This is a genomic window from Flavobacterium marginilacus, assembly GCF_026870155.1.
Taxonomy (GTDB): Bacteria; Bacteroidota; Bacteroidia; order Flavobacteriales; family Flavobacteriaceae; genus Flavobacterium; species Flavobacterium marginilacus.
This window is the reverse complement of sequence record NZ_CP113975.1, coordinates 1153429-1211099: the sequence shown is the minus strand read 5'-3', so window position 1 is coordinate 1211099 and position 57671 is coordinate 1153429. Positions and strand designations below refer to the sequence as shown.

General features: G+C 35.9%; 46 protein-coding genes, 1 pseudogene and 1 riboswitch (2 of these 48 only partly in view). Of the genes and pseudogenes, 22 read left to right on the top strand and 25 right to left on the bottom strand.

Annotated elements, in window-relative coordinates; all coding sequences use genetic code 11:
• Nucleotides 1-132: riboswitch (cobalamin riboswitch) on the bottom strand (it extends 204 nt beyond the left edge of the window).
• Between the two features lie 95 nt (nt 133-227).
• From cobC to OZP07_RS05260, 5 genes are all read right to left on the bottom strand, one after another.
• Entirely contained in the window at nt 228-764 is a 537-nt protein-coding gene (cobC, locus tag OZP07_RS05280; protein ID WP_281637553.1) for an alpha-ribazole phosphatase, read from the bottom strand.
• On the bottom strand, nt 749-1546 hold the full coding sequence (locus OZP07_RS05275) for an adenosylcobinamide-GDP ribazoletransferase (RefSeq protein WP_281637552.1): 798 nt from the start codon (nt 1544-1546) through the stop codon (nt 749-751). The genes cobC and OZP07_RS05275 overlap by 16 nt, the downstream gene beginning before the upstream one ends.
• Nucleotides 1547-1706: 160 nt before the next feature.
• Nucleotides 1707-3383 (bottom strand): nicotinate-nucleotide--dimethylbenzimidazole phosphoribosyltransferase, encoded by a 1677-nt coding sequence (cobT, locus tag OZP07_RS05270; protein WP_281637551.1) that lies wholly within the window; start codon nt 3381-3383, stop codon nt 1707-1709.
• Nucleotides 3384-3495: 112 nt separating this feature from the next.
• Nucleotides 3496-4005 (bottom strand): bifunctional adenosylcobinamide kinase/adenosylcobinamide-phosphate guanylyltransferase, encoded by a 510-nt coding sequence (cobU, locus tag OZP07_RS05265; RefSeq protein WP_281637550.1) that lies wholly within the window; start codon nt 4003-4005, stop codon nt 3496-3498.
• A gap of 40 nt (nt 4006-4045) precedes the next feature.
• A complete protein-coding gene (locus OZP07_RS05260) occupies nt 4046-4408 on the bottom strand; it encodes a DUF5522 domain-containing protein (protein WP_194643185.1) in 363 nt (120 codons plus the stop codon).
• 97 nt (nt 4409-4505) lie between these two features.
• Between OZP07_RS05260 and OZP07_RS05255 the strand changes: the two genes are divergently transcribed.
• The 4 genes from OZP07_RS05255 (at nt 4506) to OZP07_RS05240 (ending at nt 8288) form a co-directional block, all read left to right on the top strand.
• The gene (locus OZP07_RS05255; RefSeq protein WP_281637549.1) at nt 4506-5648 is read left to right on the top strand and encodes an ABC transporter substrate-binding protein; all 1143 of its coding nucleotides are present in this window, start codon (nt 4506-4508) and stop codon (nt 5646-5648) included.
• Nucleotides 5649-5713: 65 nt separating this feature from the next.
• Nucleotides 5714-6742, top strand: coding sequence for an iron ABC transporter permease (locus tag OZP07_RS05250; RefSeq protein WP_281637548.1), 1029 nt, complete (start codon nt 5714-5716; stop codon nt 6740-6742).
• Between the two features lie 201 nt (nt 6743-6943).
• On the top strand, nt 6944-7357 hold the full coding sequence (locus tag OZP07_RS05245; protein WP_281637547.1) for a GxxExxY protein: 414 nt from the start codon (nt 6944-6946) through the stop codon (nt 7355-7357).
• Between the two features lie 151 nt (nt 7358-7508).
• Nucleotides 7509-8288, top strand: coding sequence for an ABC transporter ATP-binding protein (locus tag OZP07_RS05240; protein ID WP_281637546.1), 780 nt, complete (start codon nt 7509-7511; stop codon nt 8286-8288).
• Nucleotides 8289-8329: 41 nt separating this feature from the next.
• Here the strand turns inward: OZP07_RS05240 and OZP07_RS05235 are convergent, their stop codons facing one another.
• The 4 genes from OZP07_RS05235 to OZP07_RS05220 all read right to left on the bottom strand — a co-directional run bounded on the left by OZP07_RS05235 (nt 8330) and on the right by OZP07_RS05220 (nt 11648).
• Nucleotides 8330-9937 carry a class I SAM-dependent methyltransferase gene (locus tag OZP07_RS05235; RefSeq protein WP_281637545.1) on the bottom strand — a complete coding sequence of 536 codons (1608 nt, stop codon included), beginning with the start codon at nt 9935-9937 and terminating at the stop codon, nt 8330-8332.
• Between the two features lie 121 nt (nt 9938-10058).
• Complete coding sequence (locus tag OZP07_RS05230) at nt 10059-10529, bottom strand: hypothetical protein (protein ID WP_281637544.1); 471 nt, start codon at nt 10527-10529, stop codon at nt 10059-10061.
• A 5-nt stretch (nt 10530-10534) separates the two neighbouring features.
• Nucleotides 10535-10987 (bottom strand): tRNA (cytidine(34)-2'-O)-methyltransferase, encoded by a 453-nt coding sequence (locus OZP07_RS05225; RefSeq protein ID WP_281637543.1) that lies wholly within the window; start codon nt 10985-10987, stop codon nt 10535-10537.
• A gap of 52 nt (nt 10988-11039) precedes the next feature.
• Nucleotides 11040-11648, bottom strand: a complete 609-nt coding sequence (locus OZP07_RS05220) for a pseudouridine synthase (RefSeq protein ID WP_281637542.1) — start codon at nt 11646-11648, stop codon at nt 11040-11042.
• A gap of 187 nt (nt 11649-11835) precedes the next feature.
• Here OZP07_RS05220 and OZP07_RS05215 point away from each other — a divergent pair, with 187 nt between their 5' ends.
• The 3 genes from OZP07_RS05215 (at nt 11836) to OZP07_RS05205 (ending at nt 21681) form a co-directional block, all read left to right on the top strand.
• Nucleotides 11836-12489 carry a phage tail protein gene (locus OZP07_RS05215; protein ID WP_194643200.1) on the top strand — a complete coding sequence of 218 codons (654 nt, stop codon included), beginning with the start codon at nt 11836-11838 and terminating at the stop codon, nt 12487-12489.
• 77 nt (nt 12490-12566) lie between these two features.
• The gene (locus OZP07_RS05210; RefSeq protein ID WP_281637541.1) at nt 12567-20681 is read left to right on the top strand and encodes an MBG domain-containing protein; all 8115 of its coding nucleotides are present in this window, start codon (nt 12567-12569) and stop codon (nt 20679-20681) included.
• Nucleotides 20682-20847: 166 nt separating this feature from the next.
• On the top strand, nt 20848-21681 hold the full coding sequence (locus OZP07_RS05205; protein ID WP_281637540.1) for an outer membrane beta-barrel protein: 834 nt from the start codon (nt 20848-20850) through the stop codon (nt 21679-21681).
• A 369-nt stretch (nt 21682-22050) separates the two neighbouring features.
• Here OZP07_RS05205 and OZP07_RS05200 read toward each other — a convergent pair whose 3' ends face one another.
• The 4 genes from OZP07_RS05200 to OZP07_RS05185 form a co-directional block, all read right to left on the bottom strand.
• Nucleotides 22051-23646, bottom strand: coding sequence for a hypothetical protein (locus OZP07_RS05200; protein ID WP_281637539.1), 1596 nt, complete (start codon nt 23644-23646; stop codon nt 22051-22053).
• Between the two features lie 63 nt (nt 23647-23709).
• Nucleotides 23710-24255, bottom strand: a complete 546-nt coding sequence (locus OZP07_RS05195) for an RNA polymerase sigma factor (protein ID WP_281637538.1) — start codon at nt 24253-24255, stop codon at nt 23710-23712.
• Between the two features lie 18 nt (nt 24256-24273).
• Nucleotides 24274-24597 carry a lipoprotein gene (locus tag OZP07_RS05190; RefSeq protein ID WP_194644117.1) on the bottom strand — a complete coding sequence of 108 codons (324 nt, stop codon included), beginning with the start codon at nt 24595-24597 and terminating at the stop codon, nt 24274-24276.
• A gap of 136 nt (nt 24598-24733) precedes the next feature.
• A complete protein-coding gene (locus OZP07_RS05185) occupies nt 24734-25600 on the bottom strand; it encodes a protease complex subunit PrcB family protein (protein ID WP_194644114.1) in 867 nt (288 codons plus the stop codon).
• Nucleotides 25601-25778: 178 nt separating this feature from the next.
• Here OZP07_RS05185 and OZP07_RS05180 point away from each other — a divergent pair, with 178 nt between their 5' ends.
• From OZP07_RS05180 to OZP07_RS05170, 3 genes are all read left to right on the top strand, one after another.
• Entirely contained in the window at nt 25779-27149 is a 1371-nt protein-coding gene (locus OZP07_RS05180; RefSeq protein WP_281637537.1) for a DNA recombination protein RmuC, read from the top strand.
• A gap of 99 nt (nt 27150-27248) precedes the next feature.
• Complete coding sequence (locus OZP07_RS05175) at nt 27249-27797, top strand: acyl-CoA thioesterase (protein WP_194644110.1); 549 nt, start codon at nt 27249-27251, stop codon at nt 27795-27797.
• Between the two features lie 254 nt (nt 27798-28051).
• A complete protein-coding gene (locus OZP07_RS05170) occupies nt 28052-28591 on the top strand; it encodes a YceI family protein (RefSeq protein ID WP_281637536.1) in 540 nt (179 codons plus the stop codon).
• Between the two features lie 83 nt (nt 28592-28674).
• Here OZP07_RS05170 and OZP07_RS05165 read toward each other — a convergent pair whose 3' ends face one another.
• Both OZP07_RS05165 and OZP07_RS05160 read right to left on the bottom strand, forming a co-directional pair.
• Nucleotides 28675-29586 carry a TIGR01777 family oxidoreductase gene (locus tag OZP07_RS05165; protein WP_194644107.1) on the bottom strand — a complete coding sequence of 304 codons (912 nt, stop codon included), beginning with the start codon at nt 29584-29586 and terminating at the stop codon, nt 28675-28677.
• Nucleotides 29587-29716: 130 nt separating this feature from the next.
• Nucleotides 29717-31012: a cryptochrome/photolyase family protein gene (locus OZP07_RS05160; protein WP_281637535.1), complete on the bottom strand. Its 1296-nt coding sequence runs from the start codon at nt 31010-31012 to the stop codon at nt 29717-29719.
• 441 nt (nt 31013-31453) lie between these two features.
• Here OZP07_RS05160 and purB point away from each other — a divergent pair, with 441 nt between their 5' ends.
• From purB to OZP07_RS05135, 5 genes are all read left to right on the top strand, one after another.
• Nucleotides 31454-32800: an adenylosuccinate lyase gene (purB, locus tag OZP07_RS05155; protein ID WP_281637534.1), complete on the top strand. Its 1347-nt coding sequence runs from the start codon at nt 31454-31456 to the stop codon at nt 32798-32800.
• Nucleotides 32801-33193: 393 nt separating this feature from the next.
• Nucleotides 33194-35434 carry a cation:proton antiporter domain-containing protein gene (locus OZP07_RS05150; protein WP_281637533.1) on the top strand — a complete coding sequence of 747 codons (2241 nt, stop codon included), beginning with the start codon at nt 33194-33196 and terminating at the stop codon, nt 35432-35434.
• A 312-nt stretch (nt 35435-35746) separates the two neighbouring features.
• Complete coding sequence (locus OZP07_RS05145; RefSeq protein WP_281637532.1) at nt 35747-36271, top strand: TetR/AcrR family transcriptional regulator; 525 nt, start codon at nt 35747-35749, stop codon at nt 36269-36271.
• Nucleotides 36272-36283: 12 nt separating this feature from the next.
• The gene (locus OZP07_RS05140) at nt 36284-36694 is read left to right on the top strand and encodes a nuclear transport factor 2 family protein (protein WP_281637531.1); all 411 of its coding nucleotides are present in this window, start codon (nt 36284-36286) and stop codon (nt 36692-36694) included.
• A 171-nt stretch (nt 36695-36865) separates the two neighbouring features.
• Nucleotides 36866-37375, top strand: a complete 510-nt coding sequence (locus OZP07_RS05135) for an HPP family protein (protein WP_281637530.1) — start codon at nt 36866-36868, stop codon at nt 37373-37375.
• A gap of 381 nt (nt 37376-37756) precedes the next feature.
• Here the strand turns inward: OZP07_RS05135 and guaB are convergent, their stop codons facing one another.
• The 5 genes from guaB to OZP07_RS05110 all read right to left on the bottom strand — a co-directional run bounded on the left by guaB (nt 37757) and on the right by OZP07_RS05110 (nt 43518).
• Complete coding sequence (gene guaB, locus OZP07_RS05130) at nt 37757-39229, bottom strand: IMP dehydrogenase (protein ID WP_281637529.1); 1473 nt, start codon at nt 39227-39229, stop codon at nt 37757-37759.
• A 202-nt stretch (nt 39230-39431) separates the two neighbouring features.
• A complete protein-coding gene (locus OZP07_RS05125; RefSeq protein ID WP_281637528.1) occupies nt 39432-40835 on the bottom strand; it encodes a DUF5723 family protein in 1404 nt (467 codons plus the stop codon).
• On the bottom strand, nt 40832-41383 hold the full coding sequence (locus OZP07_RS05120; protein WP_281637527.1) for a hypothetical protein: 552 nt from the start codon (nt 41381-41383) through the stop codon (nt 40832-40834). Before OZP07_RS05120 ends, OZP07_RS05125 begins: the two co-directional genes overlap by 4 nt.
• Nucleotides 41384-41493: 110 nt before the next feature.
• Entirely contained in the window at nt 41494-42357 is an 864-nt protein-coding gene (locus OZP07_RS05115; RefSeq protein ID WP_281637526.1) for a beta/alpha barrel domain-containing protein, read from the bottom strand.
• Between the two features lie 141 nt (nt 42358-42498).
• Nucleotides 42499-43518 (bottom strand): quinone-dependent dihydroorotate dehydrogenase, encoded by a 1020-nt coding sequence (locus OZP07_RS05110; protein WP_281637525.1) that lies wholly within the window; start codon nt 43516-43518, stop codon nt 42499-42501.
• A 288-nt stretch (nt 43519-43806) separates the two neighbouring features.
• Between OZP07_RS05110 and OZP07_RS05105 the strand changes: the two genes are divergently transcribed.
• The 4 genes and pseudogenes from OZP07_RS05105 to OZP07_RS05090 all read left to right on the top strand — a co-directional run bounded on the left by OZP07_RS05105 (nt 43807) and on the right by OZP07_RS05090 (nt 48721).
• A complete protein-coding gene (locus OZP07_RS05105; protein ID WP_281637524.1) occupies nt 43807-44700 on the top strand; it encodes a dienelactone hydrolase family protein in 894 nt (297 codons plus the stop codon).
• Nucleotides 44701-45093: 393 nt separating this feature from the next.
• Nucleotides 45094-47748 carry a beta-1,3-glucanase family protein gene (locus tag OZP07_RS05100; protein WP_281637523.1) on the top strand — a complete coding sequence of 885 codons (2655 nt, stop codon included), beginning with the start codon at nt 45094-45096 and terminating at the stop codon, nt 47746-47748.
• A 256-nt stretch (nt 47749-48004) separates the two neighbouring features.
• Nucleotides 48005-48588: pseudogene (locus tag OZP07_RS05095) on the top strand (ATPase).
• Entirely contained in the window at nt 48575-48721 is a 147-nt protein-coding gene (locus tag OZP07_RS05090; RefSeq protein WP_194643794.1) for a hypothetical protein, read from the top strand. The pseudogene OZP07_RS05095 and the gene OZP07_RS05090 overlap by 14 nt, the downstream one beginning before the upstream one ends.
• Nucleotides 48722-48769: 48 nt before the next feature.
• Here the strand turns inward: OZP07_RS05090 and carB are convergent, their stop codons facing one another.
• Together carB and rpmH are read right to left on the bottom strand one after the other, a co-directional pair.
• On the bottom strand, nt 48770-51625 hold the full coding sequence (gene carB, locus OZP07_RS05085) for a carbamoyl-phosphate synthase large subunit (protein WP_194643792.1): 2856 nt from the start codon (nt 51623-51625) through the stop codon (nt 48770-48772).
• 151 nt (nt 51626-51776) lie between these two features.
• Nucleotides 51777-51938: a 50S ribosomal protein L34 gene (gene rpmH / locus OZP07_RS05080; protein WP_008464848.1), complete on the bottom strand. Its 162-nt coding sequence runs from the start codon at nt 51936-51938 to the stop codon at nt 51777-51779.
• A 165-nt stretch (nt 51939-52103) separates the two neighbouring features.
• Between rpmH and OZP07_RS05075 the strand changes: the two genes are divergently transcribed.
• Nucleotides 52104-52619, top strand: a complete 516-nt coding sequence (locus OZP07_RS05075; RefSeq protein ID WP_281637522.1) for a tetratricopeptide repeat protein — start codon at nt 52104-52106, stop codon at nt 52617-52619.
• 162 nt (nt 52620-52781) lie between these two features.
• Nucleotides 52782-53477: a TlpA family protein disulfide reductase gene (locus OZP07_RS05070; RefSeq protein ID WP_281637521.1), complete on the top strand. Its 696-nt coding sequence runs from the start codon at nt 52782-52784 to the stop codon at nt 53475-53477.
• A gap of 29 nt (nt 53478-53506) precedes the next feature.
• Here the strand turns inward: OZP07_RS05070 and OZP07_RS05065 are convergent, their stop codons facing one another.
• A complete protein-coding gene (locus tag OZP07_RS05065; RefSeq protein WP_281637520.1) occupies nt 53507-54166 on the bottom strand; it encodes an alpha/beta hydrolase in 660 nt (219 codons plus the stop codon).
• 271 nt (nt 54167-54437) lie between these two features.
• On the opposite strand from OZP07_RS05065, the gene OZP07_RS05060 reads away from it, so the two are divergent.
• The gene (locus OZP07_RS05060) at nt 54438-54740 is read left to right on the top strand and encodes a GNAT family N-acetyltransferase (protein WP_228520963.1); all 303 of its coding nucleotides are present in this window, start codon (nt 54438-54440) and stop codon (nt 54738-54740) included.
• A gap of 51 nt (nt 54741-54791) precedes the next feature.
• Here the strand turns inward: OZP07_RS05060 and OZP07_RS05055 are convergent, their stop codons facing one another.
• Both OZP07_RS05055 and OZP07_RS05050 read right to left on the bottom strand, forming a co-directional pair.
• The gene (locus OZP07_RS05055) at nt 54792-56426 is read right to left on the bottom strand and encodes an ABC-F family ATP-binding cassette domain-containing protein (RefSeq protein ID WP_194643784.1); all 1635 of its coding nucleotides are present in this window, start codon (nt 56424-56426) and stop codon (nt 54792-54794) included.
• A 215-nt stretch (nt 56427-56641) separates the two neighbouring features.
• Nucleotides 56642-57671, bottom strand: partial view of a GlmU family protein gene (locus OZP07_RS05050; protein WP_281637519.1) — the 3' portion only. Its footprint extends 143 nt past the window's final position; the window shows 1030 of its 1173 coding nt (coding positions 144-1173); the start codon falls outside the window, past its right edge — the gene reads right to left on this strand; its stop codon occupies nt 56642-56644.

Sequence of the window (57671 nt, the reverse complement as noted above, 5' to 3'; positions counted from 1 at the left end):
ATGTTTGATACTTGATTTCAGATATTAAATTCTGAAATCAAAAATCGTTAATCAGCAATCTTCAATCACTTGCTTCCCTTTTAATGTGCTTTCACAAAAAGTAAAAACACAACCTTAATTCGAGTGCAAATATAAAGTTAAAAATATCGAAAACTAAAATTAATGAGACATTTTAATTCCAATAAAAACATAACAAATTGTTTAACAAATAATTAAAAACACAAGTTTTACATTTCAACTTTGATTACAGCACCATAATCCAATGGTGTTTTGAAAGCTTCCTGCAGGGGAAGATTGTTTATTTTGCACAAAATGCTTCGAATAACTCCCGAATGCGCCACGATGATAATTGGTTTAGAGTGCATTTTCGAAATGCCATTGTCCAAAAATTCACGAACCCTTGAATCCAATTCCACAAACGATTCTCCGTTAGGCACATTTACGGTGACAAAATCTTCCATCCAAGGATCCAAAACTTCACGGGGAATAGCATCCCAACTCATTAATTCCCAATCGCCAAAATGCATTTCCATCAATCTTGAGTCTTCAATAATGGAATCAATTTGAGTATTTTGCTGAATATATTTCGCCAAAATAGCACAGCGTTGCAACGGACTGGAATACAAAACTGCTTCCTGTGGCAATTGCTCCAAAATTGATTCAAAAATAGCTTCATAAGGCTCCCGAATCCCAACATCACTCTGACCGTAGCAAATTCTTTTCTCACAAACCGTTTCGGTGTGACGGACTAAATAAACTTCCATATTCCAATAATTGACAGGTAAAAAATCACTTCACACACTTGTTGGGTCGCTCCTAAACAATCTCCGGTATAACCGTCAATCCATTTTTGAAAATAGCGGGCAAGAAAAAAGCGAGCGATAAAAACAGGTAGTAAAACCAACAATATTTGCCATTGAAAAAACGACAAAACCACAAGTGGCAGTAATCCAAAAAACAAAGCACCTGCCACTTCTTTCCAAGTGAAATTTTGGGCAATGGGTTTGCTCTTGCTCGAAGCGTCTTCTCTAGAATATTGATGAGTAAAAACTATTGAAATTGCAGACAAACGACTAACTGAATGGGCGGAAACAAAAAGGAGTAGATTGAAGATTGAAGATTGAAGATTAACGATTTCTGATTTAGAAATTGCATTCGAAATTGCCTCAAACTTCAATAAAAACAACAAAACCAAACCGATAGCCCCATAAGCCCCAATAGCGCTATCTTTCATTATCAAAAGGATTTTCTCTTTTGTCCAACCGCCGCCAAAACCGTCACAAACATCGGCAAAACCATCTTCATGAAAAGCTCCGGTTGTCAAAATTCCGCCAATGATTGCAAGAATTACAGCAATTTCATTGGGAAATAAAATCGCTGATAAATAATAAACCGTAAAAGAAATTCCGCTCACAATCCAACCAATCAACGGAAAATAACGAGAGGCTTTATTTAAATATTCAGGATCGTGGTCTATGTTTTTGGGACACGGAATTCGGGTGTAAAACATTAATGCCGTGAAAAATATATGTAATTGTTTTTTCATTTTTTTTATTTTTTTGTTGGTAGAGACGTTGCAATGCAACGTCTCCACGCAATGCAACGTCTCCACGCAATGTATATCAGATTTCGGTATAATAATATTAGGCAAAACGTTGTGTAAAAATGTTGGCGGAGACGTTGCACTGCAACGTCTCTACGCAAATTTACGAACGGCTGACACCGGCAGATTCAAAACTCGCCATTTCATTCAAAAAACTAACTGCCGACTGTATAATCGGAAACGCCACGGCACAACCCGTTCCCTCTCCCAATCGCAAGTCCAATTGCAACAAGGGCTGAACATTCAGATAATCCAATATTTTTTGATGTCCTTTCTCTGCCGATGAATGACAGAATATCGTGTTTTCTTTCACTGATGGGTTCATTTTGTATGCAATTAAAAATGCTACTGAAGAAATAAAACCATCCACCAAAACGAGCATGTTATTTTGTTTCGCCTGAAGCATTCCGCCTGCCATTTGCAAAATTTCAAACCCTCCAAAATACGCTAATTTGCTTTGCAGATTATTTGAACCTTTATAATTTTCGATGGATTTTTTCAGGATATCTTGTTTTTGAATCAGTTTTTCATCAACAACGCCTGTACCTTGACCAACACAATCTTCTATCGGTAATTCCAAAAGAATACTCATCAAAACGGAAGCCGTGGACGTATTCCCGATTCCCATTTCGCCAAAACCGATGCAGTTGCAACCCGTTTCAAAAACCGAATTCACTACTTCCTTTCCTTTGGCAAAACACAAATTCAATTCGGTTTCACTCATTGCTGAAGTATGTAAAAAAGATTGTGTTCCCTTTCCTATTTTGGCCGAAATCAAATTGGCATTTGTCGGAAAATCATAATTGACTCCTGCATCCACTATGGTTAAGCCAATATTATTTTGTCTGCAAAACACATTGATTCCTGCCCCGCCTTCGAGAAAATTAGTCACCATTTGTCGGGTAACATCCTGCGGATAGGCGCTTACACCGTGATTGGCAATTCCGTGATCGCCGGCAAAGACTGCTATGTGAGGTTTTGTTATTTTGGGTTCCAATGTTTGGAAAACAGTTCCTATTTGTTTTGCAAGAATTTCTAAAACGCCAAGCGAACCTAATGGTTTGGTCTTATTATCAATTTTTTGCTGAAGTGCTTCACTTATTTCTGGAGTAATTAGCTCTAAATTGAAGTGAGATTGCTTCGTTCCTCGAAATGACTCAGACGTTGAAACTAAAATCTCCTCAACAATTGGCTTTTCGGCTTTTTGTTTCCAATTCAATTGTTGAAGCATTGGTTGATTACCATAATCGGTGGCGGGTTTACCTACACAGAAATAGCCCAATGGTTCAATATGTTCAGGCAATCCCAAAAGCTGTTTGAACTGATAATAATTTAAAATCGAAACCCAACCCATCGAATAACCTTGCTCTGTCAATGACAGCCAAATATTTTGTGACGCACTGACTGCGCTAAACTTTATCGCTTCATTGCTTCCGACAGTTCCTATGGTAAACTGATTCAAAACCGAACGGTCATAGCAAATTACCAATCCGAGTGGTGCTTCTTCAATAGCTTCGAGTTTTAAAGCCTGATACTGCTTTTTTTGCAACTCATCATCGGTTAATTTTGATGCCTTGTGATCGTAATCCAAAAACAGTTTTTTCACCTCCTTTTTAATTGCATCCGATTTTATCAGATAATACCTTGTAGCATCTGTCAAACCTACTGATGGAGCATGATGTCCCGCTTGAAGTGCTCTTTGAATTACTTCTTCCGGCACTTCATCTTGTGTAAAATGGCGTGTGTCTCTACGGGATTTTATGATTTCATCTAATGTCATTATATGCAGTATTTGCGTTAGGGATGGTAGTGACATCCTTTATTGCCGGGGTTCGGCAATAAAGATATAACGAACAGCCCGACCCTTGTGGTAACGCCCAAATTTATAAAATCTATCCTTTAATCTTTACCGGAATTCCGGAAACCATCAACACAACAGTTTCGGCTTTTTGGGCGATGTATTGGTTCATCCAACCTTGAAGTTCCGTGAATTTCCTGCCAATATGTGTTTCGGCATGGACTCCCATCCCTATTTCGTTGGTCACTATGATGATGGTTGCGCCTTCCTGTTTTGCAATGGCGTCCAATTCGGCTTTGGCTTGTTCCAAACTTAGGGCAACATCATTTTTGGTATCCACAAAAAAATTAGTCAGCCAAAGCGTTACACAATCAACAATGGCAACTTTTCCGGAAAAATCAATTTCGCTCAAATGTTTTTCCTTTTCCATATTCACCCAACGCCCGTCACGATCTTTTTGATGGCGGTCAATACGTTTTTGGAAATCGTCGTCCCATTTTCTCGCGGTTGCCACATACATTGGTTTTTCGGACAATCCTTTAGCTAAATTCTCGGCATAACTGCTTTTTCCTGAACGCTCTCCGCCCGTTATTAAGTAAATCATTTAGTGTTTATTGTTAATCGTTTGTGGTTAATGGTTACAATTAATAAGGGCAATGCGTGCAATCACTTTTACAGCAATATCCTCGTTTGAGATGAAACCAAGGTTTAAAAACATAGTTCCCGTCTTCAAAATAATAATCAATTCCCTCAATTATATTTACGGTTTCGGGCAATTTTGAAGCTTTGTTTCCAATGGCAGTTTCAGGGGTTATGGTGGCTACGAACTCGTCTATCTTATCAGAACAGGCTTTTTTGAAACAAGTCGGACAAAGACAATCATCAATATCAAAAGGATTGAAAATAGGCGGAAAATCATTGCACCAACACGTTTCACCTTGAGGAGTATCTCCACAATTAAAGGGCTTTTGACAGGCCGAACAATGCTTCTCTTTTATAACATTCATTTTGTAAAGATAGCGTTTGTCTTAATTTTTTAGTGCAAAAATTAAACAAGAAATTTATAATTTACTATACCTTTGCCTTCATCGAAAAAAATAGTCTATGCGATTTTCAATCTACAAAGTTCTTTTAATCAGTGTTCTTTTTTCATTTATAGGATGCAAAAAAAATGAAAAAAGCGAAGTTCAAAATGATGCCAACACTCCAAACAGTATTCAATACGCCAAAAGTTTAGCCATTCACAAACACAACGGCTATACTGTGGTAACTGTCTCGAATCCTTGGCCGGAAGCGGTTACAGATTTCACTTATATTCTAAAAGAAAAAGACGGAATTGTTCCGGACAGCCTAAAAAAATACCCTGAAATTTCCGTCCCGCTGAAATCTATTGTAGTGACTTCGACCACAAATATTCCGTTTTTAGAAATGTTGGGTGTCGAAAAATCATTGGTTGGATTTCCTCACACGGACTATGTATCATCCGAAAAAACAAGAGCCTTAATTGATGCCGGTTCCGTTAAAAATGTGGGACAAAACGAAAAACTCAATATCGAACAGCTGATTGAATTGTCACCGGAACTTATTGTCACTTTTGGCATTGACAACAACAATCCAAGTATTGAAAATTTACAAAAAAGCGGTTTAAAAGTACTCATTCAAGCCGATTGGATGGAGCAATCCCCTCTTGGAAAAGCAGAATGGCTGAAACTTTACGGAGCTTTATTTGGAAAAGAAAAAGAGGCGGATTCTTTATTTGAAAACATTGTAAAAGAATATAATAATGCGTTGTCATTGGTTGCAAATAAAAAGCCAACTTCGACTGTTTTATATGGTTCGATGTACCAAGACCAATGGTTTGTCGCGAGAGGAAGCAGTTGGGTTGCCCAATTTATGAAAGATGCTAAAGCAGATTATCTTTGGAAAAACCTCGAAGGTACCGGAAGTCTAGGATTGTCGTTTGAAAACATATTAGACAAAGCCAAAACAGCCAACTTTTGGATTGCTACAGGTTCGTTCAAATCGTTGTCTGAACTAGGAAAAGCAAACCCGCATTACGGTCAGTTTGATGCTTTCGCAAATAAAACTATTTATACTTTTGAAGGAAAATTGGGAGCTACCGGCGGTACGGTTTTTTACGAATTATCGCCTGCAAGGCCTGATTTGGTTTTGAAAGATTATATTAAAATTTTTCATCCTGAATTGCTTTCGGATTATGTCTTTACTTTTGCGACAAAACTGAATTAAAAACCTCACCCCGACCCTCTCCAGAGGAGAGGGAGACTAAACCGAATATCTATAAATCATTATAATTGATCAATCAAAAACGAAATACAATCTTATTCTCATTGCTCTTTTTGGGGCTGATCATACTGTTTTTTGTGAATATCAGTTTGGGATCGATTACGATACCTTTCAAAGAGGTTTATACTAGTTTGACAGGCGGTCAAGCGAGTAAATCGACTTGGGAATACATCATCATCAATTATCGTTTGCCCAAAGCTATTACGGCAGTTTTGGTCGGAATGGGATTATCTATAAGTGGATTGTTGATGCAGACTTTGTTTCGAAATCCGCTTGCAGGACCTTATGTTTTGGGACTTAGTTCGGGTGCGAGTTTAGGTGTTGCTTTTGTGATATTAGGCGCAGGTGTGTTGCCTTCTTTTTTGAGTGGCATTATATTATCGCCATACGGAATCGTTTTGGCTTCAACTCTTGGAAGCACTTCTGTATTATTATTGGTTTTATTGGTTTCGCAACGTTTGCGGGACACCATGGCTATTTTGATAGTGGGACTGATGTTTGGTAGTTTTACCAGTTCGGTTGTTGGGGTTCTTACTTATTTTAGTTCGGCCGAACAATTGCAGAAATTTACTTTTTGGTCCTTGGGGAATCTCGGTAATTTATCATGGACATCCATTCTCATTTTAACAATTTGTGTATTATTTGGTTTATTTCTCAGTTTACTTAGTATTAAACCCTTGAATGCATTACTATTGGGCGAAAATTACGCTAAAAGTATGGGATTGAATTTCAACAAAGCCCGACTTGTGATCATAATTGCAACGGGAATTTTGGCGGGAAGTATAACGGCTTATGCGGGACCGATTGCGTTTGTTGGATTGGCTGTTCCCCATATTGCCAAGTTAGTGTTTCAGACTAGTAACCATACTGTTTTATTTTGGAGTACTTTGCTTTTTGGAGCCGGAATTATGCTGATTTGCGATGTGGTTTCACAAATGCCGGGAATGGAAATTACGTTACCAATTAATGCCATTACTTCGATTTTGGGTGCACCAGTTGTTATTTGGTTGTTGGTTCGAAAAAGGAATTTTAGGTAAAGCATAAAATAATTTAAACACATAGAAACATAGATTTTATAGTTAATCTCTAAGAAATAAATAGAAATAATATTATTTTTCACATACATTAATTGTGTAAAAAAGAAAACATTTCTTAAACTCTTTTAAATCATCAAAAAAAATTATAACTATGTAATTAATAATAATTTCTCAAAAAGTTGCATTAATAAACTATAATAAATGATTACTCAAAAATTTTTAGATGAATTAACATACGAAATTATTGGTTCAGCTATCGAAGTCCATAAATCTATTGGCAAAGGATTACTCGAAAGTGTATATCATCAATGTATGATAGAAGAATTATCCCAAAGAAAAATAAATTTTCACACAGAGATGAATATTCCAATTATTTATAAAACAAAAAAATTAACAACGAATTTCAGATGTGATTTATTTATTGAAAACTGTATAGTCTTAGAATTAAAATCTGTATTGGAAATGAATTCAATATTTGAGGCTCAGATTCTAACCTATATGCAACTTTTAGAAGCTCCTAAAGGAATAATCATAAATTTCAATTGTCATAACATTTTCAAAGAAGGACAAAAAACTTTTGTGAATGATTTTTTTAAACTTCTTCCTAAACAATAATAATCTATATAAAACACCATGGCTACAGAAATTTTAATGCAATCTTCTATGTGAAAAAATTATGATTTTCTAAACAATCCTCAATTTTAAATTAATTCTATGTGTCTCCTATGTGTTTAAAAACATTTTCAAAAAGTATATAACTTAAAATATGCCGACCAATATCCTCATCACTCAAAACCTAAGCATTGGTTATTCCTCCAAGAAGGAAACTACAACCATAGCCGAAAACCTCAACCTGAACTTACAGGCAGGGAAACTGATTGCTTTGATTGGTGCAAACGGTATTGGAAAATCTACTTTGTTGCGTACTATAACAGGAATTCAGAAACCTTTGCACGGAACTGTTTTATTAAATGACAAAAAAATAAACGACTTTGAACCTTTAGCATTGGCCCAAAATTTAAGTGTAGTTTTGACCGAAAAATTACCTCCAAGTAATTTAACTGTGTTTGAATTGGTCGCTTTGGGACGCCAGCCTTACACCAACTGGATTGGCACTTTATCAAATGCGGATATTCAAATTGTTCAGGAAGCTATTAGACTAACGCAAATCGAACATTTGTCACAAAAAAGACATTTTGAAATAAGTGATGGGCAATTACAGAAGGTTTTGATTGCAAGAGCATTGGCACAAGACACTCCTTTAATTATTCTGGACGAACCCACTACTCATTTAGATTTACTCCACAAAGTTTCGTTGCTGAAACTCTTAAAAAAACTAACCCACGAAACAGGAAAATGCATTTTGTTTTCGACGCACGACATTGATATGGCTATACAATTGAGTGATGAGATGATTATCATGACGCCAGAAACTGTTGTTCAGGACGAACCTTGCAATTTAATTACAAAGGGAAGTTTCAATACTTTATTCAAAGACGAACATATCATTTTTGACAACGAAAAGGGTAAATTTGTTATCACTTAATTGGTTTTTTGTTTATAGTTGATAAAAACTAAAAACATAAACTAAACTCCTTTCAGCAAATTAATACTCACCGTCGCTATTTCCGAATCGGGGAATTTTTTAAAATAATTGAGATCCGAAAATAATCCTGCTTCGCCCGCAATTTTATGCAGTACATCAATTTCGACTATATATTGATCCGAAAAACCATGCGTAGCATCGTAAGCGGTTACTGCAGTTTTACCTAAATTCGTAGCTGTTAAATGGGGCGCTATCGTATGCAGTTCAATCATCAGCAATCCAAATTTATGGACATAAGGCGACCATTTTTGGAAGTGTTCCAATAAATTATCTTCCACCAAATTATTACTTATCCGAACGCCTCTATCTGCAAATGCTCCAGTCGAACCGCTTATTCTTTCTTTATTGATTTGTTTCGGCATTTCCCAAATCCGGTTGTGGTCGAGAAAAGTCCTCACATTCAACAAATCTTTCAGATCGATATTGTAATTTTCCTTTAAATCGCCAGCTAGTAAATCCGGACGGCCTATATCTCCCCAAATCACTTTGGCCCAAATATCGGCTTTGATTAAATTGGCTCGTGTTACTTTGAGTGCCGTCTGATTATAATCGGCTCCGACTAGAAACAGAGGGTGTTTATCAAGCATTTTTCCTCTCAAAGTCTGACGGTCAATCACATCAAAAACATGCTCCAAAAAAGCACCGTTGCCACAGCCCATATCCAAAATTCCTTTGGGTTGTTGCTCAATTGGTAAATTGAATAATTTGATAAGAATTTCATCAACAACTTTAAAATAAGTATCGTGCGCACCACCGCTCCCCCATACGTTCATTTCGCGGTCAACGTGAATCTCATCTTCGCCTTCCCCTACGTTTCTTAAGAAAGCGGGATTACCAAAAATCAATTCATCCATTTTCCGAAAAGTAGGTAAATAAGAAACAGTAACGCCATAAGCAGAGGCTCTTTTGGCAAAAAACAATCCAGTTTCGGTAAACTGATAATTTCCGTTTTTTCGAGTGAACCATCCCAAATGTGTCAAAAAATTAAGTACAATTTTGAAGTTTTCGGGAGATTTATGAAACTCTTCCGGGCTAAAGGATATTTCCATAAAATATTTATGAAACATTCCGCTCATTCCCAAATGAACCGTTATTTGCCCGACAAGAAAACCTTCAATATGAGTGAGAATCTGATGCTGAATTTCGTTGGTTAAATTATCATCAGAAAATGAAATTCCGTAATTATTTTGACATTTTTCAAATATCAATTTCATTCGGCTGAAAATTTCTCCTTCAAATAATTTAGGACGTAAATCGGCCGAAGACTGCAATAAATCTACAACATCTTTATACAATGGAAACAACGAAAAAGCAATTGCACTTTTTTCATTAATTCGAAAAGCAATCAGATCAGTCTTTGTATTAACATAATAATCGAGAAAACCTTGCGAAGCCAATGTTCGCAGTGCCACATTGAGATAACCTTCGTTGGTTTTGAATTTGGAAGAAAGTTCGGAGAGGCATATTTCTTTTCTTTCCAAGATATAGGCCAAGACACCTTTTTTATGCAAAGAAAACGCCACAGGAGCAGTCACCAAACCATCAAGATGTCTAAAAATAGTACTTCGAAGGGAAACGTTATCTATCATAAAAGAGATTTAAAACAGAAGAATGTCTATCTCAAATATATGAAATTTCTCTTTAAAAAATAAACTAACTACACTTCTATTAAACAACTAATTACCTGCAACAAAGTGAAGTCTCTTTTAGCTAAGAATTATCATTATCGTATCGAACTCTATAAACATGAAGAAGTTTTTCTAGTTCATTAGATTTTATTGTCAAATCGTCTATTTCTATTTCTTCTTTATTAAAAACAAGATAATTTGTAGGGCTTTTACCAAATGTTTGACAGAAAATTCTATCACCATAAATCTTATTCCAAGGGACTAAATTTTTATTTTTTAACTTAATTCCTTTATCGTTAATTACGATTTGAGGAGCTTTGTCTCTCAATTTATTAATTTGAATATATAACAAATATAAACCATACCCTAAACCTAAAAATAATAATCCAAAATATTCTTTTGGCAACAAATAAATTACTAATGCGCAAATTCCTAAAATATTGACTAATGAAAAAATGACCTTGTTCCTTGAATAATAAATTATAGTCTCTTTTGGGACCGAAATATCATCCTTATAGATTTTCTTTTGAGAAAACATTTTTCCTATTTGCATAAAATTTATTTCAATCCAATCTGCCTCTTCGCTTCTCCAACCACAAAAGCAACCGAATTAGCAATATTAAAACTTCTGATCAAATTTGACATTGGAATCGTCAAATGATTTTCGAACAATACCATAAATTCAGGACTTAAACCAACACTTTCCTTTCCAAAAACCAGCCAATCCCCATCTTGAAATTTTGCGTCATAAATGGATTTTGTAGCATGGGAACTCATCAGGAAAACCCTTGATTTTTTCGGTATTTGCTGCATCCATTCTTCTACATTTTGATATTCGGTAACATCCAAATGCACCCAATAGTCGAGTCCGGAGCGCTTGAGATTTTTATCATTGATTATAAATCCAAAAGGATGGATTAAATGGAGCCGGCTTTCGGTGCCTACGCATAAACGGCCAATATTTCCGGTATTATTAGGTATTTCGGGTTCTACGAGAACGATGTTTAGCATTATGATTTAAGATTTTTGATTAACGATTTATAATTGCAGAGGTTAGCTACGATTAGATTTTTTGATTTTTTTCATTGTTATTTAAATTGTTATTTAAATTAAAATCGTCAACCTCAACTGCTTCTCCAGCTTTTAAATTGTTTAAATGTATGTTTCCAATGCGGACACGCACCAGACGTAAAGTAGGAAAACCGACTGCTGAAGTCATTTTACGTACTTGCCGAAACTTGCCTTCGTTTATAGTGATGGAAGCCCAGGAAGTTGGTCCATGACGCTCGTCCCGAATTTTTTTACCCCGAGGACCAAAATCTGGAATTTCAGTAATGAGCCTCGCTTCACATTTTTTGGTTTTGTATTTTCCTCCATTAAAGCCAATCTCAACACCTTCTTTTAATTCATCAATAGCTTGCTGAGTAATTATTCCATCAACTTGAACATAATATTCTTTATCAACTCTTTTACTTCGGATGATTTCACTCATTTTCCCATCAGTCGTCAATAAAAGTAAACCTTCCGAATCTTCGTCCAATCTTCCGATTGCCATAGTTCCAGCTGGAAAATTGTATAATTCGCCCAAGAGTTTTTTCTTTCTCTTTAATTCATAAATAAACTGACTTAAATAACCATAAGGTTTGTGAAGAAGAAAGTGATGGTGAGACATGCTGACTTTATTTTTTTTGCAAAGATAACGTTGTTTTTAAAGTTTTTTCAAAACATTTATTTGCTTCTATATTTATATTTCATGACACGTATTTTCCTTTCTATGTCATTTTCTCATCTGTTATTCATTCCTTAAATTATTTTTGAATAACTTAAAAACAATCTATTAACTAATAAAAAAAAAGATCATGGACGACGAATTAATGGGAACCATCAAACTTTTTGCAGGTAATTTTGCTCCTAGGGGCTACTATACTTGTGAGGGACAATTATTGTCAATTAGTCAAAATACAGCATTATTTAGTATCTTAGGAACTACCTATGGGGGTGATGGGATAAGTACTTTTAAATTACCTGATTTGCGTGGAGCATTTCCAACACAATGTTCAAATATTGGAGGAGTTCATCCTGGAGGAACATACACATTAGGTGAAGTTGGCGGTACTCAATCATTTACTATAACATCAGTAAATATGCCTCCTCATACCCACACTATAGTAAAAGGTCAAGGATCCAATTTGACTGGTACTATTTCGGTAAATACAGTACTACAAGCTAGTACAAGTCCAGGAGCTGATTCTACACCTTCTGCAACCAATAATGCATTAGGAAAAACAGTTGATACCAATGGTAATAGTGACCCTAATTTGTATACTAATGCCACACCAAATCAAAATTTAGCAGGAATTAGTTCAACAGTGAACAATAATTTGAATTTTGACCCCACTGGTTTACAACTCACTCCTTGGGGGTCTGGTCCATCACCAGTACCCACAGTACCGCCTTTTGTAGCTATGCAATATATTATATGTTACCAAGGAATCTATCCTTCTAGACCATAATAAATAATTAAAAAAATGGACTATTGAATAATAGTCCATTTTTTTTATATATTTGATAATAAATACATTAACAAATTATGATAAAAAAACTACTTTTCATTGGATGTTTTCTAAGTTTGTTTTCATCCTCATTGGCTCAAACCAATTTATCGGCGGGTGACATTGCTATTATTGGTACCAATTACGATGTTGTCCCTTATGAAATGACTATCGTAAATCTTGTTCCTATCTCAGCAGGTACTGTTATTAGAATAACTGATTATGGATATGATGAAGCTACTGGTACTTTCGGAACCACTTCTGTAGCTAATTTAGCAGAAGGCTCGATTACTTGGACGTTAACTTCTGCTATGCCAGCTGGAACAGTTACTAAATTTTCAATTACAGGAGGAACAACTCCTAGCGTTTCTGGATTACCAGGCACTGTTAGCTTTACAGGCTGGACATATAATCTAGCTCCGGGTAGCTGTCCAGTTCCTGCTGGAGGTGATAACTGGTTTATTTTTCAAGGAAGTTCCGCTACATCTGTAAGTCAATTTGTATTTGGCTGGGTAAACACATTTGGTACCACTTTTAATGGTATAAATCAACCAGCAGGGCAATTTCTTGTACCTGGAACTGGACTTCAGCCCAACAATGGTAATTCGTATTTACCTCCATCTCTTACTCTTGGATCAACTGCTATTGCACTTAATAGAGATCCTAATAACGGAGGATATCATGGTGACAATAATACCTATAAAGGCACTTTAACAGCGGCTTCAAAAAGTAATCTTTTAACAGCTATTTGTAGTATTGCAAATTGGAATACTAGCGAATCAACAACTTACGACATCAGTCCAGGAGGAACACAATTTACTGGAACAAATCCTATTTTCAAAATAGGTGTACTGCTTAACACTTCTCCTACGTTAACATTTTCAAGCAATCCAGCAGCAATTACTAGTGATGACGTTGCTTCTGATGGAGATGGTGGTTCGCAAGATATATCCGATATTGATATTCAGGTATATAATATTTCCAATACAAACGGTACTTTACTCCCCGCATTATCTTGGCAAAACAATTCTTATATAGGAAGTTCCAACGCATCCTATTCAGGCCTAACCAATGAAAACAATGCAGGTTCAAAAGGAATGGCAATAAAATCAGCCAATGGCAATGAATTTCGTCTCAATCAATTTGTCTATTACAACTGGGGAGAAACCTCATCCTTTACTAATACGGTAAAGGGTTATAGAGATGGTAATGAAGTAGCTTCTACCACTTTTGATGGTTTTGATTCAGGTTATACTCCAAAAACAATAACTTTAACATCGGCCTTTCAAAATGTAGACGAGGTACGATTTTATATCAGTGCTGGCGGATATGTAGGTAACCAATCTGCTACCAATCATAGTATAAATTCTATTTCAGTTTCAACACCTGTAGTCACAACTAACACTGCGCCTACTGACATTGCTCTTTCGCCTAATACTATTAACGAAAATGTGACGGCTAATTCAACCGTAGGCACACTCTCCACTACAGATATTGATTCAGGGGATACTTTTACTTATACTTTAGAAGCAGGAGCAGGAAGTACAGATAATGCTGCTTTCAATATCAGCGGTTCAAATTTAAGAATAACGGCCAGCCCTGATTTTGAAACCAAATCATCCTATTCTGTTCGCTTAAGAACTACAGATCAAGGAGGTTTGTTTTTTGATAAAGTTTTTACTGTTACCATCAGTGATGTGAATGAAGCACCAACGAATTTAGCCCTTTCAGCTACTTCTATCAACGAAAATGTGGCGGCTAATTCAACCGTAGGCACACTCTCCACTACAGATATTGATTCAGGGGATACTTTTACTTATACTTTAGAAGCAGGAGCAGGAAGTACAGATAATGCTGCTTTCAACATCAGCGGTTCAAATTTAAGAATAACGGCCAGCCCAAATTTTGAAACTAAATCTTCCTATTCTGTTCGCTTAAGAACTACAGATCAAGGAGGTTTGTTTTTTGATAAAGTTTTTACTGTTACCATCAATGATGTGAATGAAGCTCCAACTAATTTAGCCCTTTCACCTACTGCGATTAACGAAAATGTGGCGGCTAATTCAACTGTGGGAGTTCTTTCTTCTACCGATGTTGATGACAGCTCGTTTACCTATACTTTAGTGTCTGGGACTGGAGATACAGATAATGCTGTGTTTACCATTTCGGGGAGCAATTTGAAAATTACTGTTAGTCCTGATTTTGAAACTAAATCTTCCTACTCTGTTCGTGTGAAAACTACAGATCTGGGTGGTCTTAGCTTTGAAAAAGTATTTACTATTACTGTTAATGATGTATGTGAAGTAATTGATACCGTAACTCAAACATCTGGTGTTTTAACAGCGGATCAGCCTGGCGCTATCTACCAATGGATTCAATGTCCAGCAACTATATTAATTGGTGAAAACGGACAATCGTATACACCGCCAAGTAGTGGTAATTATGCAGTTGTTGTAACAATAGGCTTATGCAGCGTAATATCATCATGTGTAGCTGTAAATCCAATCACAACTCCAACAGTTTCAACAACCGCAGCAACTGGAGTAGGTGCTTCAAAAGCAACATTAGGAGGAAATGTTACTGCAGATGGCGGAGCCACTGTAACTGAAAAAGGTATTGTCTGGGCAACAGCCAGCAATCCTACTACTTCAAATAACAAAGTTACAAATGGAACTGGAACAGGAAGTTTTAGTGCAGTTATTTCTTCTTTACCAGCTGGAACACTTGTACACTTTAGAGCGTATGCCATCAATTCTGCAGGTACAAGTTATGGTACAGATTTAACTTTTACTACAAATGCTGCCCTGTCGGCAACAACTTCACAAACCGACGTGGCTTGTAACAGCGGAACCTCAGGTTCAGCTTCAGTAACTGCTGCGGGAGGTGTTGCTCCTTATACCTATTCTTGGTCTCCTTCTGGAGGAAATGGAGCTACAGCCTCTGGTTTAACAGCTGGATCTTATTCAGTTATTATAACAGATAACGAATCGACACAAGTCACAAAAAACTTTACTATTTCAGAACCTACTGCTTTAGCAACTACTGCGGCTTCACAAACCAATGTTTCTTGTAATGGTGGTTCTAACGGAGCTGCTGCAATCAACACACCAACTGGTGGAGCGAGTGGTTATACCTATAACTGGACGCCTGGCAACCCAACGGGTGATGGTACAACTTCGGTAACTGGACTAACTCCTGGTACATGGACCTGTACTGTAACTGATGCAAATAATTGTACTACAGCCGTTAACTTCACAATTACGCAGCCTTCAGCCATTACCGCAACCACTTCGCAAACCAACGTGACCTGCAATGGAGCAACTAACGGGTCAGCTTCGGTAACTGCTGCAGGCGGTGCCGGCGGATATACCTATTCATGGGCTCCATCCGGAGGAAATGCTGCTGTGGCTACAGGATTGGCTGTTGGTACTTACACCTGTACCATCACAGATGCCAACAATTGTCAAATCACAAAAAACTTTACCATAACACAGCCTACGGCTATTACCGCAACCACTTCAAAAACCAACGTGGCCTGCAATGGAGCAACTAACGGGTCAGCTTCGGTAACTGCTGCAGGCGGTGCCGGCGGATATACCTATTCATGGGCTCCATCCGGAGGAAATGCTGCTGTGGCTACAGGATTGGCTGCTGGCACATACACCTGTACCATCACGGATGCCAACAATTGTCAGATCACAAAAAACTTTACCATAACGCAGCCTACGGCCATTACCGCAACTACTTCGCAAACCAATGTGGCTTGTAACGGCGGAACTAACGGGTCGGCTTCGGTAACTGCTGCCGGTGGTGCTGGCGGATATACCTATTCATGGGCTCCATCTGGTGGAACGGCTGCTACAGCTACAGGATTAGCTGCTGGCACTTACACCTGTACCATCACGGATGCCAACAACTGCCAGATCACGAAAAACTTTACCATAACACAGCCTACGGCAATTACCGCAACTACTTCGCAAACCAACGTGGCTTGTAACGGCGGAACTAACGGGTCGGCTTCGGTAACTGCTGCCGGTGGTGCCGGCGGATATACCTATTCATGGGCTCCATCTGGTGGAACGGCTGCTACGGCTACAGGATTGGCTGTTGGCACTTACACCTGTACCATCACGGATGCCAACAATTGTCAGATCACAAAAAACTTTACCATAACACAGCCTACGGCCATTACCGCAACTACTTCGCAAACCAACGTGGCTTGTAACGGTGGAACTAACGGGTCGGCTTCGGTAACTGCTGCCGGTGGTGCCGGCGGATATACCTATTCATGGGCTCCATCTGGTGGAACGGCTGCTACGACTACAGGATTGGCTGTTGGCACTTACACCTGTACCATCACGGATGCCAACAATTGTCAAATCACAAAAAACTTTACCATAACACAGCCTACAGCCATTACCGCAACTACTTCGCAAACCAACGTGGCTTGTAACGGTGGAACTAACGGGTCGGCTTCGGTAACTGCTGCAGGCGGTGCTGGCGGATATACCTATTCATGGGCTCCATCTGGTGGAACGGCTGCTACAGCTACAGGATTGGCTGCTGGCACTTACACCTGTACCATCACGGATGCCAACAACTGCCAGATCACAAAAAACTTTACCATAACACAGCCTACGGCAATTACCGCAACTACTTCGCAAACCAACGTGGCTTGTAACGGTGGAACTAACGGGTCGGCTTCGGTAACTGCTGCTGGTGGTTCTGGCGGATATACCTATTCATGGGCTCCATCTGGTGGAACGGCTGCTACGGCTACAGGATTGGCTGCTGGCACTTACACCTGTACCATCACGGATGCCAACAATTGTCAGATCACGAAAAACTTTACCATAACACAGCCTACAGCTATTACCGCAACCACTTCGCAAACCAACGTGGCCTGCAATGGAGCAACTAACGGATCGGCTTCGGTAACTGCTGCAGGCGGTGCCGGCGGATATACCTATTCATGGACTCCAACTGGTGGTACTGCTGCTACTGCTACAGGATTGGCTGCTGGCACTTACACCTGTACCATCACGGATGCCAACAATTGTCAGATCACAAAAAACTTTACCATAACACAGCCTACGGCCATTACCGCAACTACTTCGCAAACCAACGTGGCTTGTAACGGCGGAACTAACGGGTCAGCTTCGGTAACTGCTGCCGGTGGTGCTGGCGGATATACCTATTCATGGGCTCCATCTGGTGGAACGGCTGCTACAGCTACAGGATTAGCTGCTGGCACTTACACCTGTACCATCACGGATGCCAACAACTGCCAGATCACGAAAAACTTTACCATAACACAGCCTACGGCAATTACCGCAACTACTTCGCAAACCAACGTGGCTTGTAACGGCGGAACTAACGGGTCGGCTTCGGTAACTGCTGCCGGTGGTGCCGGCGGATATACCTATTCATGGGCTCCATCTGGTGGAACGGCTGCTACGGCTACAGGATTGGCTGTTGGCACTTACACCTGTACCATCACGGATGCCAACAATTGTCAGATCACAAAAAACTTTACCATAACACAGCCTACAGCCATTACCGCAACTACTTCGCAAACCAACGTGGCTTGTAACGGTGGAACTAACGGGTCGGCTTCGGTAACTGCTGCCGGTGGTGCCGGCGGATATACCTATTCATGGGCTCCATCTGGTGGAACGGCTGCTACGACTACAGGATTGGCTGTTGGCACTTACACCTGTACCATCACGGATGCCAACAATTGTCAAATCACAAAAAACTTTACCATAACACAGCCTACAGCCATTACCGCAACTACTTCGCAAACCAACGTGGCTTGTAACGGTGGAACTAACGGGTCGGCTTCGGTAACTGCTGCAGGCGGTGCTGGCGGATATACCTATTCATGGGCTCCATCTGGTGGAACGGCTGCTACGACTACAGGATTGGCTGTTGGCACTTACACCTGTACCATCACGGATGCCAACAATTGTCAAATCACAAAAAACTTTACCATAACACAGCCTACGGCTATAAATTTCACAACAACAATTTTATCTGGTTATGATTACAATACTGGATATAGTCAAACTATAGTAGCTTCAGGAGGAACAGACCCTAAAACGTATGCAATTACAGCAGGAAGTCTGCCTTCTGGTTTTTCGCTATCAACAGCTGGACAGATAACAGGTATTTCAACTCAAATTGCTGATAGTAATTTTACTGTTACCGCTACTGATGCTAATAATTGTACAGCTACCTATAATTATGTCCTGAAATTAAATCAAATTCCAATTACGGTAACTGCAACACCTTCTCAAACTAAAATATATGGGGAGAGTGATCCTGTTTTAACTTATACAGTATCACCAAGTTTGCTTTCGGGAGATTCATTCACAGGATCTTTAACAAGAGTTAGTGGTGAAAATATTGGTAATTATGCTATTAATCAAGGTTCGCTTTCAGCAGGGGCTAAGTATTTAATTACTTATGTTGGTGCTAACTTTGCTATTACTGCCAAACCAATTACAGTAACGGCAACTGCATCGCAAACAAAAGTGTACGGAACTACAGATCCTGTTTTTGCCTATACTATTTCGCCAAGTTTAGTAGGTAGTGATGCCTTTACTGGAACTTTAACAAGAGCTGCTGGGGAAAACATTGGAAACTATGCTATTAACCAAGGAAGTTTGACTGCGGGTTCTAATTATACGATTAGTTACGCAGGGGCTAACTTTGCTATTACTGCAAAACCAATTACAGTAACAGCAACTGCATCGCAAACAAAAGTGTACGGAACAACAGATCCTGTTTTTGCTTATACAGTTTCGCCAAGTTTGGTGGGTAGTGATGCCTTTACTGGTGCTTTAACAAGAGCTGCTGGGGAAAACATTGGAACTTATGCTATTAACCAAGGAAGTTTGACTGCCGGATCTAATTATACAATTAGTTACGCAGGGGCTAACTTTGCTATTACTGCAAAACCAATTACAGTAACAGCAACTGCATCGCAAACAAAAGTGTACGGAACAACAGATCCTGTTTTTGCTTATACAGTTTCGCCAAGTTTGGTAGGTAGTGATGCCTTTACTGGTGCTTTAACAAGAGCTGCTGGAGTGAATGTGGGTGTTTACGCTATAACACAAGGTACCTTAAGTGCTGGTACTAACTATAGCATTACTTATGTAAGCAAAGATTTTACTATTACTGCAAAACCAATTACAGTAACAGCAAATACTTCACAAACCAAAGTATATGGAACAACAGATCCTGTTTTTACTTATACTGTTTCGCCAAGTTTGGTAGGCAGTGATGCCTTTACTGGTGTTTTAACAAGAGCAGCTGGAGTGAATGTGGGCGTTTACGCTATCACGCAAGGTACCTTAAGTGCTGGTACTAACTATAGCATTACTTATGTAAGCAAAGATTTTACTATTACGAAAGCAGATCAGGTAATTACCTGGAATCAGACTTTGGGATTAGGCTGTAATGGAGAAACTAGTATTGTTTTGACTGCTGTTGCTAATAGTGGTTTAGCAGTAAATTATGCTTCTTCTAATACTAACATTGCTACTGTTTCAAATAATTCAGTAATTTTCCAAAATTATGGGTCTGCAGCTATTACAGCTTCGCAACCAGGAAACATAAATTACAATGCAGCTCCGGCAGTTGTTTTACCAGTAGTATCTAGTCAGCCTAACCTGATTAGAAAACAATTTGAAAATATTATATTCTTTGACAATAGTTCTAAGAGTTTTAAATTGTATAGCTGGTATAAAAATGGGGTTTTAGTTCCTGGACAAACTTCACAATATTTCAAAGAAAGTGGTCCTTTGAATGGAACTTATTATGCAGTAGCAACAAAACTAGACGGAACATTAATTACAACCTGTACCTTGACTTTATCTCCTACAATAGAAGAAGAGTACATAAGAATTGTTCCAAACCCTGTTAGAAGTAATGCGAGTTTCCAATTGATAACGAATGTTAGTACAAACAGATTACAAAATGCGCGTATTGAGGTTTATAATTTAACTGGTAACTTACTAACTACTATTAACACAAGTCAAAATACTATTGACATGATAGCTCCAAGTGTTGAGGGAATTTATATTGTAAAAATGACCTTAACAAATGGTAAATATTTTACTAAAAACCTTTTAGTGAGAAATTAAAATAATTTATAGAATATGACATCCTCATTTTTAATGAATGGGGATGGATTATTCTAATTTAAAACAAGTATGAAGTCGTCATTAACAACAAGTTTGAGTGAACAAAAACAAATGAGTAAAAAGGCGATAACGTATAGAGTCTCACTAAAAAATAAATTTTACATCTATGAAATTCAATATTAAAAACATAATTGGAACTATAGCTTTCTTAATTTCCCAAGGAATAGCTGCACAGTTTTATGTAGGTATACAGTCCGGAGTAGGGAATATTAAGAGTGATGTTACTGGCACACAAGCAGGTTATCGCCTTGGCGGAGCTGTAAAAGCAGGTTATATCTACTCTTTAAATACACATTTTGGTATTGGTTCAGGGCTAGAGTTTTCACAATACAAACAAGAAGTTTCTTTGTCTCAGTCTTCTGCAATACTTTCTACTTTTGAAGTTGATGTTTCCACTTCGGCATTTATTTATAACGTTACTACCAGCAATTATATAGAAAAACAAACTTTACATGCTCTGCAAATCCCTCTTTTTGTCCAATATAAAACAAATATTAATGAGGGTATTGATTTTAATTTTAGAGCTGGAGCTAAATATTTCTTACCTGTAAATTATAAATTTAAAGCAACAGCGGATTACGCAAATGGCAGTGCTTATTATCCAGATGTAAACCTGACTATTGACGATTTACCAGAATATGGTTTTGGCCGTCAGAATAATTATTCATCATCAGGAGAGTACGAAACTAAAGGAATTATAATGAGTTCTTTTGAGTTAGGATTTACATTTGATATGGCAGCGAAAAATTCGTTGTATGCAGCCCTGTTCCTGGAAAGTGGATATGGTACAATTTTAGACCAAAACAAGAATGAATCCTATATTGGTTATAACCAAACATCTGTATCTGATAGAAAACCTAATGGATTGTACAGTACTGACAAAGATGCTAAAATTAAACCTGTGGCTTTTGGGATAACATTAGGATGGAATTTTAAATAAATTCATTTTTTAAAATAATACAAAAAGGTCTTGACTCAAATCAAGACCTTTTTTTTGCAACACATTCTGTTTTCAAAACAAAGCATCCTTTTGATCTGTATTTGCAGCTGCAGGCGATATTTATTTTCTTAACGAAAAAGAAAACTAATACCATTTATGAATATAAAATAACCTAATTTTTATTCCCTCTCCTTGGGAAAGGGCTAGGGTGAAGAAAAACAAAAAGACTGTTTTACATTCATAAATGGTATAATTCAATAAATAAAAATCAATCTTATTATCCTTTTTATAATGTAAAATGCCGGATTAAAAATCCGGCACTACTGCAATTAAAATTCTAAATACCACATTAAATAATTATTGCAAAAATTAAAAAGATACGTTTATACCAATATTAAACATCCATTGAAATTGATTGAAGGATTGATTTTCTAAAGGATTGATGTAGTAATTCATTCCTGGTTCGATGAAAAAATAAGTTTTTTTAAGGAATTCATACTGCAGTGTACTGCTCAATACCGTACCGTAAACAAAATCATTTACGTTTTTATTCTCTCCAATTGAGCTCCCGTTTAATATAACATCATTAGCAATTAATTTACCGACAAAACCACCTGTATTCATACTAATATTGGTTTTCTTTTTGCTTAAAAGAGAATAAGAAACCTCTAACGGCATTTCGAAATATTTTAAATTCTGAGTCACATTTCCTGTTTCAAAACCTGTACTGGATTTAGAACTTGAGGCAAATAAATAATTCTCATTATTGGAAACCAAAACTATATTACTTTTTACAGTACTTTCCAAAGGTCCGTTAGTAGGCAATGCCCCTGAAGCAAAATCAGCTGTATTGCCCCGCTCATAATAAGCAACTCCATTTATTTTTTGTCCAAGTTCATTAATCTTGAAACCGGAACTTACTCCCCATTTTTTATTCAGTTTATAGTTTGTCTTTATCCCATAGCCATTGGATTGTTTTGAAGCTACAGTGTTTCCTAAAGCTTTGTCATTGTTAAAATTTTCGGACCCCATTACTCCTGCAAAAACTTTAAGCGACCATTTATCAATAACTTCCGGACTTGTTTTTTTCTTAGTTTTATCTTTATCCAAGTCAGCCAAAGCATTTTCTAATTGAGCAACTTCATTTTTTATTTTACTAATTGAATCGTTCGTTTTAGTATTTTCGGCAATTGCTGTATTGGAATTCAATCCGTAAACCTCATCCTTTTTATTAATCAGTTCTGGTTTAGGACTCACAGTCTGAACACTTTCTTTATTTTGCTTCGAACCAGAAATAGCATTGCTTTCAGAAACTGCAATCGTTTTGGCATTTTCACTTGTACTGCCTGCAGAAAAATTATTCATTCCGTTAATAGAAACCGCTTGATAACTATTAGATGTTTGATTTTTATTGACAGCCGCTGCATTCGACTGTGATTTAGCATTATTAGCAGCAATCAGCTGATTATTTTTTTCTTCATTTGAATTCTTAACTCTCTTTGAATTATTTATTTTATATATAATTTCGGGCGTTTTTTTGACAGTTACAGAATTTGTGCTAGCCAAAGAAATACCAGTTTCTTTGGTGTTCAAATTTTCATTCTTAATTTTATCAGCACTATTGTTTTTTTTCTCAAAAGATGTTTTTCCAACAGTACTTTCATCTGCACCTGCCTTCTTATTATTGCCACTGCTGTTTTTTGAATCGTTTTGCAAAACAACTTCATTAGCATTATTTCCAATAATTAATTCCTGATTATTCCCCTGCCCAGAATTAGCGTACCAAATTGCCGGAAGCGAAAGCCCTGCCACTAAACACGCCGCTGTCCACCACCAGACAACCAGCCGCTTTTTCTTTTTAGGCTTATCTAATTGAGCTTCTATTTTATCCCATAACTCTGGCGGCGGAGTACTTGAGAAGTTCTCCAATGAAGAAAAAATAGATTTTGCTTCTTTATTTTTCATGCGTTATTATTTATTTTGAAATCAGTCGGGTCTTTCTTTATTGTACCTGACAGAATTTCAATTTCATGCTGTTTTAGAATTTAGAACCGTCAAAATTTTTTTCTTTAAAATATTTTTGGCTCTATTAAAATTTGATTTGGATGTACCTTCACTTATTTCAAGTAATGCTGCAATTTCTCTATGCTTCATTTTTTCAAAAACATATAAATTAAAAACCATACGGTATTGATCTGGCAGTTCCTGTATATATTCCAGTAATTTTTCTTGTTCAATTGGTTCTAATTCTAATTCTTCTTCTTCAGCGATATTAGTATCAAATGTGTCTAAAAACAGGACTCCCTTTTTCTTTTTCTTTAATGTTTCTAATAATTTATTGATGAAAATCCGCTTGATCCAGCCTTCAAAACTCCCTTGAAATTTATACTGTTCGATTTTTTGAAAGGCAATAACAAAGGCTTCCTGAAAAACATCTTTTGCATCATCTTCATTCCGCATATATTTTAGGCACAGTCCATAAAGCACAGGAGAAAACAGCTGATATATTTTCAGTTGAGCTTCCCGGTCATTTTCGACACATTTTCTAATATACTGGTCTATGTTATTCTTCAAGAATTCTTATTTTGGTATTTATCGATTTCTTTTGGTCTGTTCCAAAATGGTATTATCGGCTTCTTCCTTGACTGCTAATTGATGATTTTTAAAAAAATGATACTCCTTGGAATTCATTTTCCAAATATCCTTTACAAAAATAGGGTTCTCTTTGATATGTTTATCATTTTTATTCACTTCTGATTCAGCAGGTTGAAACTCTCCTTCATCTGTAAAAATGAAAATTTTCCAAGCCCAGCCCTGCATTGCTTCTTCTTTGGAAATTCGTCTAAAACCGGAATTTTCATAGGTACAGGAAGAAACAGTAAAAATTATAAAAAGAATAAAAAATATTTTCTTCATAAAAATTAGTATTTATTTTATTTTAAAAACACATCAGAAACCATTTTGAGCAATCTCCTTTTTTTGTAAATAACGAAACCTTTTTAACCCAGATTTCAACTATGAATCTGGGTTTTAGGATTAAAATGTAATACGTTTAAGATTTGGTTTTTAGGAGAGTTATTTTATCCTGAATCACCTTCTTAAGCGCAATTATTCCCGCAGTCTGATCTGCAGTATTGTCATTGTCCAAATATATTTTAGTAACAACACCTGCCTCGCTCCACTCCAGATAAGTACCTCCTTGATCATGAGCATCTGGTGATCCAAATGTTTTGGTCTGTCCTTTTAAACTTTTTATTTCGGCTGGAATTTTTGAATAAAGACCTGCTAAATCATCAGAGTAAACTAATGCTTTATAATCAGTCTGATTAAATTGGACTGGAAAATTATATGCTTTTGGATATTTAATTACTTTGTAAGCTTCAATTTTATAGAACTGAAAGCAGTCACTCCCCGTACATTCACCAAAGTATGTTCCAACGATTATGTAGTTATTAATTGGATTTATTTTTCTAAATAAAATAGGCTTATTCGATTTTGGAAGCACAACAAAATCCGAAGGATATGTAATAACGGTTAATACACCTTCATCACTTTTTGGTTCTCTTTCAGAATACTCCACTAGGATTTCGCAGTCATTTTCAATAACAGACTGAATTTTTATATCATAGCCGCTCGATGGTTTTGATCCTGATAATAGCCCTAATATTCTTTTTTGAGTAAAATCAGGCATAGGCCCAAAAGGATCGCAAAAAGTAAACTGTTTCAGCAGTTCTTCATTTGAGTTTATCAGTACATAAATAGGCTTTGTTGGATTTTCTTTTAACTGACCGCAGTAAACAAAATTCTCAAAAGCAACATTTCTAACATTACCGCAATTTTGTGCATCACCATTGTCCATCGTATCTGTACAGGAATAAAAACTGAAAGCCGCAAGAGCTGCTAAAATAAAACGTTTCATATTTATTTTTAATTAATTTATATACTACTAAGATGACGCATTTAGTAAAAGGTTGCGTGATGGCAAAAAAAATGTTCATTTAGCGTTGGATTCGCAATAATTCGTGAAATTTCATTTTTTAAAATTAAGTACTACGTATTAATGCTTACTTTTACATTTTTATAAAAAGGAATTATTTATGCTGTCAACTCTTCTTTTATTAGGTGTTTTTATCCTCGCACTAGCGATAGGTGTTTTTATCGGTAAACTTATCTTTTCGGCTCGATTTCAATCAGAAAAAGTAAGTCTGGAAGAACGATTAACGGCTATGAATACTCAATTGGTTCAACAAAAAGAACAATTTTTACTGGATAAAAATGCATTCGAAAAACAACTTGAATTATCCAATTCTGAAAAAGAAAACATCCGAAACGAAAAAGACAGTTTAGCCATTCAGCTTTCTAAAAAAGAAGTCGATTTTGAAAACCTTTGGGAACGCAACAAGGAACAAAAAAATGAAGTTGAAAAGCTACAGGAAAAATTTACCAAAGAATTTGAGAATCTTGCCAATAAAATATTAGACGAAAAATCAAATAAATTTACGGAGCAAAACAAAGAAAATATGAAAAATATCCTGACACCGCTGCAGGATAAAATTCAGTTATTTGAAAAGAAGGTAGAAGACACACACAAAGAAAGCATTGACTACCATGCCGCTTTGCGTCAGCAGATACTAGGCTTAAGCGAAATGAATGCTCAAATGAGCAAAGAAACCCTAAATCTGACTAAAGCATTAAAAGGCGACAGCAAAATGCAGGGCAACTGGGGTGAATTGGTTTTGGAACGGGTACTTGAAAAATCAGGATTAGAAAAAGACAGAGAATACTATGTACAGCAAAGTCACACCACAGAGGAAGGCAATCGTGTTTTTCCTGATGTTGTCATCAATCTTCCTGACGGGAAAAAGATGATTGTCGATTCTAAAGTTTCCTTAACTGCCTATGAAAAATTTATTAACGAAGAAGATGAAATTTTAAAGAAAACCTTTTTAAGAGAACATGTCAATTCGATAAAAAATCATGTGGATCAGTTAGGAGGCAAAAATTATTACGATTTATACCAGATAGAAAGCCCTGACTTTGTTTTGCTTTTTATACCGATGGAACCTGCTTTTGCATTGGCGCTAAACGAAGATCAAACGTTATACAACAAAGCTTTCGAAAAAAACATTGTAATTGTGACACCTTCTACCCTATTGGCAACCTTACGCACGATTGACAGTATGTGGACAAACCAAAAACAGCAGGAAAATGCATTTGAAATAGCAAGACAAGCCGGTGCATTATATGATAAATTTGAAGGTTTTGTTGCCGATTTAATCAAAATTGGTAAAAAAATAGACGAAAGTAAAGTCGAATATCAAGGTGCCATGAATAAACTCGTAGAAGGAAAAGGAAACCTCATCACGAGCGTCGAAAAACTCAAAAAAATGGGAGCCAAAGCTAAAAAAGCACTCCCGGACAGCATTTTGAAAAGAGCAGAAACTGATGAAAGTTCTCTTTTAAATTAAACAGCATAAACAAACACTCTGTACAACTAACAATACCAACAACTCTATTTAACCAATACAATTAAAGACAGCTTTTGTCTTTTCACCAAAAATAAATCTATGGACAAAATTTTCAAAACAGTTGCTTCATCACATGTCAGTATTTCAGTATTGATGCTGCCTTCACATACCAATTTCAGCGGAAAAATTCACGGAGGCTATATTTTATCACTCTTAGACCAGATTGCATTTGCCTGTGGGTCTAAATTTTCCGGAAATTACTGCGTAACGGCTTCTGTAGATACCGTGAATTTTTTAAAACCTATTGAAGTTGGTGAACTTGTGACCATGAAAGCCTCTGTAAATTATGTTGGAAAAAGCTCTATGGTTGTTGGGATTCGTGTAGAAGCTGAAAACATTCAGACCGGATTAAAAAAACACTGTAATTCTTCTTATTTCACAATGGTTGCCAAAGACAATGAAGGCAACAGCGTGCCGGTCCCAGGCTTAATACTGTCTAATTTTGAAGATGTAAAGCGTTTTTGTAATTCATTAAAACAAATTGCCTTAAAAAAAGAACGTGATTATCATCAGGAAGTTTTCAATTATACTTCAAAAGAAACTTTGGAAGGCCTGAAAAAATACAATATCCAGATTAATCTGGATTAGTTTTTTTTAGATGCTGTATAACTAAACTGTTAGGATTCTAAGCGAATACAGCTGAGAACATTTTTTTAAGCACAGAATTTCAGCATCCATAAAAAAGAGTCAAAACACCTCTTTTTCAACATATTAAATCTAATCAAAAAAACCAGTATCAAATGCTTAAACAGTTTGATACTGGGATTTTTTTTGGCGTAATTTTAAGACTGCCCCTCATAAAAAAATCGTAACTTTAAGTACAACCTTTAATAGAAAAGATTATGAAAAAATTTACTCTATTAGCCCTGTTATTAATACTTTTCCCCATTAATGCCCAAAACAAATTTAGCTCATCCAAATGCGTGATTTACTTTGAAGCATCTGTACCGTTATTTGAAGCTGTAGAAGCTAAAAATGACGATGTGAACTGTACACTAGTCCCAAATAAAAGCGAAATAACTTTTACAGCAGTCATCAAAAAATTCCAATTCAAAAGAAATCTGATGCAGGAACATTTCAATAGCAATTACATGGAAAGTGACCGCTATTCTAAAGCTACTTTTAAAGGAGTTATCGAAAAGTTTGATCTAAAAATAGTCACAGAAGAAGAGAAAGATTTCGTTATAAAAGGAAAAATAACAATTCATGGACAATCCCGAATGATTACTGTTCTTGCAAAAATTAAAAAAGCAGGCAGCGGAATCCAAATAAACTCCAATTTTGCATTAAACACGGATGATTTCAATATTGAAATCCCAAATATTGTAATTGCAAAAATTTCAAAAACAGTGAATACACAAGTCAACTGTGTTTTAAATTAATATCCAGCACCTGTAAGGCAATTAAAATATACGGAGTATTTTGATGCAGAATCATTTTTGCCAAAAGACAGACAGCATGACCTTTATTTTGCATTAGTTTTTAATGCCTTTTTTAAATTTTTGAATTGAAATCTGAATCCTAATTTTTTAACTTTATCCGAAGAAACCCTTCTTCCTGTCAAAAGCAGTACAGCTCTTTTTCCCAGTATCAATCGGATTAAAAAAGCAGGAACATTAGGCAGCCAAATAGAAAAACCAAAAGAATTTGCCAAAGCCTTAGAGAAAATTAAATTTGTCGTGCTGTCATTAATCGTAGCATTATAAGAACCTGTCATTTTTTTATTTTCGATAGCTTCAATATACATCATACATAAGTCATGCACGTGAATCCAAGGCATATACTGTTTTCCTGAACCCAAAACACAGCCAAAACCCTTTTTGAAAACTGGGCTTAATTTTTTTAAAATCCCTTCATCTTTTCCCAAGACCAGACCAGTACGTATTTTTACAGTACGAATACCCAATCCCAGCATCAAATCGGCAGAATTTTCCCATTCCTGACAAACTGTTCCGACAAAATCATCGGCTGGCAGCGTGCCTTCTGTACAAATACCTTCACCGTTGACCGCCCCATAATACCCAATACCTGAAGCCGAAACAAAAGCATCAATTCTTTTATTCAGCTTTTTTAAAGTATCATAAATCAATTTTGAAGATTGTACTCTGCTGTCTAGAATCGCAGCTTTCCTTTTGGAAGTCCATCTTTCATCGGCAATATTTTCTCCGGCTAAATGAATGATATAATCGGTATTTTCTATCGCCTTTTCATCAATACTTTGCGCATCAATATCCCAGGTATAATAGGAAATTTTTTCTGTATTGGGTTTACTATCTCTGGTAAGTATTGAAACTGTATAACCTCTTTCCAATAATTTTTCAGTGAGATACCTTCCGATAAAACCGGTACCGCCTGTTATTAAAACATTTTTTTGCATAATTTAAAAATTTGAGGAAATCAATTACTGCATACAAATATAAGCCAATGCTTTTTTTAACAGTATTAATAAGAAGTTAAACGTGAGGGGTATATACACAAATTATACTTAAAATATGTGTTCACAATTATCATTTTAAAATTCCGGCTTTATATGCTGCTATTGCACGATCTCTGGCAAATGCATGATCTATCATTGGCTGACCGTAACCCAAATCAAATTCGGGAATCCATTGGCGGATGTAAATTCCTTTTTCGTCAAATTTTTTGAGCTGTATATCGGGATTAAAAACCCTAAAATAAGGTGCTGCATCACACCCAGTTCCTGCTGCCCACTGCCAATTCCCTACATTGGCCGACAAATCATAATCCAGCAGTTTTTCGGCAAAATACGCTTCGCCCCATTGCCAGCTGATCAGCAGATGCTTGCATAAAAAACTCGCCACAACCATGCGCACCCGATTGTGCATATAACCCGTTGCATTGAGCTGACGCATTCCGGCATCGACCATGGGATATCCCGTAGTTCCTGTACACCATCGCTTGAAGTCCTTTTCATCATTACGCCATTGAATTCCATCATAAGCCGATTTGAAATTATCGCTTACTACTTTTGGAAAGCTAAATAAAATCTGCATAAAGAATTCCCTCCAAATCAATTCGCTCAGGAAAACATCATTCTTGCGAACTGCCCAATTCACTAACTTCCGAATGCTTACTGTTCCAAAACGCAGATGAGGCGAAAGATACGATGTACCATCAACGGCAGGGAAATCGCGGGTTTCATGGTAATTTGCAATTTGTGTTAAATTATGAGGTCTGACTTTTATATTGCTTTCCTCAAAACCTATTGCTTCTAAAGCTGGAAAATCAAAAAGGTTTTTGTAAAAATTAGAGAAATAATTTTCAGTATTATATTCTGCAATCGGAGCCATTGATTTGTATTTTTCCAGCCATTTATTTTTGTACGGAGTATAAATGGTATAAGGCAGTCCATCCGCTTTGGCAATTTCCTTTTCCTCAAAAATCACCTGATCTTTAAAAGAAAAAAAAGAAGCACAATTCTCTTTTGCTAATGTTTCAATTGCCAGATCCCTCTTTATGGCGTAAGGTTCATAATCTTTATTCAAAAAAACTGCCGAAACGGTAAACTCTTCGAAAAGCGATTGCCAAACCTCTATTGTTGTTCCTTTTTTTATTAAAAGCGAGCTTCCGAGGCTATTTAATTTGTCATTTATTTTCTGGAGTGATTCGTGTATAAAACCAACCCGAGCGTCATTTTTTGGCAGACTATTTAGAATATTCGTATCAAAAATAAACAGCGGAATTACAGGCTGTTCAGACTGCAGGGCGTGGTACAAAGCCGTATTGTCTTCCAGACGCAAATCACGTCTGAACCAAAAAATAGAAACTTTTTGTTTTGTCATATTTTTTAAAGTTGTTGAGATGCTAAGCTACTAAGAATCTAAGTTTATAAAAAATAATTATCTGCTTGGTCTTATTTTGAATTAAAAAAGTTGCTTAAATATGGCTTATATGTTGAAATTGTCTTCGCATGAGGGATTACTTCACTTAATTTTTATTTTCATCGGGGTTCAGTGAACTTCGTTTGAAGTGGAGCTCTTTTTTATCCCTTTTTTCAAGGGATAAAAAAAGTGGTAACGGATAGCCCGACCGCCTTTTTCCGGCGGTCATGCCCAAATTATTTCTATTGAAAAATTATCCGCTGACTTTTCTCTTTTTTTAAAGTTACAAATTACACGATTTTTTGAATTATTTTGAGTTATTTACAATCAAAAGTTAAATCTGAGTACCTTCTAATCTTTAAATTCTCTTTATATTTGTGCCTTTCGAAAAAACAACAAAAAATGACTACTTTAAACGAATTGAATGCTATATCACCAATCGATGGCCGTTATAGAAATAAGACAGTATCTCTGGCTCCTTTTTTCTCAGAAGAAGCATTAATCAAATACCGCGTATTAATTGAAATCGAATATTTCATTGCTTTATGCGAAGTTCCTTTACCGCAATTAAAAAACGTAAATCCTAATCTTTTCGACAGTTTACGTAACATTTATAAAAACTTTTCGACCGAAGATGCTCTTTGGATTAAAGAAACCGAAAAAGTAACCAACCACGATGTAAAAGCGGTAGAATATTTCATAAAAGATGCTTTTGAAAAACTAGGCTTGTCTGAATATAAAGAGTTTATCCACTTTGGACTGACTTCACAAGATATTAACAATACTGCAATTCCGCTTTCGACTAAAGATGCTTTTGAGCAGGTTTATATGCCGTCATTAATTGCTGTAATTTCTAAATTAAAGGAATTGAGTCAAGAATGGGCTGCAGTTCCGCTTCTTGCACGCACGCACGGACAGCCTGCTTCGCCTACTCGTTTGGGTAAAGAAATTGCTGTTTTTGTAGAGCGTTTGGAAGAGCAGATGCGTTTGTTGTTTAACATTCCGTTTGCGGCTAAATTTGGAGGAGCTACCGGAAATTATAATGCGCATCACGTGGCGTATCCACAGGTTGACTGGAAACAGTTCGGGACTAAATTTGTTCAGGAAAATTTAGGTTTACACCATTCTTTTCCGACTACACAAATTGAGCATTACGATCACTTTGCTGCGTTCTTTGATGCTTTGAAAAGAATCAACACTATCATTATCGATTTGGACAGAGATATCTGGACGTATGTTTCGATGGAATATTTCAAGCAGAAAATTAAAGCGGGAGAGATTGGATCATCTGCAATGCCGCATAAAGTAAACCCAATTGATTTTGAAAATTCTGAAGGAAACTTAGGAATTGCCAATGCTATTTTTGAGCATTTATCTGCCAAACTGCCAATTTCAAGACTGCAGCGCGATCTGACAGACAGTACTGTTTTGAGAAACATTGGTGTGCCGATGGGACATACTATCATTTCTTTTGAAGCTACTTTGAAAGGTTTAAATAAATTATTGCTAAACGAATCTAAATTCCACGAAGATCTGGAGAAAAACTGGGCTGTTGTTGCCGAAGCAATTCAAACGATTTTACGCAGAGAAGCCTATCCAAATCCATACGAAGCTTTAAAAGGTTTGACAAGAACCAATGAAGCAATAACAAAAGATTCTATTCATGCTTTTATTGAAACGTTAGAGGTTTCAGATGAAATTAAAGCTGAATTACTGCAGATCACGCCAAGTAATTTTATAGGGATTTAAAAAAAGCTGTAGGCTTTAAGCTAATGGCTGTTGCCTAATAACTAATAAGCTATCCTTTTCGGGGTAGCTTTTTTATTGCTAATTCCTTTGTTTAACCGTAAGATTCGCAAAGTTCCTTGTCAAAAAAATCTCGAAAAGACGCAAAGAAATACATTCTAACCTTTGCGTCTTCGTGTCTTTGCCGAGAAAAATTTTAAACTTAACTTCATGACAAGAGAATCTTTGTGGACTTAGCGTAATTCTTTGTGTCCTTTTTGCGGTTAATTTTTCATAATTCGAGGTTAAATTTTCAAAAGCGGCTACCGTTAAAACCTAAAAAAAATCTTTTTTTTGTAAATTAGCCATCAACGATTTTTACAACTAATCTGTCCTTACAAATTACAATCCTAACATATGAGCCTATTAACCGATGTACCTGAAACAACAAGTCATTTAAACCCATTAATAAGCGATCTGGGACTTATCTTAATGACTGCCGCTGTTGCCGTTGTATTATTTAGAAAGCTCAAACAGCCATTGGTATTAGGTTATTTGATCGCCGGTTTTTTGGCGGGTAATCATTTTGATTTTTTCCCTTCAGTCAAAGAAATAAAAAGCGTCGAAGTCTGGGCTGAAATTGGAGTTATCTTTTTGCTCTTCAGTCTCGGATTGGAATTTAGTTTCAAAAAATTAATGAAAGTGGGGGGCACCGCTTCAATTACCGCTGGAGTCCAGATTGTGAGTATGTGCCTTTTGGGATATGTTGTGGGACAGTGGCTCGGCTGGCCAAAAATGGACAGTATTTTTTTGGGAGTGATTCTCTCAATATCTTCCACTACAATTATTTTAAAATCATTTGACGAATTGGGTGTGAAGACCCAAAAATTTGCGGGAATCGTTATCGGCTCTTTGATTGTTCAGGATATATTAGCCATTTTGATGATGGTTTTATTGTCAACGGTTGCGGTGAGTAATCAGTTTTCAGGCGGTGATCTCCTGATGTCTGTTATCAAGTTGCTCTTTTTTCTTGTACTTTGGTTTTTGGGAGGAATTTTTATCATTCCGACAGTACTCAAAAAAACAAAACACCTGCTCACTGATGAAATGTTACTGATAATTTCGCTCTCACTCTGCCTTATGATGGTGATTTTAGCAGCAAATGCTGGTTTTTCTCCTGCGCTTGGAGCCTTCATAATGGGATCCATCATTGCCGAAACCACCCAGGCCGAGCATATTGAACATTTGGTAAAACCGGTAAAAGATTTATTTGGAGCTGTCTTTTTCGTATCTGTCGGTATGTTAATTAATCCTGATGCACTTTACCAGCATGCTCTTCCTGTTGCAATTCTGTCGATTGTTACTATTTTTGGACAATCTATCAGTTCTACATTTGGAGCCATATTATCAGGACAGCCGTTAAAAGATTCTATACGAACAGGAATGAGTTTGTCGCAAATTGGGGAATTCTCCTTTATTATAGCAACATTAGGTGTAACGCTGAAAGCAACTAATTCCTTTTTGTATCCGATTGTAGTCGCTGTTTCGGCAGTAACCGTGTTTACGACCCCTTTTATGATTAAATATTCGCTTCCTTTTTCTGAATATTTGGCGCATAACCTGCCCCGAAAATGGGTGAAACGAATAGAACGCTATTCAGCCAGTACGCAGGCCATAAAAACAGTTAGTTTATGGCAAACGGTTATTAATGCTTTTCTAATTCAGGTAATCGTACTTGTAGTGATTATTCTGGCTGTAATTCTGCTCTCTTCCCGTTTCATGCTGCCATTAGTTGAAGACTATCATTTAGGAAACACTATTGGAGCATTAATTACGCTGGCAATCGTATCTCCATTTTTGTGGGCACTTGCTTTTCGCCGTGTTGCTGTCCGTGAAGTCGAAGAATTAATGCTGGACCGCAAATCGCGCGGACCGCTGACTATGCTGTTTTTCATTCGTATAATACTGTCAATATTCTTTATTGGTCTGCTGCTTAATATATTTTTCTCACCAAAAATTGCTTTTATTGCATTCATCATTGCAGTGGTTATTTATTTTATTTTTCAAAAAAGACTTCACATGCAATACCATAAAATTGAAAACCATTTCCTAAGCAATTTAAATGATCGTGAAATCGCCAAAGCCAAAAGAAGCCGAAGCGACTTGTCTCCTTGGGACGGGCACATGGCAATATTCGATATTGCTGCCGAATCCAATATAGCCGGTGAAGCCCTAAAAAAACTGCAGATTCGAGAAAACCTGGGCGTTAACCTTGTTTCCATCAAGCGTGGCGACGTTATGATTCACATCCCCGATGCTAACGAACGTGTGTTTCCTGGTGATGAAATCTGCGTTATAGGAACTGATGCTCAAGTACAGGAATTCAAAAAATACCTGGATCAGCACGAAATAGATCTTTCTCCAGAAGTTGTGGAACCCGATATTGTTTTGCGTCAAATCGAACTAAAAAACCATACCTTTTTGGGAAAAAGCATCAAGGAATCCAAACTTCGCGAAAAAACAAAAGGATTGGTCGTAGGCATCGAAAAAAGAGGAAAGCGAACCCTAAATCCTGAATCAAATGTTATTCTTGAAAAAGATGATATTTTATGGATCGTAGGAGATAAAAAGTTATTAGCAGATTTGGGACATGATTAAATCTTCTCCCCGACCCTCTTCGAAGGAAAGGGAGACTGACCATGACTACACAAAAAATTTTCGCCGTTTCGACTACTTTATCTCGAATAATTTCACTCCCGATGTACACAATATCCTTTTGTCTCGTCTGAGAACAAGACAAAAGGATATCTACTTCCATCGGGGGCTAGTTACTTCTCCCTCCTATTAATAGTACTTTTTAGGCATTATAAATCTGATTTTTAAAACTTTTCAAAAAAAATCAATAAAAAAAACGAACAGACTTGTCTGTATGTTTTGTTTTTTATACATTTGATAAAAATTAAAGAACTCATGAGTGTACCAAGAGAAAGAATACTAGAAAAAGCCTCCGTTTTATTTCATCAACAAGGCTATAACAGCACTGGAATTAACCAAATCATAAGTGAGGCGAATGTTGCGAAAGCCAGTTTTTACCAGCATTTTAAATCTAAGGATGACTTATGTGTTGAGTTTCTAATCAGAAGACATGACTATTGGTTTAGTAAGCTTATCGATTTCACCTCAAAAACAAAAAATCAAAAAGAAAAAATTGTAAGTGCATTTGACTTTATCATACAAATGAACGCAAGAGAAAATTTCAGAGGTTGCAGTTTCCTAAATATTTTATCCGAAATATCAAAAGAACAAGAAGGCATTCTTAGAGTTATTCAATCACACAAAAATGATTTGAGAGTATTCTTTAGTCAGCTAATAAAGGATGAATTATTGGCGACACATATTTATCTTCTATTTGAAGGTTCTATTATAGAAAGTCAATTGTTTCAGTCAAACGAAATTGTAAATAAATCAATAGCAATAGTAAAAAGTATAATTTAAATTAATAACAAAATGGAACAGAAACACCCGCTTCCTCCCTTTACGTTGGAAACCGCTAAACAGAAAATTCAAATGGCCGAAGACGCCTGGAACTCACAGAATCCGAAAAAAGTATCACTGGCCTATACCATTGACAGCGAATGGAGAAATCGAAGTACTTTTGTCAATGGAAGAGAAGAAATCGTAAAATTCCTTAGCGACAAATGGAAAAGAGAATTGAATTACAAACTCAAAAAAGAGTATTGGTCACATACCGAAAACCGAATTGCAGTCAGATTTGAATATGAGTACCAAACCAAAGATGGAAATTGGTTTAGAGCTTATGGGAATGAAAACTGGGAGTTTGACGAAAATGGCTTGATGAAAAAAAGATATGCAAGTATAAATGACCTGGAAATAAATGAGTCTGATAGATATTTATAGAATGGTATTCAGGCAAAATGTTGAGAGTATGCAATTTAGAAATGAATCTGCAAGACTTTATCGTGAATTAATATTGGAAACCTCTTTTTAAACTATCTAAAAAGAGGTTTTTTTTATCAAATGTAACATGCACAGGTTTTTAAAACTGTCTCTAAACTCTATTATAATAAAATGAAAAAATACATTATCAAATTTAAAACCGTTGATAAAAGTCCTAAACCCGTAACTTTTAAATTTTCTATTTATTCGGGACTTGGGGGCTTTATTACTATTACAATATTAGCTTTCCTTACAAAAAATCTCCAGCTGCCTTTTATTATGGCTCCCTTTGGTGCTAGTTGCGTACTGGCTTTTGGCGTACCTGAAAGCCCTTTAGCACAGCCCCGAAATATTATTGGGGGACACTTAATTTCAACATTTATAGGGCTTTGTTGCTTTTGGCTATTTGGTAACCAATGGTACTCACTTGCTTTAGGCGTTGGATTAGCAATTGGGACAATGCTCCTAACCAAAACAACACATCCTCCTGCAGGGGCAGACCCAATAGTGGTTATATTAGGGGCTTGCCATTGGGATTTTTTATTAAACCCTGTTTTATCCGGTTCTGTGATTATAACGATTATTGCTTTGTTGTTTAATAACATTAACCCTTACAGGAAATATCCAAAATACTGGAGATAAAGAATTTACTAAAACAAATAAAAAATGCATAATCCACTACTGCGTCAAGCAGCAGAATATTAGCACAATCAACCCCCAGAAACAAAAAATTAAACATAAACAATGAAAGTAATATTGATTCTAAATTTCAATCCCTATTAAAAGTTATCTCAGAAGAATATTTTCACGATTTATTTACAGAACTTCCCGCTGGTGCTCGTTTGCAAAAGAGTACCAGAGTAAGTGTTCGAAACCCTTATGATTGCAAATTCAAGCGATCGTTGAACTGATATATACTCGTCATCAGCTAATTACCTTAAAAAAATCACATCCAAACAAAAAAGGTGCAAGAACTAATCTTACACCTTTTAACTTTTAGACTTTCGCCTTTAAAACTTATTACTATCTCGAATAATTCGGAGCTTCTTTTGTGATTGTTACATCATGCGGATGACTTTCGTTGATTCCGCTGGCAGTAATACGTACAAATCGTCCTGTATCCTGTAAAGTGGCAATATCTTTGGAACCGCAGTAACCCATACCGGCACGAAGTCCGCCAACGAATTGCTGCATACTTTCGTTCAATTCTCCTTTATATGGTACACGGCCAACAATTCCTTCTGGAACCAGTTTCTTAACATCGTCTTCCACGTCTTGGAAATAACGGTCTTTCGACCCTTCCTGCATCGCTTCAACAGAACCCATTCCTCTATAAGATTTGAATTTTCTTCCTTCAAAAATGATAGTCTCTCCTGGAGATTCCATTGTTCCTGCTAATAATGAACCTAACATTACACTATCGGCTCCTGCTGCAATTGCTTTAGGAATATCACCTGTATAACGGATTCCGCCATCAGCAATTACCGGCACACCTGTTCCTTTTATGGCTGCAGCAACTTCTAGAACAGCAGAAAATTGAGGAAATCCAACTCCTGCAACAACTCTTGTTGTACAGATAGAACCAGGTCCAATTCCAACTTTTACACCATCTGCCCCATTTTCTACCAAATATTTTGCAGCTTCAGGAGTAGCAATGTTACCAACAATCACATCAAGTTTTGGGAATTTAGCTTTTACAGCTTTCAATACATCAACAACACCTTGAGTGTGTCCGTGAGCCGTATCAATAATTACAGCATCAACACCTGCATTAACAAGAGCAGTTGCTCTATCAACAGCATCGGCAGTAACTCCTAGAGCGGCAGCTACTCTTAAACGTCCAAATTTATCTTTATTGGCATTTGGTTTTTGAGTCAATTTGGTAATATCTCTAAAAGTGATTAAACCAACCAGCTCATTTTTATCATTTATAACAGGTAATTTTTCAATTTTGTGACCTTGAAGCACAACCTCAGCTTCTTCCAATGAAGTTCCTTCGGCAACAGTTACTAAATTTTCACTGGTCATTACCTCAATAATAGGTCTTGAACCATTTTTTTCAAAACGTAAATCTCTATTGGTAACAATTCCTTTTAAAATTTTATTTTCATCCACAATTGGAATACCGCCGATACCATATTCTCTCATCGCCGCTTTAGCATCAGAAACAGTGGAAGTCAGTAATAAAGTAACGGGATCGATAATCATTCCAGACTCAGCACGTTTTACTTTACGTACTTTGGCTGCCTGCTGTTCGATTGTCATGTTTTTATGTAAAACACCAATTCCTCCTTCTTGTGCCATAGCGATTGCCATTGCACTTTCAGTTACAGTATCCATAGCAGCAGATACAATAGGAACATTAAGCGTAATATTTCTGGAAAATTTTGATTGGATACTCACTTCGCGAGGAAGAACATTTGAGTAATTAGGAACTAATAATACATCATCGTAAGTTAAACCTTCACCGATAATCTTTGAGTTATGTGCTATCATGTTGCAATTTCTAGTTGAATTGCGTGCAAATATAAGCAATTTTGAGCTAAAAACTACCTAACTCCCTTTTTTTATTTTATTTGGACCAAATCCGCAATTCTTCTTTTATTTTAAAAAGACAGACTTATTTCAAAACTTAACTTTAAAACATCATTGCATAGAAGTACTAAACACAGAAAACCGAAGGAAAAAGTCTTTTCAGCTATTTACTGCTGCCTCCCGAAATTATATTAAATCCTATTTGAAATGTTAAAGCATTGGCCTTAGAAATATCTTTATATTCCAAAAGATTATCTGCCAGAACATAAAAATTAACAACACCTATTTTGGCTGTCAGTCCTAATCCTATATTTTTAGCAGAATATGAATCGACTGTATATGTTGCTTTCATCTGCAGGCCTTTGAGAATTCTCCTTCTGTAATATCCCGTCAAGGCTGCCAAGGGCTCTCTTGGAGTTGTCATCAGAAAGAGCTGTGCTCCAACTGCACTTCGATACCAGGCATCTTCATCAACTGTACAACTGCATTCTTCCTGCCTGTCTTCTTCAAATGAATATTGAAAAGAAGAATAAAACTTCAATGGGCGCTGTGTTTTATACTTGTTATATAATGTATCTAAAGGAATCGCTTCTTTAAAATCCTGATAAGCATCCCCAACAGTACCAGCCGAATTGAAATCAGTGATTACTCCTTTATAATTATACTGCCCTTTTAAGGTATAAGTTTCTACATCTTTCGAATGGCTGATGTAACCAATATCAACTAAACTGGCTGTAAGCTGTATATTTCGTTTTGGATAATACGTCACTCCTAAATCCAGTCCCAATCCTAAATTACCTCCAAAAAAAGCACGTTTGCTGATATCATACCGTATATCACTGCCTGCATCACCCTCATAATTTTCATCCAAATATTTAGACAATCCTGAAGTATTAAGCTCTAAATTAGAGTATATAGACTGATTATAAATCAATTTATCGTCTTGAACAGTAACAAAATAACCTGAGTTGTGCGTTGATTTTGCGTTATAAATACTGGAATAAATTTTCCCCCGGACTCCAAGGATAAGTTTCTCATTAATCTGCTTATTAAAACCAGCATGAAAAACAGATAACAGCTCGGCTTTCACACTCAAATCACCCAAATCAAAGGACTTGCCTATATAATCTTTATTTCCGTACAATGCCAATATCGCTGGATCTGTGGGTACATAAATAAAAGAATCCAATTCTTGATACATTCCGAAAGAGACGTAAGATTTACTCTCCTCTCCTCCTACTCTGAATCCGGCAGTAAATACTTCCAGCTGCTGATTAGCCGTTACATAATCGTGACTATTGGTTGCTGCAACTGCATTCTTTACTTTGGTTGTAAAATCCACTCCGTTATCAGCAAATAAACTATAAGCATCAAATCCCGTAGACCCCACATTAGCCGAAATACCAGACAATAACGGCACTCCAAAAAACCATTTATATTTTACATCTGCTCCAGGATTCGTCAATAAACTTTGAGGCTGAGGCGTGAAGTTATATAAAATCTCTTTGTTTTGAGAAAAACCAAAAAAAGAGAAAAAGCAGCTTAAAAGGATAATTGTTTTTCTCATCTTATATCAAAATAAGCGGTTAGACTTGAACTTAACTCAACTCTCCCCGATGTAGAGGCTTTTATTGGCGGTCCCGAAAACATCCTGACAGAGAAAACCATCTTGGTTGTATTTTTTAATATATCTACATTAGCTGCAGAAAATGTTTCTGTTTTTTCTACAAGAATTTCAGTTCCATTATATGCAGGAACATCCATCCTTATACCATAAATTGGTATTCCATTTTTATTGAGAAAAGTAACAGTAAAAGCATAACTCCTATTAATTGTATTTTTAATTCTAAAATACAATTCAGTTTTAACCAAATTTTCGTTGATGAAAGACTTGTTTAAAAAATCGACATCCGAAGTATATGAAAAAATAGGAGTTTCAGATCCGTTCGAAATAAATTCAGGAGCATTTATATTGAAGTAGGCAAGATTACCAATAAGGACTGGCTGTGCATTAAAATCATTGATCTGATCAAAATCCAAATCACTGCTGCATGAAAAAAAACAGCATCCCAAAAAGGTCATCAAAATAATTCTTTTGAAAAAAGTAAAATTCATATTACAGATTTTAATAGCTGTTTCTTATAATAGTAAAACACTACTAAATTAAGCCAAAAAAAATTAAAACCAGTAATAATCAAACACTTAATGTCATAAATAATTTTTTATCAATGAAATTTACCGAATAATTTTGAAGCTTCATTGTAGGCACTTTCAAAACTGATGGGACTGCAGTTGGTTTCTTCCTTTTGAACTGTAAAATAAGAAAGTAATTTCTCGGTCGGCATATTTCCGGTCAGGTTATCCGAAGCCATTGGACAGCCGCCAAATCCCTGAATAGCTCCATCATAACGACGGCATCCACCTTTATAAGCAGCATCTAATTTTTCCAGCCATTTATCTGGTGTTGTGTGTAAATGTGCTCCAAATTCAATTTGAGGATACTGCGGAATTAAATTAGAAAATAAATATTCAATCACATCCGGAGTTGAGCTTCCAACTGTATCAGAAAGTGATAAAATTTTCACTCCCATTCCCGCTAATTTTTCGATCCATTGCGCCACTATTTCAACATTCCAAGGATCTCCATACGGATTTCCAAAACCCATAGAAAGATAAGCAATAGCTTCTTTATTGGTTTTATCTGCTATATTTAAAATCTCATCCAGCGCTGTCAAAGATTCAGCTATGGTTTTATGGGTATTCCGCATCTGAAAATTTTCCGAAATCGAAAAAGGGAATCCCAAATACTGAATTTCGGAATATTGTGATGCTAAAGAAGCTCCTTGAACATTGGCAATAATAGCCAATAATTTACTTTTAGTTTTAGACAAATCAAGCAGTTCTAAAACTTCGGCAGTATCCTGCATCTGCGGTATGGCTTTCGCCGAAACAAAGCTGCCAAAATCAATGCTGTCAAATCCAACTCTCAGCAAAGATTGTATGTATGAGACCTTTCTTTCGGTAGGAATAAAATCCCTTATGCCTTGCATAGCATCCCGCGGACATTCGATAATTTTTATTGCCTCCATAACTTTCTTCCGAAAAAGTATTTAAATTTTGGTTAACAGGAACCCACTTTTTCATCTCATCGGAACAAAAACCTTTTTTATGTGGGATTCAAATATATAAAAAGGTTTTTGAGTTACAAAGAAAGAAAATCGATGCTGGAACTATTTTTTTGACAGAATCGCTTTATTTATTTCCTTTACCAATGCAGGACCCTCATAAATAAAACCAGTATATAATTGAAGAAGGCTGGCTCCTGCTTCTAATTTTTCTAAAGCATCTTCGGCAGAATGTATTCCACCCACTCCGATAATCGGGAATGCTCTATTACTTTTTTCAGACAAGAAACGAATCACTTCGGTAGATCTTGAAGCCAAAGGTTTACCAGAAAGTCCTCCGGTTTCAGTTTGGCTGCAAGAATTTAATCCTTTGCGTGAAATGGTCGTATTCGTAGCAATTACACCAGCAATTTTTGTTTCTTTTACAATATCGATAATATCCAGTAATTGCTCATCTGTAAGATCTGGAGCAATTTTAAGTAGTATTGGCTTTTGTTTTGGCTTAGCCAGATTTTTATTCTGTAAAGTCTGCAATAATTGAGTAAGAGGTTCTTTCTCCTGAAGTTCTCTAAGATTAGGAGTATTCGGCGAGCTTACATTGACCACAAAATAATCTACGTGATCAAACAATGCATCAAAGCAGATTTCATAATCAGAAGTCGCTTCTTCATTTGGAGTCACTTTATTTTTCCCAATATTTCCGCCTATCAAGACGCCTTTATTTTTCTTTAAACGCTCCACTGCCTCAATAACGCCGCCGTTATTAAAACCCATTCTGTTAATAATTGCCGCATCTTCTTTTAAACGAAATAAACGTTTTTTCTCATTTCCCGGCTGTGCTTTTGGAGTCAAAGTTCCTATTTCTATAGATCCAAAACCAAAGTTAGAAAGCTCATTATACAAACTGGCATCTTTATCAAAACCAGCTGCTAAACCTACTGGATTTTTAAACTTTAACCCAAAAACTTCGGTCTCTAACCTTTGATCATTTACTTGATATAAAAATCGTAATAAAGATGGAATTCCGGGAATTTTTGAAACCATTCTAATTAATGAAAAAGTAAAATAATGCACTTCTTCGGGATCAAAACAAAAAAGAATAGGGCGTATAAAAATCTTGTACATAGTTCAAATTTTGGTTGGCACAAAAGTAAAGAAATGTTTTTAGTTTTTAGGCATGGAAAGAGGCATAAAGCCATCCTTTTAGTAAATAACTAACAAAATTGTACAAGCTGTTAACCAAGTCTGATGTGTTTTTGATAAGATTTTTATTTTATAAAAAAGTTCGTCTTTAAAGTACTTTTGATATATCCATTTTTCACAAAATCCAAAGTTTCGTTAATGCAAAAACATCCTTAGCTAGTGCAGAAACGATTGCTTTTTTTCTACATTAGTTGTCCTAAATAAAAAACTATGCAAAAACTAACCAAAGAAGATATCAGTCAAGAAGTTTTTGACTTGTATGATGACTATGCTCACAACAAAATTGAGAGAAGGCAATTTATTGAAAAATTATCGCTTTTTGCAGTAGGAACGTTAACAGTCCCCTCTCTCCTTAGTTTTATGACTCCGAATTATTTGGATACTATAACAATCAAAACTGATGATCCTAGAATAAAATCAGATTATATAACCTATCCGTCTCCAAAAGGCGGGGAAGCAATAAAAGGACTTTTATCACAGCCTGCAGCAACCAAAAAGAAATTACCCGGAATCATTGTAGTACACGAAAACCGCGGACTCAATCCTTATATCGAAGATGTTGGAAGAAGAACGGCAGTCGAGGGTTTTATCTCCTTAGCACCAGATGCACTGTCTCCTTTGGGTGGTTACCCCGGAAATGACGACGCAGGAAGAGAACTCCAAAAAAAACGTACCCGTGAAGAAATGCTGGAAGATTTTATTGCAGCTTATGAATACCTGAAATCACACAAAGACTGTAACGGTTATGTTGGTGTTGTCGGGTTTTGTTTTGGAGGATGGATTGCCAATATGATGGCGGTTAAAATCCCTGACTTATCAGCGGCAGTACCTTATTATGGAGGTCAGCCCACTGCTGAAGAAGCTGAAAAAATTACAACTCCAATTTTATTGCATTATGCAGGATTGGACACACGTGTCAATGAGGGATGGCCTGCTTATGAAGTCATTCTCAAAAAGAACAAAGTCGAAAATACCGCTTATTTCTATGCTGGAGTCAATCACGGTTTTCATAATAATACTACTCCAAGATATGATGAAACCGCTGCCTCTTTATCGTGGACAAGAACTATTGACTTTTTTAAGGAAAAGCTTAAAAAGAAGTAAAATAGTAGCTCCAGATTTTTTATAAAAATTTAACTTAATACATTACAAAATGCGTAATGAATTACCCCGAGGCAGAGCTTCGGGTATCAATAGGAAGAAAATTAATTTTTTATTTTATTAAAACCTTAGGTTTTCAAACTTTCCTCTAACCCCCCGATGCAGAGCATCGAGAAATTAATCGATTCAAATACGGATTAAGTTACTTGTCAAAATTTCTTTTAACAGGATTCAACTCGTTGAAAAACAATCTATTTTACTTTTTTTTGTGTACTTAACGTTTGATTACTTAAAAAAAACACTACAAATAACATAATTAACAATAAAAAACCTATATTTAACTTTGGATTAATTGCCCCCAAAATGTAATTTAAACTAACCTATTAAAAAATGTTTATGAAAAAAAGTACCGAACGGAATCTATATCCCGTCATATCTATGTTATTAGTTTTTTTCTCTGGCTTACTTTATGCACAAGGCCCAATCCCATTTACTATCCAAAACACGTCTACATTTAATGACAATGAGTTATATGTAGCGATTGTTGGAATTGATTACACTACAGGTAATCATGTTTGGGTAAATGCAAAAACCAGTCAAGTACTCCCAATGAATCCTTCCTATAACACAGTGGTAGGGCCAACTATTGGAGGAAATACAGGACCTGGATTGAACTCAAAATACGCCAATTGTTTTGTGAAGTTGAGTGAAATTCCAAACAAGACTTTTACTTTACCACAAATTGCTGGATGTCGTGTTTTTATTTCAAAAGGATCTCAATTGTATTTTTATTTTTTTGGAGCATCAGGAGCAATTAAAGGATATACCTCACCAAATCCATTGAACCCGACCGATCCTAATCAAGGAATATTGTATGAGATAATTGAATTAACGAATAACCAATATGGTTTCTTTGGAAATCCATCAAGAGTCGATTCGTATAAATATCCAATGGGATTAGAATTATTTGGTGCTGATGGTTATCAAAAACGTGTTGGTGAACTATTAAAACACGAGGACATAATCACTTCATTTAAAAACAACGTTCCCACCGAATTTCAAGGCTGTTTAAATAACAGTACAGGAGAGATTACTGCACCATCCAAAACACCTGCTTTTGCTGACGGAACCGGAGGAACTACAGTTGGTCCACAAGCTAATTATTTAAAATCGTATATAGACGCCATTTGGAACAAATACAAAAATGAGGATTTGATATTCTATGCTGGTGATGCAGGAGTGTTCAAAGGACGAATCATTGGTGAACAGCTCGAAGTGATTGGACAATCAGGAGGTTTTGTAGGCAGAACTGGTAGAGTACAATACAGACCTTCTACACAAGAAGCTTTGGAAGGAAAAGGTGTTTTGGACAGAAGAATAAATGATGGTGATTTAGACCTTGTTGTACAAGCTCAATTGACAGCAGCCATAAATCGACATATGGTAAATGTCACAACTCCAAACCCTGGTCAACAAAATTGGTATGATGCTTCTAAATTCTATCAAAGCAATCCAACAAATCATTATGCTAAATTTTGGCATTTACCCGGTATTAGTGTAGACAATTTATCTTATGGTTTTGCATATGACGATGTAGCTGATCAATCCCCATCACTACATTCTCCAAAACCAACAAAAGTTATAGCAAGTTTTGGAGGGTATGCCAATTCGACTCCAACTATTCCCTCAACAAGTGATGTTATAACGGTGTATAAGGATTGTAATTACGCTGGTTTTTCTGGCGGATTATCACTAGGTGAATACAATTTGGCTGCATTAAAAAAGCTAGGAATTGATGAAAATGTAATATCCTCAATACGAGTAACTGAAGGCTTTCAAGCAATTCTTTTTCAAGAAGATAATTTTGCAGGTAGTTCGACATTGATAAACGCAAACAACGCGTGTCTGAATACAACATGGAATGACAAAGTAAAATCGATACGAATTATTTCCAACGGAACAGATACTTTAGGAAATACAACTTATTATTTACAAAACAGATTTAGTGGTTTGTATATGGAAGTAACAGCTGCTAGTACTGCAAATAATGCAAATATTGCCCAAGCCACTCTCAACAATGGAGACCATCAAAAATTCGTCTTTACTCATTTAGGAAATGGAATATACAAAATCGTTGCTAAACATAGTGGTTTATCAATGGATGTAAAGGCCTTTGACAAAGCTAATGGAGCCAATGTTGAACAATATGCCTATGGCGGAACAACCAATCAAAAATTTATCCTAGTTCCTACTGGAGATGGTTATTACAAAATTGTTGCAGGTCACAGCGGTAAACTGGTAGAAGTTGCTGCTTTTAGTACTACAAATGGTGGTAATATCCAACAATGGGAAAGTGTAAATCAAACAAGCGGTCAATGGAAATTGATTCCATACGTTGCTACACCTTCAGTATTGGTGCAAGCAGAATCGTTCACTAATATGTTTGGTGTACAAACTGAACCTACTACAGATACCGATGGAGGTCTCAATGTAGGCTATACAGATACTGGAGATTGGATGGCTTACAATAATATAAATTTCCCAACAACAGGATCTTATTTAATTGAGTACCGAGTAGCAAGTGCCGTAAACGGAGCAAAAATATCTTCAGATTTAAATGCTGGTTCTATCGTATTAGGAAGTGTGTCCATTCCTAACACAGGAGGTTGGCAAAAATGGCAAACTGTTTCGCAAACAGTAACTGTAAACGCTGGAACTTACAACTTTGGAATTTACATCCAAAATTCAGGAGTAAACCTCAACTGGTTTAAAATTACTAAGCTGGTGACTACTAAAACAACTGAAGAAAAAGAAAATCAAAAAGAAATAGCAATTTCAGTTTACCCAAATCCAACAAAAGATATACTTTACTTTAAAACAGATTTGACTGACGCTAATTTAACTGTGATTTCGTCTTCAGGAAATGTTATGGTGAATCAAAAACTTGTAAACAATAGTATTGATGTTTCTAACTTTACTGCTGGATTGTATTTTATCACTATCCAAAAGAATGACGGAACCAAACAAGTAATAAAATTCCTAAAAGAATAAAATAAAATTCATGACCATCCCTTACATTCATTACAAATAAGGATCGGATTTAATAGTATTGATCCTGAGCAAAAAATGATTTATTTATTGGGCAATTAATTGTTTTACAAATCATGTTTGTAATGGATGGTCATAATTATATTAAAAAGCAAAACCATAATAGTTAAGTAGAATTCTCCTGCAGATTTCATTCTCTAAATTAAATGATTGAAAAAAGCAATAATTTTCAAACTTAAAATTATTTACCTTTGTAAAAATGAGTAAAAACCTTTACATTATTACCGGTTGTAATGGAGCAGGTAAAACAACTGCTTGATTTACTATTTTACCAGAAATTTTAAATTGTAAAGAATTTGTAAATGCCGATGAAATAGCAAAAGGTTTATCTCCTTTTCAACCCGAAAAAGTTTCGTTTGAATCAGGTCGAATAATGTTAAACAGAATAAAAGACTTACTTTCTGAAAACAAAAATTTTGCATTTGAAACAACATTTATAACAAAAAGTTATAAAAACAAAATTACGGAAGCGAAAGAAAAAGGATATCGAGTAACATTATTATTCTTTTGGCTTCAAAATATTGATTTAGCAAAGGAACGTGTCAAATCAAAAGTTTCAGAAGGCGGTCATAACATAGAAACCGAAGTCATCAAACGCAGATATGTAAACGGAATTAAAAACCTTTTTGAAATTTATCTTGAAATTGCAGATGAAGTCCTTATTTTTGATAATTCATTTGGAGCGCCAGAATTAATTGCTGAAAAATCGTTAGAAACCGAAATAAAAATCTTAAGCGAAAATAATTTTTTAATTTAAAAAAATATTGGAATGAAAGAATATAAAAGGTCTCAAAATCAACAAAAAATTGTCGATGGAATGAATCTGGTTTACGAAAAGTTAATAGAATTCAAGAGAAAAGCAAATAGCGAATTAGTTATTGTTAAAGACGATAAAATAGTCAGAATAAAACCTTAACAAAAAAAGCCTCGTTTTCGAGGCTTTTTTATTGTCAGGATTTGAGTCTTATTTACTCAAGTACATTTTTCTTCTAGAGTACAATTCATAGAATTGGTCGTCTTTCAGGTCTTCGATAAACAAGATACTTTCTCCTGTTGATTTCATCTCAGGTCCTAATGCTTTGTTTACATTTTGGAACTTACTGAAAGAGAAAACCGGCTGTTTGATCGCATATCCATTCAATTTAGGATTGAAATCAAAATCGGTTACTTTTTTCTCACCTAACATTACTTTGGTAGCATAGTTCACATAAGGCTCTCCGTATGCTTTTGCAATAAACGGAACCGTACGGGATGCTCTAGGATTTGCTTCGATGATATAAACTGTATCGTCTTTTATCGCAAACTGAATATTGATTAAACCAACCGTTTTTAAAGCTTTAGCTATTTTAAAGGTGTGGTCTTTTATTTGCTGCATTACGAATTCACCTAAGTTAAAAGGAGGCAGAGTAGCATTACTATCCCCTGAGTGAACACCGCAAGGTTCGATATGCTCCATAATTCCGATGATATACACATTACCGTCAGCATCACAAATTGCATCTGCTTCGGCTTCGATTGCTCCAGCCAAATAATGGTCTAAAAGCAATTTGTTACCTGGAATCTGCTTCAGTAAGTTGATAACATGCTCTTCTAATTCTTTTTTGTTGATTACGATTTTCATTCCCTGACCTCCTAGTACATAAGAAGGACGAATCAATAATGGAAAATCTAAAGTATCTGCTAAAGCTGAAGCTTCGTCAGCCGTTTCAGCAATTCCGAATTTCGGGAAAGGAATATGCAATTCTGTTAATAAATCTGAGAAACGGCCTCTGTCTTCGGCTAAATCCAAAGCATCAAAACTTGTTCCTATAATTTTTACTCCGTATTTCGACAATTTTTCAGCCAGTTTCAAAGCTGTCTGCCCTCCTAACTGAACGATAACACCTTCTGGTTTTTCGTGTTGTATGATATCATAAATATGTTCCCAGAAAACTGGTTCGAAGTATAATTTATCAGCTGTATCAAAATCTGTCGAAACCGTTTCAGGATTACAGTTAATCATGATGGTTTCATAGCCGCATTCTTTTGCAGCAAGAACTCCGTGTACGCAAGAGTAATCAAACTCGATTCCCTGTCCGATTCTGTTTGGTCCAGAACCAAGAACTATTATTTTCTTTTTATCGGTAACAATACTTTCATTGTCTACATAACGTTCTCCGTTAGCTTTTTCAATTTCAGCCTCAAAAGTAGAGTAATAATAAGGTGTTTTTGCCTGAAACTCTGCAGCACAGGTATCAACCAATTTAAATACACGGTTAATATCCATTGACATACGCAAAGCATGAACTTCGCTTTCCAGACAGTTCATCATGTGAGCGATCTGTCTGTCGGCAAAACCTTTTTGTTTTGCTTCAAGCAAAAGTTCTTTTGGTAAATTAGAAACCTTATAGTTTGAAATTTCTTTTTCCAAAGTATAAAGCTCTTCATATTGTTTCAAGAACCACATATCAATTTTTGTGATTTCGTGAATGCGGCTCAATGGAATTCCCATCGCGATGGCATCATAAATTACAAAAACACGATCCCAGCTTGCAAAAGTTAGTTTCTCGATAATCTGCTCGTAGTTTGTGTATCCTTTTCCGTCGGCACCAAGACCATTTCTTTTGATTTCCAATGATTGTGTAGCTTTGTGCAAAGCTTCTTGGAACGAACGTCCAATTCCCATTACCTCACCTACAGATTTCATCTGAAGTCCCAAGGTTCTGTCAGCTCCTTCAAATTTATCAAAGTTCCAGCGTGGTATTTTTACGATTACATAATCCAAAGTCGGCTCGAATAAAGCAGATGTTGATTTTGTAATCTGGTTTTGTAATTCATCAAGATTATATCCTAAAGCCAGTTTAGAAGCAATTTTTGCAATTGGGTACCCCGTAGCTTTTGAAGCCAAAGCTGATGAACGGGACACACGTGGATTGATTTCAATCGCAACAATATCTTCTTTTTCGTCTGGCGAAACTGCGAACTGTACGTTACAGCCTCCTGCAAAGTTTCCGATACTTCTCATCATTAAGATGGCGTAGTCACGTAATTTTTGGAAAGTTGTATCAGACAATGTCATCGCTGGTGCTACAGTGATTGAATCTCCAGTATGGATTCCCATCGGGTCCATATTTTCGATCGAACAAATGATTACAACGTTGTCATTTTTATCTCTCAACAGCTCTAATTCATATTCTTTCCATCCTATTAAAGCTTTATCAATCAAAACTTCATGAATAGGTGACATTTCTAATCCGTAAGTCAGTTTTTCGTCAAACTCTTCTTTAGTATGTACAAACGCCGCTCCAGTTCCTCCAAGAGTAAAAGATGGACGAATTACTAATGGGAATCCAAATTCCTGCGCTATTTCTTTTCCTTCCAAGAAAGAAGTAGCAGTTTTTGCAGGTGCAGTTGGAACATTTATTTTTTGAAGCAATTGTTTGAACTGCTCTCTATCTTCAGTAATATTGATAGCGTTAACATCAACACCAATCATTCTTACCCCAAAATCCTGCCAAATACCTTTTTCATCAGCCTCCAAGCATAAATTCAAAGCAGTCTGCCCACCCATTGTTGGCAAAACTGCATCAATCTGCGGATGCTCCTTTAGAATTTCAATAATTGACTTTGTTGTTAAGGGTTTCAAATAAACATGATCCGCCATTGAAGGATCTGTCATAATTGTAGCTGGATTGGAGTTAATTAAAATTACTTCAATTCCTTCTTCACGGATCGAACGGGCAGATTGGGATCCAGCATAATCGAATTCGCATGCTTGACCAATTACAATCGGACCTGAACCTATTATTAAAACGGACTTAATGGATGTGTCTTTTGGCATTTTTCTTATTATTGGAGTTATATTTTTATCACTTACAGCTTGAAATTTGTTAGGAAAAATCAAATATCAAACTTTTATACAGCAGTACCGCTTGGGTATAAAAAAAGGCGATACTAAAAAAAGTAACGCCTTATAGATGTTTATTCAAACATTATTTTTTGTGTCTAGGTTCACTAGAAACAGTCAATTTATGTCTTCCTTTAGCTCTTCTGCGCGCTAGAACTTTTCTTCCATTAGCTGAAGCCATTCTATCCATAAATCCGTGTTTATTTCTTCTTTTTCTTTTCGATGGTTGAAACGTTCTTTTGCTCATTGCTTTGTATATTTAAATCTTAATTATAGTATCAGTTTATTTTTCAGTTTTGCTTATTTCAAAACCGAGTGCAAATATACAAAGACTTTTTTTTCTGGCAAGTAGTTTTTAAAAAATATTTTTAAATCCTTTTACTATATTTGCAGACACAAATATACATCAATTATGTTTAATAAAATTATAAAACTTATACTAGCCGGACTTCTTGTAGCCGCTGGTGTTTACGAAATTATCGATGACTCTGTTGGAAACGGAATCTTCCTTATATTATTGACTGCAATTCCAATTTTTCTTTACTTTAAAAACGAATTTATACTGCTTGCGTTCTTAAAACTAAGAAAACAAGACTTTGAAGGAGCAAAAAAATGGTTAGCCTACATCAAAAATCCAGAAACTGCCTTAGTCAGAAAACAGCAGGGATATTTCAACTATTTACATGGAATTATGCTTTCTCAGACTAACATCAATCAAGCTGAAAAACATTTCAAAAAAGCAATCGAACTTGGTTTATCTATGGATATGGATTTAGCAGTTGCTAAATTAAACCTTGCCGGCGTTGCAATGTCCCGCAGAAGAAAACTTGAAGCTACCGCTCTATTAAATGAAGCAAAAAAGCTGGACAAACAAAACATGCTTAAAGAGCAGATTGCAATGATGAAAGAGCAGATGAAAAAAATATAACTTCTGCAATTTTATTTACAAAAAAGCGTTCTAAAATCTATTAGAACGCTTTTTTTTATACCTTTAAGCTATATAAACGGATTTATTTACCGTTAGTCGACTAAGTTATCAAAATGTTATGAACATTTTTATTTTTGCCAAAGCCCTATATACTAATATTTTATGTACAAGACTTTACTTACTTTACTGTTTTTTTTCAGCCTGCATTTCTCATACAGTCAAGATACAATTGTGTATTTCACTGACGCTATAAAAGAGAACATCAATCCTTATAAAAAGGCTTCAAACAAAGCATACGAAAGCAACGATATAGCGGAAGGCAAAAAACTTTTTGATTCATTAGTAAAAACAAAACTAATCGGAACAAAATTTGATGATTTTAATCTTAAAGTTTACAAAGAAAAAAACGTAAAAATCAATAGAATCAGTAAACCTATATTCATCATTACATACGCATCATGGTGTGTAATCCCAAAAGGTGAAATTCCAGCCCTAAACATCCTAGCAAAAGAACACCGCAGAGACCTGCAGTTCATTGTCGTTTTTTGGGACAAAAAAAATGATATAAAAAATATTGCCAATAAATTTAATGACTATATAAAAGTATGTTATGCAAATGAATATTACGCCAGAGATTCACATATAATCTCTACAGTTAAACATACTTTAGGTTTTCCCACCTCAATATTTATTGATGAGAATAAAAACGTAGTCAACATTAAACATTTTGAAAATATAATCAAATTAAAAACACCTATAAAAGAAGCGATTATTACCAGCTATAATTACTTCAGCAAAGACATTAACGAAAACCTTGTTAAGTCAGCACCTAAAAACAAAAGCTTTACGACAAATTAATAATATGTATTTAAAACCTATATTATATCTCACCGCCCTAAAATAATCCGGGGCAGATTTGCATTAAGCCATCTGTATTTAGCAATAATCATAGCATGCGTCCCGCCTTTTACCACTGTACAGCCTTTAATATTTTTAATCGGAAAAACAGTATCGGCATCTCCATGAATATGAACCACATCAGGATTACATTCTGTCCTCTCCCATAAAATCACCTGCTCGATTGCCCAGTCCAGATACCGCTTATCCCTTACTGACAGAAACTTTTCATATAATTTGAGTCTTTCATTTACTTTTTTTCCAAATGAAAATTTAGTAAGACTATCAATATTTTGAACCAGATTCAAAGGAATCAGTTTATAAGCCTTTGTACTTTTGGCCAAAACCATTCTTTTAGGAAATTCAAGATTGCTTTTTACACTCGAAATAATTACAACTTTCCGCACCGGAATAAAACGAGCCATTTCCTGAACCAAAATACCTCCAAAAGAAACTCCTATCAAAACTGGATTTTCATGTTTTATCTTCTCTGTCATTCTCTTGGCATAATCCTGCAAAGTTTCCCGCTCTAATGGAATTTCCCATTCCAGAAAAAACATCTCAAATTCTAACTCAGGAAGCTTTATCCTTTCAAAAATAGCAGTACTGGCTGCTAAACCCGGCATAAAATAAACTGGAACTTTACTCATACTTAAAAAAATAATTCAATAACTTTTAAATTTCTCCTGTTTTTCCCACAAAGCAAAGCACATCCAACAGCACACTAGCAAGTTGTCACCAAAAACCTTTTTTACTGTATATCAAATCATTACCTTTGCACCAATTTTGTTCGCAACTGTATAAATCAGCACAGCATCGCAGCAAACATCATTTAGAAAGCACTATTTAACTCAAAAGATGTACCAAATACAAATAAAATATCTCAAAAATACGAACTGCTTTTGCATCAATTAAAAAAACATGGAAGCTCTTACAAAAATAGAAATTAAAGACAATACTTTTGCCCGACAATTTGAAACAAAAACAAAAACCGGCATAATAGCCGTAGAATATTCTTTTCAGGAGAAAAAAATATTTTTAACCAAAATTAATACTCCGGAAAACCATAATGATGAAGAATTTATTTCTCACTTTCTAAAAAACATAATGGAATCTGCCATTGAGAAAAAGCTAAAAGTTGTTCCAATTCATCCAAAAATTGTCGCTTTCTTTAAAAAAAATCCAATTTACAAAGAGCTGCTTCCTCCTGGAATACGCATATAAAAAAAGAGACTGTTTACAAAAAACAGCCTCTTTCATTTTTTAACCTAAAATTTATTTTTCAATTTCTTTCATGCTGTCCATTTTCTTGTGCGCCAAGAAACCAGTAATATCTTCGAAATGTTCTACAACACGTTTGTTTCCAAATTCAAAAACTTTTGTAGCCAGTCCATCAAGGAAATCACGATCATGAGAAACTAAAATCAAAGTTCCGTCAAAATCACGCAAGGCATCCTTAATAATATCTTTAGTTTTCATATCCAGGTGATTCGAAGGCTCATCGAGAATCAGCAGATTCACTGGCTCAAGCAATAATTTAATCATTGCCAAACGTGTTTTTTCTCCTCCTGAAAGCACCTTAACTTTCTTAGTTATATCATCTCCATGGAACATGAAAGCTCCAAGGATGTTTTTTATCTGTGTTCTAACATCCCCAACAGCAATATCATCTATAGTCTCAAAAATAGTAGCGTTTTCATCCAATAAAGCCGCTTGATTTTGTGCAAAATAGCCTATTTGAGAGTTATGACCAATTTCTACAGAACCGCTGTCAGGAGCAAATTCCTTCATGATAGCTTTGATCATTGTTGATTTTCCTTCTCCGTTTTTACCAACAAAAGCCACCTTCTGGCCTCTTTCAATTACAATGTTGGCATCTTTGAAAACCACATGATCGCCATACGATTTCGACATTTCTTTTACAATAACAGGATATTGTCCAGAACGTGCTGCGGGCGGGAATTTCAACCGTAAAGCTGAAGTATCAACCTCATCAACCTGAACAATAACTAATTTTTCCAGCATTTTTACACGTGATTGAACGGCATCTGTTTTAGAAAATGTACCCTTAAATCTGTCAATAAAAGCTCTGTTATCAGCAATCATTTTCTGCTGCTCATCATACGCTTTCTGCTGGTGAATACGACGGTCTTTTCTTAACTCTAAATAATGAGTATATTTTGCTTTATAATCATAAATACGTCCCATTGTCACTTCAATAGTACGATTGGTAATATTATCGACAAAAGCCCTGTCGTGTGAAATTACCACAACCGCTTTCGCAGAATTAATCAGGAAATCCTCCAGCCATTGAATACTCTCGATATCCATGTGGTTTGTAGGCTCATCCAGTAAAATTAAATCTGGTTTTTTCAAAAGAATTTTAGCCAATTCGATTCTCATTCTCCAGCCTCCTGAAAATTCAGAAGTCTGACGTGTAAAATCTTCTCTTTCAAAACCAAGCCCTATTAAAATTTTCTCTACTTCAGCTTCATAATTTACTTCTTCAATTGCATAAAATTTCTCGCTTAAGTCCGAAACTCTTTCGATTAATTTCATGTACGCATCACTTTCATAATCAGTACGAACAGTCAATTGTTCATTGATTTCATCGATTTCAGCTTTCATTTTAAAGATTTCGCCAAACGCTTTTGACGCTTCCTCCATCACTGTAGCCCCATCTTTAGTCAATAAATGCTGAGGCAGATAAGCAACAACAGCTTCTTTCGGAACAGAAACGCTTCCCGTAGATGGTTTTCCTTCCCCAGCAATAATTTTCAAAAGTGTTGATTTACCAGCACCATTCTTACCCATAAGAGCAATCTTGTCATTTTCATTTATTGCAAAAGAAACATCACTAAAAAGTGTCGTTCCTCCAAATTGAACCGAAATATCGTTAATTGTAATCATTATTTTCTGTGAATTCGTTTAATCGGTTAATCGTTTATTTGATTACCCATTTTTTTGAAGGTGCAAAGATAGATTTAATTAGAGAATTTGGCAATTAGATAATTAGATAATTCTCCCTAAGAACAAAAAGCTTTTTAAACAAAAAAACTCCGCAAAGCTTAACTTTGCGGAGCAATATTTCAATTATCTAATTAACTGACTATCTCATTGACACATTATTCTTTCCTCCATTTTTTTGACTCTTCAAAAATATGTTCTAAGATTGCAGCTTCTTTTTCATCAAAACCCACATTTCTACGGCTCATTACTAATCTTGCGGTTTCAAAAGCTTTTTTGGTAACATAAGTAGTAAATCCCGCTGCACCGCCCCAAGAAAAACTTGGAACAAAATTGCGTGGAAAACCGCTTCCAAAAATATTAGCGCTCACCCCTACCACGGTTCCTGTATTGAACATTGTATTGATACCGCATTTACTGTGATCCCCCATCATCAATCCGCAGAACTGAAGACCTGTTTTAGCAAAACTTTCGGTTTCATAGCTCCACAACTTCACTTCTTCATAGTTGTTTTTCAAATTAGAATTATTACTGTCTGCCCCGATATTACACCATTCTCCCAGCACAGAATCCCCAAGAAAACCATCATGCCCTTTATTAGAATAAGCAAAAAGAACAGCATTTTTTACCTCGCCTCCAATTCGGGAATAAGGACCGACTGTAGTAGCTCCGTATACTTTGGCTCCCATTTTTACCTGAGCGTTTTCACATAAAGCGAATGGCCCGCGAATGATAGTACCTTCCATAATTTCAGTATTCTTACCTATATATATAGGACCAGTCGAAGCATTCAAGGTTACAAATTCCAATTTAGCTCCCTCTTCTATGAAAATATTTTCAGGTGCAATAGCGTTTACGCTTGAAGGAATGGGCTGAGATTTCCTGTCTTCTGTCAAAAACTCAAAATCTTCACGGATAGCCAAATCATTTTTAGAAAAAATCTCCCAAGTATTCTCAATAGTTATGCAGTCTTCATTATATTCCAGAATCTCATAAGTATCAAAATCTACTTCCTGCTGATCGTCTGCATAAAAAGCAATAACATCATCCCCTTTGAAAATGGCCTGATTAGGTCCAAGATTACTAACCATTTCTGCTAAAATAGTATTGGGCAGAAAAGAAGCATTAATCATTACATTTTCCTCCAGCTCAACCATTGGGAACTTCTCTGACAAATATTCCTCTGTA

Coding starts and splice junctions, on each gene's coding strand:
- cobC (WP_281637553.1), bottom strand. CDS start 764: ATGGAAGTTTATTTAGTCCGTCACACCGAAACGGTTTGTGAGAAAAGA.
- OZP07_RS05275 (WP_281637552.1), bottom strand. CDS start 1,546: ATGAAAAAACAATTACATATATTTTTCACGGCATTAATGTTTTACACC.
- cobT (WP_281637551.1), bottom strand. CDS start 3,383: ATGACATTAGATGAAATCATAAAATCCCGTAGAGACACACGCCATTTT.
- cobU (WP_281637550.1), bottom strand. CDS start 4,005: ATGATTTACTTAATAACGGGCGGAGAGCGTTCAGGAAAAAGCAGTTAT.
- OZP07_RS05260 (WP_194643185.1), bottom strand. CDS start 4,408: ATGAATGTTATAAAAGAGAAGCATTGTTCGGCCTGTCAAAAGCCCTTT.
- OZP07_RS05255 (WP_281637549.1), top strand. CDS start 4,506: ATGCGATTTTCAATCTACAAAGTTCTTTTAATCAGTGTTCTTTTTTCA.
- OZP07_RS05245 (WP_281637547.1), top strand. CDS start 6,944: ATGATTACTCAAAAATTTTTAGATGAATTAACATACGAAATTATTGGT.
- OZP07_RS05240 (WP_281637546.1), top strand. CDS start 7,509: ATGCCGACCAATATCCTCATCACTCAAAACCTAAGCATTGGTTATTCC.
- OZP07_RS05235 (WP_281637545.1), bottom strand. CDS start 9,937: ATGATAGATAACGTTTCCCTTCGAAGTACTATTTTTAGACATCTTGAT.
- OZP07_RS05230 (WP_281637544.1), bottom strand. CDS start 10,529: ATGCAAATAGGAAAAATGTTTTCTCAAAAGAAAATCTATAAGGATGAT.
- OZP07_RS05225 (WP_281637543.1), bottom strand. CDS start 10,987: ATGCTAAACATCGTTCTCGTAGAACCCGAAATACCTAATAATACCGGA.
- OZP07_RS05220 (WP_281637542.1), bottom strand. CDS start 11,648: ATGTCTCACCATCACTTTCTTCTTCACAAACCTTATGGTTATTTAAGT.
- OZP07_RS05215 (WP_194643200.1), top strand. CDS start 11,836: ATGGACGACGAATTAATGGGAACCATCAAACTTTTTGCAGGTAATTTT.
- OZP07_RS05210 (WP_281637541.1), top strand. CDS start 12,567: ATGATAAAAAAACTACTTTTCATTGGATGTTTTCTAAGTTTGTTTTCA.
- OZP07_RS05205 (WP_281637540.1), top strand. CDS start 20,848: ATGAAATTCAATATTAAAAACATAATTGGAACTATAGCTTTCTTAATT.
- OZP07_RS05200 (WP_281637539.1), bottom strand. CDS start 23,646: ATGAAAAATAAAGAAGCAAAATCTATTTTTTCTTCATTGGAGAACTTC.
- OZP07_RS05190 (WP_194644117.1), bottom strand. CDS start 24,597: ATGAAGAAAATATTTTTTATTCTTTTTATAATTTTTACTGTTTCTTCC.
- OZP07_RS05185 (WP_194644114.1), bottom strand. CDS start 25,600: ATGAAACGTTTTATTTTAGCAGCTCTTGCGGCTTTCAGTTTTTATTCC.
- OZP07_RS05180 (WP_281637537.1), top strand. CDS start 25,779: ATGCTGTCAACTCTTCTTTTATTAGGTGTTTTTATCCTCGCACTAGCG.
- OZP07_RS05175 (WP_194644110.1), top strand. CDS start 27,249: ATGGACAAAATTTTCAAAACAGTTGCTTCATCACATGTCAGTATTTCA.
- OZP07_RS05170 (WP_281637536.1), top strand. CDS start 28,052: ATGAAAAAATTTACTCTATTAGCCCTGTTATTAATACTTTTCCCCATT.
- OZP07_RS05165 (WP_194644107.1), bottom strand. CDS start 29,586: ATGCAAAAAAATGTTTTAATAACAGGCGGTACCGGTTTTATCGGAAGG.
- OZP07_RS05160 (WP_281637535.1), bottom strand. CDS start 31,012: ATGACAAAACAAAAAGTTTCTATTTTTTGGTTCAGACGTGATTTGCGT.
- purB (WP_281637534.1), top strand. CDS start 31,454: ATGACTACTTTAAACGAATTGAATGCTATATCACCAATCGATGGCCGT.
- OZP07_RS05150 (WP_281637533.1), top strand. CDS start 33,194: ATGAGCCTATTAACCGATGTACCTGAAACAACAAGTCATTTAAACCCA.
- OZP07_RS05145 (WP_281637532.1), top strand. CDS start 35,747: ATGAGTGTACCAAGAGAAAGAATACTAGAAAAAGCCTCCGTTTTATTT.
- OZP07_RS05140 (WP_281637531.1), top strand. CDS start 36,284: ATGGAACAGAAACACCCGCTTCCTCCCTTTACGTTGGAAACCGCTAAA.
- OZP07_RS05135 (WP_281637530.1), top strand. CDS start 36,866: ATGAAAAAATACATTATCAAATTTAAAACCGTTGATAAAAGTCCTAAA.
- guaB (WP_281637529.1), bottom strand. CDS start 39,229: ATGATAGCACATAACTCAAAGATTATCGGTGAAGGTTTAACTTACGAT.
- OZP07_RS05125 (WP_281637528.1), bottom strand. CDS start 40,835: ATGAGAAAAACAATTATCCTTTTAAGCTGCTTTTTCTCTTTTTTTGGT.
- OZP07_RS05120 (WP_281637527.1), bottom strand. CDS start 41,383: ATGAATTTTACTTTTTTCAAAAGAATTATTTTGATGACCTTTTTGGGA.
- OZP07_RS05115 (WP_281637526.1), bottom strand. CDS start 42,357: ATGGAGGCAATAAAAATTATCGAATGTCCGCGGGATGCTATGCAAGGC.
- OZP07_RS05110 (WP_281637525.1), bottom strand. CDS start 43,518: ATGTACAAGATTTTTATACGCCCTATTCTTTTTTGTTTTGATCCCGAA.
- OZP07_RS05105 (WP_281637524.1), top strand. CDS start 43,807: ATGCAAAAACTAACCAAAGAAGATATCAGTCAAGAAGTTTTTGACTTG.
- OZP07_RS05100 (WP_281637523.1), top strand. CDS start 45,094: ATGAAAAAAAGTACCGAACGGAATCTATATCCCGTCATATCTATGTTA.
- OZP07_RS05090 (WP_194643794.1), top strand. CDS start 48,575: ATGAAAGAATATAAAAGGTCTCAAAATCAACAAAAAATTGTCGATGGA.
- carB (WP_194643792.1), bottom strand. CDS start 51,625: ATGCCAAAAGACACATCCATTAAGTCCGTTTTAATAATAGGTTCAGGT.
- rpmH (WP_008464848.1), bottom strand. CDS start 51,938: ATGAGCAAAAGAACGTTTCAACCATCGAAAAGAAAAAGAAGAAATAAA.
- OZP07_RS05075 (WP_281637522.1), top strand. CDS start 52,104: ATGTTTAATAAAATTATAAAACTTATACTAGCCGGACTTCTTGTAGCC.
- OZP07_RS05070 (WP_281637521.1), top strand. CDS start 52,782: ATGTACAAGACTTTACTTACTTTACTGTTTTTTTTCAGCCTGCATTTC.
- OZP07_RS05065 (WP_281637520.1), bottom strand. CDS start 54,166: ATGAGTAAAGTTCCAGTTTATTTTATGCCGGGTTTAGCAGCCAGTACT.
- OZP07_RS05060 (WP_228520963.1), top strand. CDS start 54,438: ATGGAAGCTCTTACAAAAATAGAAATTAAAGACAATACTTTTGCCCGA.
- OZP07_RS05055 (WP_194643784.1), bottom strand. CDS start 56,426: ATGATTACAATTAACGATATTTCGGTTCAATTTGGAGGAACGACACTT.